The 56,051-nt window shown below is 36.9% G+C and carries 67 protein-coding genes and 1 riboswitch (1 of these 68 cut by a window edge); of the genes, 47 read left to right on the forward strand and 20 right to left on the reverse strand.

Annotated elements, in window-relative coordinates; genetic code table 11:
• The 3 genes from MHH51_RS02150 to MHH51_RS02160 form a co-directional block, all read right to left on the reverse strand.
• On the reverse strand, window positions 1-618 hold the 5' portion of the coding sequence (locus tag MHH51_RS02150; protein ID WP_156985922.1) for a polyphosphate polymerase domain-containing protein. 144 nt of this gene lie to the left of the window's left edge; 618 of the gene's 762 nt are visible here — the first part of the coding sequence; the start codon lies at window positions 616-618; its stop codon lies beyond the left edge, outside the window.
• A gap of 497 nt (window positions 619-1,115) precedes the next feature.
• Window positions 1,116-2,114: a hypothetical protein gene (locus MHH51_RS02155; protein WP_339284236.1), complete on the reverse strand. Its 999-nt coding sequence runs from the start codon at window positions 2,112-2,114 to the stop codon at window positions 1,116-1,118.
• Window positions 2,101-2,463 carry a PadR family transcriptional regulator gene (locus tag MHH51_RS02160; protein WP_147208877.1) on the reverse strand — a complete coding sequence of 121 codons (363 nt, stop codon included), beginning with the start codon at window positions 2,461-2,463 and terminating at the stop codon, window positions 2,101-2,103. Before MHH51_RS02160 ends, MHH51_RS02155 begins: the two co-directional genes overlap by 14 nt.
• A 197-nt stretch (window positions 2,464-2,660) precedes the next feature.
• On the opposite strand from MHH51_RS02160, the gene MHH51_RS02165 reads away from it, so the two are divergent.
• From MHH51_RS02165 to MHH51_RS02185, 5 genes are all read left to right on the forward strand, one after another.
• Window positions 2,661-3,185, forward strand: a complete 525-nt coding sequence (locus tag MHH51_RS02165; protein WP_339284238.1) for a GNAT family protein — start codon at window positions 2,661-2,663, stop codon at window positions 3,183-3,185.
• A 36-nt stretch (window positions 3,186-3,221) separates the two neighbouring features.
• A complete protein-coding gene (locus MHH51_RS02170; protein ID WP_339284240.1) occupies window positions 3,222-3,677 on the forward strand; it encodes a GNAT family N-acetyltransferase in 456 nt (151 codons plus the stop codon).
• Window positions 3,678-4,311: 634 nt separating this feature from the next.
• Window positions 4,312-5,802: a C69 family dipeptidase gene (locus tag MHH51_RS02175; RefSeq protein ID WP_147208879.1), complete on the forward strand. Its 1,491-nt coding sequence runs from the start codon at window positions 4,312-4,314 to the stop codon at window positions 5,800-5,802.
• Between the two features lie 221 nt (window positions 5,803-6,023).
• The gene (locus MHH51_RS02180; RefSeq protein WP_147208881.1) at window positions 6,024-6,377 is read left to right on the forward strand and encodes a VOC family protein; all 354 of its coding nucleotides are present in this window, start codon (window positions 6,024-6,026) and stop codon (window positions 6,375-6,377) included.
• A gap of 36 nt (window positions 6,378-6,413) precedes the next feature.
• Window positions 6,414-7,289 carry a hypothetical protein gene (locus MHH51_RS02185; protein ID WP_339284243.1) on the forward strand — a complete coding sequence of 292 codons (876 nt, stop codon included), beginning with the start codon at window positions 6,414-6,416 and terminating at the stop codon, window positions 7,287-7,289.
• Between the two features lie 114 nt (window positions 7,290-7,403).
• Here MHH51_RS02185 and MHH51_RS02190 read toward each other — a convergent pair whose 3' ends face one another.
• Together MHH51_RS02190 and MHH51_RS02195 are read right to left on the reverse strand one after the other, a co-directional pair.
• Window positions 7,404-8,090, reverse strand: a complete 687-nt coding sequence (locus tag MHH51_RS02190; RefSeq protein ID WP_339284245.1) for a diphthine--ammonia ligase — start codon at window positions 8,088-8,090, stop codon at window positions 7,404-7,406.
• A gap of 99 nt (window positions 8,091-8,189) precedes the next feature.
• Complete coding sequence (locus tag MHH51_RS02195) at window positions 8,190-8,639, reverse strand: hypothetical protein (protein ID WP_339286235.1); 450 nt, start codon at window positions 8,637-8,639, stop codon at window positions 8,190-8,192.
• Window positions 8,640-8,897: 258 nt separating this feature from the next.
• On the opposite strand from MHH51_RS02195, the gene MHH51_RS02200 reads away from it, so the two are divergent.
• Together MHH51_RS02200 and MHH51_RS02205 are read left to right on the forward strand one after the other, a co-directional pair.
• Window positions 8,898-9,047: a hypothetical protein gene (locus MHH51_RS02200; protein WP_156985918.1), complete on the forward strand. Its 150-nt coding sequence runs from the start codon at window positions 8,898-8,900 to the stop codon at window positions 9,045-9,047.
• A 268-nt stretch (window positions 9,048-9,315) separates the two neighbouring features.
• Complete coding sequence (locus MHH51_RS02205) at window positions 9,316-10,515, forward strand: DUF418 domain-containing protein (RefSeq protein ID WP_339284247.1); 1,200 nt, start codon at window positions 9,316-9,318, stop codon at window positions 10,513-10,515.
• 49 nt (window positions 10,516-10,564) lie between these two features.
• Here MHH51_RS02205 and MHH51_RS02210 read toward each other — a convergent pair whose 3' ends face one another.
• The gene (locus MHH51_RS02210; RefSeq protein WP_339284249.1) at window positions 10,565-11,311 is read right to left on the reverse strand and encodes an SDR family oxidoreductase; all 747 of its coding nucleotides are present in this window, start codon (window positions 11,309-11,311) and stop codon (window positions 10,565-10,567) included.
• A gap of 237 nt (window positions 11,312-11,548) precedes the next feature.
• Here MHH51_RS02210 and MHH51_RS02215 point away from each other — a divergent pair, with 237 nt between their 5' ends.
• Window positions 11,549-12,106 carry a TetR/AcrR family transcriptional regulator gene (locus MHH51_RS02215; protein ID WP_147208887.1) on the forward strand — a complete coding sequence of 186 codons (558 nt, stop codon included), beginning with the start codon at window positions 11,549-11,551 and terminating at the stop codon, window positions 12,104-12,106.
• A 184-nt stretch (window positions 12,107-12,290) separates the two neighbouring features.
• Here the strand turns inward: MHH51_RS02215 and MHH51_RS02220 are convergent, their stop codons facing one another.
• On the reverse strand, window positions 12,291-12,959 hold the full coding sequence (locus tag MHH51_RS02220; protein ID WP_339284251.1) for an RluA family pseudouridine synthase: 669 nt from the start codon (window positions 12,957-12,959) through the stop codon (window positions 12,291-12,293).
• Window positions 12,960-13,228: 269 nt separating this feature from the next.
• Here MHH51_RS02220 and MHH51_RS02225 point away from each other — a divergent pair, with 269 nt between their 5' ends.
• The gene (locus tag MHH51_RS02225) at window positions 13,229-13,828 is read left to right on the forward strand and encodes a class I SAM-dependent methyltransferase (protein ID WP_339284253.1); all 600 of its coding nucleotides are present in this window, start codon (window positions 13,229-13,231) and stop codon (window positions 13,826-13,828) included.
• Window positions 13,829-13,868: 40 nt separating this feature from the next.
• On the opposite strand, the gene csaA is transcribed toward MHH51_RS02225, so the two are convergent.
• The 3 genes from csaA to MHH51_RS02240 all read right to left on the reverse strand — a co-directional run bounded on the left by csaA (window position 13,869) and on the right by MHH51_RS02240 (window position 15,911).
• Window positions 13,869-14,201 carry a chaperone CsaA gene (csaA, locus tag MHH51_RS02230; RefSeq protein ID WP_339284254.1) on the reverse strand — a complete coding sequence of 111 codons (333 nt, stop codon included), beginning with the start codon at window positions 14,199-14,201 and terminating at the stop codon, window positions 13,869-13,871.
• Between the two features lie 29 nt (window positions 14,202-14,230).
• Window positions 14,231-15,130 (reverse strand): EamA family transporter, encoded by a 900-nt coding sequence (locus MHH51_RS02235; protein ID WP_339284255.1) that lies wholly within the window; start codon window positions 15,128-15,130, stop codon window positions 14,231-14,233.
• Window positions 15,131-15,218: 88 nt separating this feature from the next.
• Window positions 15,219-15,911, reverse strand: a complete 693-nt coding sequence (locus tag MHH51_RS02240) for an AraC family transcriptional regulator (protein ID WP_339284257.1) — start codon at window positions 15,909-15,911, stop codon at window positions 15,219-15,221.
• Window positions 15,912-16,220: 309 nt separating this feature from the next.
• On the opposite strand from MHH51_RS02240, the gene MHH51_RS02245 reads away from it, so the two are divergent.
• Genes MHH51_RS02245 through MHH51_RS02255 form a run of 3 tightly spaced genes read left to right on the forward strand, consistent with a single transcriptional unit; the run spans window position 16,221 to window position 18,051 of the window.
• Window positions 16,221-16,658 (forward strand): VOC family protein, encoded by a 438-nt coding sequence (locus MHH51_RS02245; RefSeq protein WP_339284259.1) that lies wholly within the window; start codon window positions 16,221-16,223, stop codon window positions 16,656-16,658.
• The gene (locus MHH51_RS02250) at window positions 16,655-17,455 is read left to right on the forward strand and encodes a DNA alkylation repair protein (RefSeq protein WP_147208901.1); all 801 of its coding nucleotides are present in this window, start codon (window positions 16,655-16,657) and stop codon (window positions 17,453-17,455) included. The genes MHH51_RS02245 and MHH51_RS02250 overlap by 4 nt, the downstream gene beginning before the upstream one ends.
• Window positions 17,452-18,051, forward strand: a complete 600-nt coding sequence (locus MHH51_RS02255; RefSeq protein WP_339284261.1) for a TetR/AcrR family transcriptional regulator — start codon at window positions 17,452-17,454, stop codon at window positions 18,049-18,051. The genes MHH51_RS02250 and MHH51_RS02255 overlap by 4 nt, the downstream gene beginning before the upstream one ends.
• A gap of 254 nt (window positions 18,052-18,305) precedes the next feature.
• Here MHH51_RS02255 and MHH51_RS02260 read toward each other — a convergent pair whose 3' ends face one another.
• Both MHH51_RS02260 and MHH51_RS02265 read right to left on the reverse strand, forming a co-directional pair.
• The gene (locus MHH51_RS02260; RefSeq protein ID WP_147208905.1) at window positions 18,306-18,704 is read right to left on the reverse strand and encodes an anti-sigma regulatory factor; all 399 of its coding nucleotides are present in this window, start codon (window positions 18,702-18,704) and stop codon (window positions 18,306-18,308) included.
• A 253-nt stretch (window positions 18,705-18,957) separates the two neighbouring features.
• Window positions 18,958-19,671 carry a Na-translocating system protein MpsC family protein gene (locus MHH51_RS02265; protein ID WP_246145034.1) on the reverse strand — a complete coding sequence of 238 codons (714 nt, stop codon included), beginning with the start codon at window positions 19,669-19,671 and terminating at the stop codon, window positions 18,958-18,960.
• Between the two features lie 773 nt (window positions 19,672-20,444).
• Between MHH51_RS02265 and MHH51_RS02270 the strand changes: the two genes are divergently transcribed.
• The 3 genes from MHH51_RS02270 (at window position 20,445) to MHH51_RS02280 (ending at window position 25,179) form a co-directional block, all read left to right on the forward strand.
• Window positions 20,445-21,926, forward strand: coding sequence for a peptide MFS transporter (locus MHH51_RS02270; protein ID WP_339284263.1), 1,482 nt, complete (start codon window positions 20,445-20,447; stop codon window positions 21,924-21,926).
• A gap of 318 nt (window positions 21,927-22,244) precedes the next feature.
• On the forward strand, window positions 22,245-23,396 hold the full coding sequence (locus MHH51_RS02275) for a VanZ family protein (RefSeq protein WP_339284264.1): 1,152 nt from the start codon (window positions 22,245-22,247) through the stop codon (window positions 23,394-23,396).
• A 499-nt stretch (window positions 23,397-23,895) separates the two neighbouring features.
• Window positions 23,896-25,179, forward strand: coding sequence for a histidine--tRNA ligase (locus MHH51_RS02280; protein ID WP_339284265.1), 1,284 nt, complete (start codon window positions 23,896-23,898; stop codon window positions 25,177-25,179).
• Window positions 25,180-25,305: 126 nt separating this feature from the next.
• Here the strand turns inward: MHH51_RS02280 and MHH51_RS02285 are convergent, their stop codons facing one another.
• Window positions 25,306-26,082, reverse strand: a complete 777-nt coding sequence (locus MHH51_RS02285; protein WP_339284266.1) for a methyltransferase domain-containing protein — start codon at window positions 26,080-26,082, stop codon at window positions 25,306-25,308.
• 145 nt (window positions 26,083-26,227) lie between these two features.
• On the opposite strand from MHH51_RS02285, the gene MHH51_RS02290 reads away from it, so the two are divergent.
• The 4 genes from MHH51_RS02290 to MHH51_RS02305 all read left to right on the forward strand — a co-directional run bounded on the left by MHH51_RS02290 (window position 26,228) and on the right by MHH51_RS02305 (window position 28,515).
• On the forward strand, window positions 26,228-27,094 hold the full coding sequence (locus MHH51_RS02290) for a LysR family transcriptional regulator (RefSeq protein ID WP_339284267.1): 867 nt from the start codon (window positions 26,228-26,230) through the stop codon (window positions 27,092-27,094).
• Window positions 27,095-27,251: 157 nt separating this feature from the next.
• The gene (locus MHH51_RS02295) at window positions 27,252-27,671 is read left to right on the forward strand and encodes an SRPBCC domain-containing protein (protein WP_156985909.1); all 420 of its coding nucleotides are present in this window, start codon (window positions 27,252-27,254) and stop codon (window positions 27,669-27,671) included.
• Complete coding sequence (locus MHH51_RS02300) at window positions 27,672-28,004, forward strand: metalloregulator ArsR/SmtB family transcription factor (RefSeq protein ID WP_147208921.1); 333 nt, start codon at window positions 27,672-27,674, stop codon at window positions 28,002-28,004.
• A gap of 142 nt (window positions 28,005-28,146) precedes the next feature.
• A complete protein-coding gene (locus MHH51_RS02305; protein WP_339284268.1) occupies window positions 28,147-28,515 on the forward strand; it encodes a nuclear transport factor 2 family protein in 369 nt (122 codons plus the stop codon).
• Between the two features lie 130 nt (window positions 28,516-28,645).
• Here the strand turns inward: MHH51_RS02305 and MHH51_RS02310 are convergent, their stop codons facing one another.
• Window positions 28,646-29,071: an SRPBCC family protein gene (locus MHH51_RS02310; protein WP_339284269.1), complete on the reverse strand. Its 426-nt coding sequence runs from the start codon at window positions 29,069-29,071 to the stop codon at window positions 28,646-28,648.
• Between the two features lie 206 nt (window positions 29,072-29,277).
• Here MHH51_RS02310 and MHH51_RS02315 point away from each other — a divergent pair, with 206 nt between their 5' ends.
• The 7 genes from MHH51_RS02315 to MHH51_RS02345 all read left to right on the forward strand — a co-directional run bounded on the left by MHH51_RS02315 (window position 29,278) and on the right by MHH51_RS02345 (window position 33,656).
• Complete coding sequence (locus tag MHH51_RS02315) at window positions 29,278-29,790, forward strand: N-acetyltransferase family protein (RefSeq protein WP_339284271.1); 513 nt, start codon at window positions 29,278-29,280, stop codon at window positions 29,788-29,790.
• Window positions 29,791-29,853: 63 nt separating this feature from the next.
• The gene (locus tag MHH51_RS02320) at window positions 29,854-30,387 is read left to right on the forward strand and encodes a GNAT family protein (RefSeq protein WP_156985906.1); all 534 of its coding nucleotides are present in this window, start codon (window positions 29,854-29,856) and stop codon (window positions 30,385-30,387) included.
• Window positions 30,388-30,580: 193 nt separating this feature from the next.
• Window positions 30,581-31,381 (forward strand): nucleotidyltransferase domain-containing protein, encoded by an 801-nt coding sequence (locus MHH51_RS02325; protein ID WP_246145035.1) that lies wholly within the window; start codon window positions 30,581-30,583, stop codon window positions 31,379-31,381.
• Between the two features lie 116 nt (window positions 31,382-31,497).
• Window positions 31,498-31,713 carry a hypothetical protein gene (locus MHH51_RS02330; RefSeq protein WP_186813546.1) on the forward strand — a complete coding sequence of 72 codons (216 nt, stop codon included), beginning with the start codon at window positions 31,498-31,500 and terminating at the stop codon, window positions 31,711-31,713.
• A 65-nt stretch (window positions 31,714-31,778) separates the two neighbouring features.
• Entirely contained in the window at window positions 31,779-32,297 is a 519-nt protein-coding gene (locus tag MHH51_RS02335; RefSeq protein WP_147208933.1) for a TetR/AcrR family transcriptional regulator, read from the forward strand.
• 105 nt (window positions 32,298-32,402) lie between these two features.
• On the forward strand, window positions 32,403-32,588 hold the full coding sequence (locus tag MHH51_RS02340; RefSeq protein ID WP_156985905.1) for a hypothetical protein: 186 nt from the start codon (window positions 32,403-32,405) through the stop codon (window positions 32,586-32,588).
• A 114-nt stretch (window positions 32,589-32,702) separates the two neighbouring features.
• A complete protein-coding gene (locus tag MHH51_RS02345; protein WP_147208937.1) occupies window positions 32,703-33,656 on the forward strand; it encodes an SDR family oxidoreductase in 954 nt (317 codons plus the stop codon).
• Window positions 33,657-33,733: 77 nt separating this feature from the next.
• Here MHH51_RS02345 and MHH51_RS02350 read toward each other — a convergent pair whose 3' ends face one another.
• Window positions 33,734-33,886 (reverse strand): small acid-soluble spore protein P, encoded by a 153-nt coding sequence (locus tag MHH51_RS02350; RefSeq protein ID WP_077604915.1) that lies wholly within the window; start codon window positions 33,884-33,886, stop codon window positions 33,734-33,736.
• Window positions 33,887-33,911: 25 nt separating this feature from the next.
• The gene (locus MHH51_RS02355) at window positions 33,912-34,151 is read right to left on the reverse strand and encodes a DNA alkylation repair protein (RefSeq protein ID WP_339284273.1); all 240 of its coding nucleotides are present in this window, start codon (window positions 34,149-34,151) and stop codon (window positions 33,912-33,914) included.
• Between the two features lie 518 nt (window positions 34,152-34,669).
• Between MHH51_RS02355 and wrbA the strand changes: the two genes are divergently transcribed.
• From wrbA to MHH51_RS02415, 12 genes are all read left to right on the forward strand, one after another.
• Window positions 34,670-35,281 carry an NAD(P)H:quinone oxidoreductase type IV gene (gene wrbA, locus MHH51_RS02360; RefSeq protein WP_147209387.1) on the forward strand — a complete coding sequence of 204 codons (612 nt, stop codon included), beginning with the start codon at window positions 34,670-34,672 and terminating at the stop codon, window positions 35,279-35,281.
• A 167-nt stretch (window positions 35,282-35,448) separates the two neighbouring features.
• Window positions 35,449-37,158: a DNA-binding protein gene (locus MHH51_RS02365; RefSeq protein WP_339284275.1), complete on the forward strand. Its 1,710-nt coding sequence runs from the start codon at window positions 35,449-35,451 to the stop codon at window positions 37,156-37,158.
• A 203-nt stretch (window positions 37,159-37,361) separates the two neighbouring features.
• On the forward strand, window positions 37,362-38,102 hold the full coding sequence (locus tag MHH51_RS02370) for a MerR family transcriptional regulator (protein ID WP_339284277.1): 741 nt from the start codon (window positions 37,362-37,364) through the stop codon (window positions 38,100-38,102).
• Between the two features lie 97 nt (window positions 38,103-38,199).
• Window positions 38,200-38,295, forward strand: a riboswitch (TPP riboswitch).
• Window positions 38,296-38,410: 115 nt separating this feature from the next.
• On the forward strand, window positions 38,411-39,022 hold the full coding sequence (locus MHH51_RS02375; protein ID WP_339284279.1) for a thiamine phosphate synthase: 612 nt from the start codon (window positions 38,411-38,413) through the stop codon (window positions 39,020-39,022).
• 2 nt (window positions 39,023-39,024) lie between these two features.
• Window positions 39,025-40,161 carry a glycine oxidase ThiO gene (thiO, locus tag MHH51_RS02380; protein WP_339284280.1) on the forward strand — a complete coding sequence of 379 codons (1,137 nt, stop codon included), beginning with the start codon at window positions 39,025-39,027 and terminating at the stop codon, window positions 40,159-40,161.
• The gene (thiS, locus tag MHH51_RS02385; protein ID WP_339284282.1) at window positions 40,158-40,361 is read left to right on the forward strand and encodes a sulfur carrier protein ThiS; all 204 of its coding nucleotides are present in this window, start codon (window positions 40,158-40,160) and stop codon (window positions 40,359-40,361) included. The genes thiO and thiS overlap by 4 nt, the downstream gene beginning before the upstream one ends.
• A gap of 3 nt (window positions 40,362-40,364) precedes the next feature.
• Entirely contained in the window at window positions 40,365-41,135 is a 771-nt protein-coding gene (locus MHH51_RS02390; protein ID WP_339284284.1) for a thiazole synthase, read from the forward strand.
• Window positions 41,125-42,147 carry a ThiF family adenylyltransferase gene (locus tag MHH51_RS02395; protein WP_147208955.1) on the forward strand — a complete coding sequence of 341 codons (1,023 nt, stop codon included), beginning with the start codon at window positions 41,125-41,127 and terminating at the stop codon, window positions 42,145-42,147. The genes MHH51_RS02390 and MHH51_RS02395 overlap by 11 nt, the downstream gene beginning before the upstream one ends.
• Before the next feature lie 241 nt (window positions 42,148-42,388).
• Window positions 42,389-42,958: a DUF4256 domain-containing protein gene (locus MHH51_RS02400; RefSeq protein WP_339284286.1), complete on the forward strand. Its 570-nt coding sequence runs from the start codon at window positions 42,389-42,391 to the stop codon at window positions 42,956-42,958.
• A 271-nt stretch (window positions 42,959-43,229) separates the two neighbouring features.
• Window positions 43,230-43,820: an NUDIX domain-containing protein gene (locus MHH51_RS02405; RefSeq protein WP_339286236.1), complete on the forward strand. Its 591-nt coding sequence runs from the start codon at window positions 43,230-43,232 to the stop codon at window positions 43,818-43,820.
• A 22-nt stretch (window positions 43,821-43,842) separates the two neighbouring features.
• Window positions 43,843-44,301 (forward strand): DUF3995 domain-containing protein, encoded by a 459-nt coding sequence (locus MHH51_RS02410; protein WP_339284288.1) that lies wholly within the window; start codon window positions 43,843-43,845, stop codon window positions 44,299-44,301.
• A 78-nt stretch (window positions 44,302-44,379) separates the two neighbouring features.
• Window positions 44,380-44,721: a VOC family protein gene (locus tag MHH51_RS02415; protein ID WP_147208959.1), complete on the forward strand. Its 342-nt coding sequence runs from the start codon at window positions 44,380-44,382 to the stop codon at window positions 44,719-44,721.
• A 136-nt stretch (window positions 44,722-44,857) separates the two neighbouring features.
• On the opposite strand, the gene MHH51_RS02420 is transcribed toward MHH51_RS02415, so the two are convergent.
• Together MHH51_RS02420 and MHH51_RS02425 are read right to left on the reverse strand one after the other, a co-directional pair.
• Window positions 44,858-46,363 carry an alkaline phosphatase gene (locus MHH51_RS02420; RefSeq protein ID WP_339284290.1) on the reverse strand — a complete coding sequence of 502 codons (1,506 nt, stop codon included), beginning with the start codon at window positions 46,361-46,363 and terminating at the stop codon, window positions 44,858-44,860.
• Between the two features lie 133 nt (window positions 46,364-46,496).
• A complete protein-coding gene (locus MHH51_RS02425) occupies window positions 46,497-47,051 on the reverse strand; it encodes a nucleotidyltransferase family protein (protein WP_339284291.1) in 555 nt (184 codons plus the stop codon).
• Between the two features lie 155 nt (window positions 47,052-47,206).
• On the opposite strand from MHH51_RS02425, the gene MHH51_RS02430 reads away from it, so the two are divergent.
• The 7 genes from MHH51_RS02430 (at window position 47,207) to MHH51_RS02460 (ending at window position 52,884) form a co-directional block, all read left to right on the forward strand.
• On the forward strand, window positions 47,207-47,857 hold the full coding sequence (locus MHH51_RS02430; RefSeq protein ID WP_339284292.1) for an HAD family hydrolase: 651 nt from the start codon (window positions 47,207-47,209) through the stop codon (window positions 47,855-47,857).
• A 51-nt stretch (window positions 47,858-47,908) separates the two neighbouring features.
• Entirely contained in the window at window positions 47,909-48,853 is a 945-nt protein-coding gene (locus tag MHH51_RS02435; protein ID WP_339284293.1) for a YafY family protein, read from the forward strand.
• Window positions 48,854-48,941: 88 nt separating this feature from the next.
• Window positions 48,942-49,430: a DinB family protein gene (locus MHH51_RS02440; protein ID WP_339284295.1), complete on the forward strand. Its 489-nt coding sequence runs from the start codon at window positions 48,942-48,944 to the stop codon at window positions 49,428-49,430.
• Window positions 49,431-49,464: 34 nt separating this feature from the next.
• Complete coding sequence (locus tag MHH51_RS02445) at window positions 49,465-50,517, forward strand: crosslink repair DNA glycosylase YcaQ family protein (protein ID WP_339284296.1); 1,053 nt, start codon at window positions 49,465-49,467, stop codon at window positions 50,515-50,517.
• A 21-nt stretch (window positions 50,518-50,538) separates the two neighbouring features.
• The gene (locus MHH51_RS02450) at window positions 50,539-51,255 is read left to right on the forward strand and encodes a hypothetical protein (protein WP_339284297.1); all 717 of its coding nucleotides are present in this window, start codon (window positions 50,539-50,541) and stop codon (window positions 51,253-51,255) included.
• Between the two features lie 118 nt (window positions 51,256-51,373).
• On the forward strand, window positions 51,374-52,279 hold the full coding sequence (locus MHH51_RS02455) for a phosphotransferase (RefSeq protein WP_339284298.1): 906 nt from the start codon (window positions 51,374-51,376) through the stop codon (window positions 52,277-52,279).
• Between the two features lie 59 nt (window positions 52,280-52,338).
• Window positions 52,339-52,884, forward strand: a complete 546-nt coding sequence (locus tag MHH51_RS02460; RefSeq protein ID WP_339284299.1) for a GNAT family N-acetyltransferase — start codon at window positions 52,339-52,341, stop codon at window positions 52,882-52,884.
• A 91-nt stretch (window positions 52,885-52,975) separates the two neighbouring features.
• Here the strand turns inward: MHH51_RS02460 and MHH51_RS02465 are convergent, their stop codons facing one another.
• Window positions 52,976-53,602, reverse strand: coding sequence for a histidine phosphatase family protein (locus MHH51_RS02465; RefSeq protein ID WP_339284301.1), 627 nt, complete (start codon window positions 53,600-53,602; stop codon window positions 52,976-52,978).
• A 152-nt stretch (window positions 53,603-53,754) separates the two neighbouring features.
• On the opposite strand from MHH51_RS02465, the gene MHH51_RS02470 reads away from it, so the two are divergent.
• Together MHH51_RS02470 and MHH51_RS02475 are read left to right on the forward strand one after the other, a co-directional pair.
• Window positions 53,755-54,591, forward strand: coding sequence for a DUF4037 domain-containing protein (locus tag MHH51_RS02470; RefSeq protein WP_156985896.1), 837 nt, complete (start codon window positions 53,755-53,757; stop codon window positions 54,589-54,591).
• Between the two features lie 60 nt (window positions 54,592-54,651).
• Window positions 54,652-55,083 (forward strand): NUDIX domain-containing protein, encoded by a 432-nt coding sequence (locus MHH51_RS02475; protein WP_339284303.1) that lies wholly within the window; start codon window positions 54,652-54,654, stop codon window positions 55,081-55,083.
• An 86-nt stretch (window positions 55,084-55,169) separates the two neighbouring features.
• Here MHH51_RS02475 and MHH51_RS02480 read toward each other — a convergent pair whose 3' ends face one another.
• Window positions 55,170-56,045, reverse strand: coding sequence for a LysR family transcriptional regulator (locus tag MHH51_RS02480; RefSeq protein WP_246145037.1), 876 nt, complete (start codon window positions 56,043-56,045; stop codon window positions 55,170-55,172).
• Between the last annotated feature and the right edge of the window lie 6 nt (window positions 56,046-56,051).

Genomic DNA, 56,051 nt, shown 5'->3' on the forward strand with positions numbered 1-56,051 from the left:
AACACTATCATTTACTTTTACTTCCAATACAATTAGATTGCGATTAATAAAATACTCTCCTTCAGAACCATGTTCCAAGAGCAGATCATCGTTGCGGCAGCGCAGGTCAAAATCAAATGTAATACGCAGATCAGGATCATCTATTCCGTGAAGTGCATGTCGGTCATAACTAACAATCATTTCTGGTTTTAATTCGTATAATGTTCGAAAATGATCGATTTCACGAAGTACTTGTAAATTAGATGTATGAAAGCTGTTTAAATGCTGCTCATCCCTTTTTTCCATATAGAGGTATGCTTCTTGTAATGGAAGTAACATCCTGCGTTTGTTGACTACTTTGTTATGTTTTTGTTTCACCTCAAAAAAAGCGGTTCCATCAATGCCTGTTTCATTATAGGTGCGCAGGCGCAGTTTTTGCCTGAAAGCCAATTTATTCTTTGTTTCAAAATAAATTTTGTAATCATTGCTATCAAAATATAAGCTGCTAACAATATATTTTCCATCTGTTCCAAATGTATCTGATCGCATATAAGGCATTATTTGTTCCAGTAAGAGAGAATATTGTTCTAACGTAATCAGATATTTTTGCTCTTTCCTTTTGAAAATTTCTATTGCCAATTTTTTCACCTCCCTTTTATATAACAGCTTAAGTGAACTGGGTAAGAAGGCGATTAAAATTTGGTTAGAACTCTATGAGAAAATAAATGTAGCTCATTCGTTACTGGGCAGCCTAATATACTCAAGCGGTGTTCTCCGGTTTTTAAAAGATTGAAATTTAGAGCTTTTGATCCAAATGCCTTCAGTGTAAAAATGAACGTTATTATTTAAAAATTAATTAATGAAGAGAATTGTTCGAAAAGACAATATGAGTGGATAAATAAGTGGGCGGAAATGGCGAGGGAAAGAGCGAATAAATGCCCAAACAAACCATCCATTGTTTATAAAAAATGGGTGGTTTGTAAAACCGTATATAAACAGGAAAAAATGTTTTTTTAAACAAAAGGAAGATATGAATGAATCAACAATCTCCTATTTTACCAACATTGAAAGCCTGCGAAAATAATAAACGCACGATTGAATTATCTTTCATTCAACCATGCGTCATCAGCGAGCATTTATTTTTTTCGTGACTTTATAAATCCATCCACAGCATCCCACACTAAACCGACAATAAATAGAATAAGAATCCAAAATGTAGATTGATTCCAAATCGTGGTTATTGTATCAAATGCTTCAGAACCGGCCGTAACCACACCAGCTTCTACTAATTGGTTCATAAATTCAGGGTTCCAAAAATCAGGTCCGCTAATCATAAACAGTATTGCTGCCATCGATATGACATTTACAATTGTTGTATAAGCAGCTAACCTGTACGTCCATTTCCCGGCAACGAGCTTAAGGCATTCTTTGATAATTCCAGCTCCAAATATGAGAAAAATAAACAATAAGTAGGAGCCATAGGTTTGTTCATTTAAAAATGGAACAACACCATTAAATTCATCCTGAAACACCCAAATTCCAAAGTACTCATTCGAAAAGGCAAGAAATACAATGATAATCGTGTAGAAAATAATTCCGACAATCGACTCGCTGCGTTTGATTTGTCTCTTTTCATCTGGAATGGGCGATAAGTCAGCGGGTTTCCATTCCTTTCCGATTAAATCTTTTTGCTTTGTTCCACCGTACAGCTCACCGATAGCAAACCAGAATGTCGCCCAGCCGAAAGCCTGTGGAAGTTCTGTAACGGCAGAAACAATCATATCAATAAAATGATCTAAAATAGACATTGGCTCTAAAATAGTTTGGATGATAAATCCAATACCTATTAGAGAACTCATAACAATGAGAACAATCTTCACCACTAAAATATAGGTGTCAAAAAGCTCTGGGCCAATGATATATTTCTTTTTCCCCCGATATTTATCAGCTAATGACCTTGGGCTGCCCAGTTCCAGCAGGACCTCTTCTACACCATTTTCTTTACCGTTCCCTTGCCCTGCCCGTTCCTCCAGCATATCTTCAATTAACCCGCGCAGTTCAATTGCAATATCCTCCCGTTGCGATTGGGGCAGCTTTTGAGTAACCGCATAAATATACCGATTAATCATCTCCATTTTCGTCACCTCTCTTATTTTCTATGATCTGATCCAGACTTGCAGCAATACTTTTCCATTCTGTAACCAGTAAATCAAAAACTTCTTTTCCAGTTTTACTCAGTAAATAATATTTCCTCGGCCTTGATTCGTTTGTATCCCATTTACTTTCCAGTAGTCCCTGTTTTTCCAATCTTCTCAGCAAGGGATATAATGTTCCAGGCTCAACATGTATCCCTTTATCACTGAGCATCGTTACGAGGGAATACCCGTATTGCGGCTCTGAAAGCTGGCTTAGTGCGCCAATTGTAATGGTTCCTCTACGCAATTCCTGCATGATTTTATCTAAATGTTCCTTTGCCTCAGTCATGTAATCAACTCCTATATTCATTATAGTGTATGATACACACTATTGTAAAGTGCATATTAAAGTTTGTTGTAAAATATTTTATCAAATAAGCATCCTTTTTCATAAAAGTCGGTCATTTAGCAAATAATTTGATACAATTATGGAGACTGATTTAGATTGCAATTATGGAAAGCGGAGTATTCTAAGGAGGGATTTCTTTGGAATTTAAAACGGAAAGATTATTAATCAGACCATTCAATGAAGAAGATTTAGAGGATGTATTTCATATTTATAATAACGATGCTACCTGTAAATATCTCTTGAATGATAAGTGGACGCATGAAAATAAACAGAAGGAGTTTCAGAGAAAACTGGAGAATAATGTACTGACTAAAGAAACCCCTTTAAGCCTGGCGGTACTAAGCGGTACAAAAGTAATTGGTGATTTGGCTGTATGGTATACAGAGATGAAAGATACAGTTGAAATTGGTTACACCTTCTCTTCAGAAGCTTCGGGAAAAGGCTATGCGACAGAAGCTGTGAGTGTTTTAGTGAATAATCTGTTTAGTGAATTTAAGGTACATCGTATACAGGCTAATCTGGATGCAAGAAACGAAGCATCGCAAAAATTATGTGAGCGTATAGGTATGCGAAAGGAAGCACATTTTATACAGGATTACTGGAGTAAAGGGGAATGGACAGACAGCTTAGTGTATGGAATGCTATCCTCGGATTTGAAATAAGGTTACGTATTTATTATTTTTTAAGGAGAACTAATCATGGAATTAGAAACGGAAAGACTTAAGGTTATACCATGTACGGAAGAAACGGTTGAAATCGCTATTAATCAAAAATATGATAGCGGACCGCAGATCTCAACTCACTTGAAAAAGTTAAATGAAGATCCCTCTTTACTGTATTGGGGGCCGTGGTTTGTTGTCCGGAAATCAGACGGGTCTATCCTTGGTGATATAGGATTTAAAGGGAAGCCGGATAAGAACAGAGTAGTAGAAGCAGGGTATGGGTTTCTGGAAAGGTATTGGGGAAATGGTTATGCAACCGAAGCTATGGAAGTGCTGATTCAGTGGGCTTTCAAAACATCAAAAGTAGACAGAGTAATAGCTGAAACACTTCAGGATAACTACGGTTCTATTCGTGTGCTGCAAAAATTAGGTATGAAAAAAATAAGTTCAACAGAAACAATGATTCATTGGGAAATAGGAAATTCTGAGTGATTTTCAAACGGTTTTATAGCTTCCATATAACATACTCAAATTAAATGAATTACAGAAATGCTGCTTTTAGTTTTTTCTATTGGTAGCATGTTTATTTAGGTATCAAAAATTTATTGTTTCCAATTAGGTGTTGATTAAAAATGAAATTATCTTATGAATGATAAATTTATGACTCTGTTGGGATTTCATTAATTTTATCATTCATCTATTCCTCTTTTATTTAATTTTCTCAGTACATCATTTACAGATTCCTAAACATAAAAGGATTCTTCCAAAACCTTACCGTCAATTTTTTATTTTTACATTTTTTATAAACTTCGCATCAAAGTATTCATAGAAATGACGTGTACTGTTTTCTTTTAGAACATCTATTTTAAATTTCACTTTATAATGGTTGTAATTTGTTTCATCAAAAATAATAAAATATGTTTGTATCAAATGAAAGTTTTTATTTAAAAGGTCGAGGGGCGTTATGTTTTCATACAATTTAAGGTAATTTATCTTCAAATTTCCCGTCTAAATTACTATCTGTATAATAACAGTATGATAGAATTTGAATGTAAGGGCATACAATTATAAGGAGGTAATGCTTTTTTTGTTGATACCAGTTCAAATTAGGAAAGGAAGGATAGACATGAGAGATTTAATTGCAAAGCAAAATTTTACGGATGAGGAATTAAAGACATTTAAAAATAACTCCTCATGGAGCTGTGATACCTTTGTTATTATGCCAGATGTTTCAGAAGAAGAGGCTACAATTCTTTCAAAAAATAGTGATAGAGTTGAGTATGATGCGCAACCATTAATGTATTATCCGAAAAAGACATATGGCCCTAATGAAAAATTAAAATTAGGAAATGTCACGATTGGTCAAGTAGAAGAAACTTATGAACATATAGGCTCTTCCCCTTATTGGTGCTGGGGTTATGAGGAAGGTATAAATGTCCATGGTGTAGCGATTGGAAATGAAGCTATTTTTACAAAAGATGTCGCTGAGAAAATGCAAGCAGTTAAAGATGGAGAGAATGTAGAATATGGAATTATTGGGATGGAATTTATCCGCTTAGGACTGGAAAGAGCTAAAAGTGCTCGTGAAGCAGTAAATGTAATCACTAGTTTGCTTGCAGAATATGGTCAATTTTCTTCTGGAAATCCGGCCGTCCAGCCGGAAGATGGAGCTTACGATAACTCTTTTATTATCGCTGATAAAGACGAGTCCTATGTTTTAGAAACTGTTGGTAAGCACTTTATGGCTAAAAGGATCTCTAAGGGAACTAAAGCAATTTCTAATGAACCTAGTATTCGGACAGAATGGGATCTAGCATCTGATGGCATTATTGATTATGCGATTGAAAAGAGATGGTGGAAAGAAGAACGTCGGTCGGAATTCGATTTTGCTAAGGCTTTTCTAGATTTTGAAAAACCATTACAACTGTCTCATATCCGTGTGCAACGAATGAAGCAGCTATTGAAAGAAGGCTTAGATAATAATCAGGGCCGAATCGGTTTACCTTGGTCAAGACGGATTATGCGTGACCATTATGAAGATACTTTTTTAGAAGGGCCATATATGAATGCTGCGTTACCCGATTTTTTAACTGTCTGTATGCACCATTCACCAGCAGAATTTACTTGGGGGAATACAGCGTCATCATCCCAATTTATTTTACCTAAGGAAAAGGATCGTTTTCCTGTAATGTGGTGGTTGGCAGGAGTGCCATGTACTGGTGTTTATATCCCGTTTTATCCTGAAGCAGGTCCAATAAATCCAATATTATCTAAAGCTGGTGCTTATGGTAAACATGCTATGGCGCCTCAAGATGCTGAAATAGACACTTATAAGGATGATTCTTTCTGGTGGATTATGCGTGATTTACTAGAGACTGCTAAAGGTGATGCCTATGGCGGGAAATTCAATATACGCCAGCCAATTATTCGAGAAGTATATAATGATTTGGAAAGAAAATGGCTCTTAGAAGCTAAAATTATAGAAGAAAAAGCGATGAACTTAAAGCGGGAAAATGGTGAAGGCTATAAACAGGTTTTGAGTGAGTTTACAAATAAATGTGTTACAGAAGCACTTAAGACAACAAAAAAACTAAAGACTATTATCCAAGAAGTGTAAATTTTTAGATGGGAAAATATAATAACAAACAACTAATAACCATAAATTTTTGCAGTTATCAGCTGTTTGACCATGAGCATATTAGGTATCTTGTCTATATTCATGGGGATAATCTGTATTATTATTTTCCTTATTAAAAAAACTGATGCGGACATTTAGTAGCAATGGGAATAAGCGAACCGTAACAATTCATTTAAAAATTATAGAAGAGAGGTACTTTAATGAGCAATCCTATCTTAAACCAAATTGGAACAGTATTTATCCCGGTCAGCGATATTGAAAAAGCAAGAGATTGGTATTGTGATATTTTAGGATTAAAATCAGATGGGGAAATACTTTTCGACCATTTATATGTTATCCCTATGGAAGGCACAGGAATTGTATTGGATAGTAAGATTTACGCAAAGGATAAAATTTTTAAAGCACCGGCATTTCACCTGAATACCAAAAACATTGAAGAAGCATTTCAATATATGAAAAATAAAGGCGTTCATTTGATGACAGAGATTGAACATAATCATTATTTTAATTTTCAAGATCCGGACGGGAATATGTTAATGATTAGTGAATGTTAGCTTCAAAAGGTAAAAAAACGAAGCGGGAATGGAGTGGTGAAAATAGAAAAATTAACATTGCAAAAACACATCAATTACTCCTCAGAACTCCATTTTACAGGCGGTCAAATAACGAGAGATGGAGATTTATTACTGATTGAAAGAAATGTAAATGAGGAGGAGCTGAATCCATTTGACCGTCCAGTACTAAAACGGGATTGGACAATTCGGATTATTAAGAACGAAAAAATAGAAACCGTTCAATTAACAAACGTACCGCTGATTCCTGAGCACATTGATTTATTTTCAGATGGAACTCTATTAATTGTCCAGGCCCGTTGTTTAAAAGATGGTGAATATGCAGAGCGGAATGCCAGAAGATACAATATGAATGGTCAATTGATTGAAGCCTTTACACTTGGCGATGGAATAGAAAATATGCAAATTGATGAAAAGGATACTATTTGGGTAAATTATTTTGATGAAGGGATATTTGGAAATTTTGGCTGGGAACAGACGATGGGGAGAGACGGCCTTGTTGCATATACCATAAATGGAGATAAATTATGGGGAGCAAGGGAGTATGACATTATTGATGGCTGCGCTTTAAATGTTGTCGTTTCCAGTGAAATTTATTTTTATTACTATGATGATTACTTCCTGGTTCAACTGGATAATATGAAAGAAAAAAATCGATACAGGATGGAAGGACATCATTGGCTGAATCAATTTTTGTTTGCGCAAGGTAATTTAATTGCACAGATGGATATGAACAAGTTGACACGCTTTAAGATAAGAAATCAGACGATAACAAAAGGGGAAGGGCTGGAACTTGTTGATGAACATGGAAAGCATATAGCCGGTCCGGTATTTTTGAGAGGGAAATTCCTTTATGTATATGGAAGGAAAGGAATTTATAAGAGGGAATTTTAATTATTTTTTAAGATTGATTATATTGAAAAGCCGGGTTTAGTTGTTAAAAATCGGAACGAGCTAAAATCTCATTCCGATTTTTAGTCTTAAGACTGTTGTATAAATCTTCATTATTTAATTCAGCTCTAAAGATAAAAAAGCATAATCTCCATCTCTAAGAACCGCTCCTTTACGAACAGAAACAGGATATTTAAAGATAGGGCCGTCTAATACAGTTGTATGGAACTCTCCACCTTCTCCGCAGGGATCAATACCGCGATTTTGAAGCTCTCTCACGTATTCATGGTCTAATGTTCTCCCTAAATCTTCTTCCTGCATACCAAGTGATAGATTAACAGTTACAACTATCGCAATAAATCCCAGGTCAATGAATTCTCTGACAGCTTGGCGGTGATCCATTTCCCATAGAGGCATGGCCAGCTTTAATTCAGCTTTTTTTGTGACCTCATCGTGCCAGCAGCCATTTGCAGGCATATCCAAGTCGCCGGTAACCAGCACTTCTGCATGCTGCTTTTTCGCTTTTTTTAAAAGATTAATAAATACCTTTTCATATTCTGCCCAGCTTGCAGCGGCAGTGTATACCGGCAATCCAATCGAGTCAGCCTGGGCTTGTATAATCGCTGGAGGCATGCCATGAGACCGGGAGCGATTTCCTTCTTCCTCCATCATGACAATGAGCCCAAGAGCTTCTCCAGCCTTCATTGATTTATAAAGAGCCAGAGAGCCGTCCTTTCCTCCGCTGAAGGAAGCGATAAATTTATGACCATGAGCATTATTTTTCCAGTTTCCTAAGTCCGTCATTTATATCTTTCTCCTTTATATGAGCAACATTTACAAGCCTTCTATCTTCATTTTATCAGCTCTGCTTATTTTTCGTCATTTTTGTTCTTAATCACCTGTTTATCTCGATGTAAAACTATTCTTAATAAAATTCACAAGAGAACCGGCTGCTCCTGTAATTGCACCTATTACGATACCGGTTGTTACGCTGCTGAGAAACGCAAATATACGGGCAATGAGGTTTACTGCGGTTTGTGGCAGATTACTTAAGTTGCCCCCAAATTGAATAGGCGTATCTAAGGCAGTGCTCCATAAAATTTGATGAACGGCTGCTAAAAATATCCCGTAGAAAAAACCGATTAATAGCAGTGATAAAAAGGTTTTCTTTATATTTTTCAAATTGGTATACATAATCCATATAATAATTGGGGCAAAGACCAATATGCTGTTTACCAGGCTGCCCTCCTCAATAATAGATAGATCATGGGCAATGACACGAGGAACACCTAGCAGGGAAAGCATGATTAAAGTAAATAAAGGCACACCTAAATAATTATTTATCCTTTGCATAGACAATAAGAAAACTCCTCTCTTTTTTTGAATATAACTATTATTTCTAGTGCTGCTTCATATAATAGGATGAAGAGCTTAAAGAAATCTAAAGGATTTATTAAATATTTATTAAATTGTGTTTGTGATTAATAAATGGACTTCAACTATTTTTAAGTTAGAATATACAGATATTTTCAAAAAAAAGATGAATACAGTATTGATTCAGGTTACAATAATGATATATATACTCCATTATTTTAATAGGGGAGGGATGGTATGGTTATCGGTGGTTTTATGTGCTTGGGAATAGGTATCGGTTTTTATACAGGGAATATTCCGGCGGGGACAATGATAGGAATAGGGATAGGTCTGGTTGGAGAAGCAATATATCAAAAAATGGGAAAGCACTCTCCGGAAGAGGAATAAGGTTTGGGTGAGCGTTTTTCGAAAGCTGAGAGGTTGAAATAAAGTATTGAAAGCAGTTAAATAAAAAGAATAATTCACGTTTCTTAAAAGGAATAAGATAAACGTATTGGATGGATTGAGGTTAAACTTGATTCCATTCAATGCGTTTTTTTATGGTGAAGAAATAAATTTTTGGGCAGACAGTTTAAAAACAGTATGTTAAAATTAAATTGATTAACCAATCAAAAAACTATATATTTAATCAATTTCGTGTGAAGGAGATCATAAATTGGACATACAAAGAGAAACTCAAACTTCTAAAAAAAGAGCAATTTCCTTAGATTTAGCCAGAGGATGGATGCTGTTATTAATTGTTCTTGCTCATGCTCCCTTATTTTTATATAATGCTGAGCCTGGTGTGATGAGCCGTCCGGAAAACATTACTTTTATCGATACAATCGTCAATACGTTTGGAGAATTATTTATAGACAATCGTGCGCGTCCTCTGTTTGCGGTTTTGTTTGGCTATGGACTGATGATGATTTTTGAGAAACAGATTTTAAGAGGGAATTCCCAAAAAGCAGCGCTTAAAACAATCCGGCGAAGATGTTGGTATTTAATATTATTCGGAATTATATTTGCCGTAGTAATCGGCGGGCAGGATATATTGATGGCTTATGGGATTGCTGGTCTTTTAACAGCTTGGCTGCTGCCACGGAATAACAAGGCCTTAATCAAAGTTACCATTTTTATCACTTTGATTATTTTGCTCTATCTTCCTTTATTATGGGGCGGTTTTTTGAAAGAAATGGGCAGTTATGGATTCGGAGTGGAAGTTACACCGGATATTGGGTATCTGCAATTCTTTATAGAAGCCGCTCTTTCTTTTCCAATCATCCCGATATTTATTCACTTTCTTTTTCCCGTTCTTCCTTCTGTTCTTATAGGCATGTGGGCCGGCAAAAAACATTTGCTGGTTAATTCCCAGCAGCATCATAAGACATTAAAGAAAATTGCTGTGATAGGAATAATGACATCCATTATCGGAGCATTCCCCTTATTGATGATCGATAAAGTATGGTGGCCAAGCCTTCAAACAGCAGGGATTATATGGGGGCTTCATATCATAACAGGGATGGCTGCTGGAATAGGCTATGCAGCTCTGTTTGGAGTAATAGCTAACTATATTAAAAATCCTGGCTGGCTAACCTATTCATTGGCTGCTCTAGGGAAGCGTTCACTCACTTTTTTCATTTTTAACGAAGCCTTGCTAGTTATCCTGTTATCTCCGGTATTTTTTGATTTAGGCGGGACATTAGACAATATTGGAGTCACGATTATTGCTATAGCCATATGGATAGTAGCTGTGGTTTTGGCAGCCGTTTTAGAAAAGCTTTGTATGAATGGACCTTTGGAAAGCGCTATGCGTTATTTAGCTTATCAAAAGTATAAAGAAAATCCGGAAAAACAAAAAGGAGTCAAATACTAGAAGATATTTGGCTCCTTTCCACATTTTACAGCCTTCTGCAGTTTCAAAATTAATTATAGATTTGGCCTCCTGCGCAATTGACAGTAGATCCGTTTAAAGTCTTAGCTCTGTTCATAGCAAAAATAACAACATCGGCAATTTCTTCCGCAGTTGCCGGAATATTAGGCCCTGTAGAGGCAGCGATTCCCGCACCAATTACTTCTGTATAAGTAGTTGATGCGGCAGCGGAAATATTCGTCTGCATCGTATTAGGTGCAACCCCCACTGCGAAAATATTCAAGTCCTGATAGTCTTGGCCGATAGATTTAGTTAATCCGGCAAGTGCATGCTTGGAAGCAGCATAGACACCGTTAAAGGCTGTCGGTTTAAAGGAATTGGATGAAACAGTATTGATGATGGTACCGCCGTTATTTTCTATCATTACAGGAATAACATATTTGATTCCTAAGAATGCCCCTTTTACATTAATATTCATTAAGCGGTCATACTCTTCACTTGAGTACTCATGAAGCAGACGGAATGGAATCATAATTCCGGCGTTATTATGGAAATAATCTATGGTTCCGAAAGCCTCAACCGTTTGTGCTACATAATTTTTAACGTCTTCTTCATTGGAAACGTCAGCCTTTACAAAAATAACTTCGGCACCCAGCTTTTTAGCGCCTTCAGCAGTAGCCTGTCCGTCCTTTTCGTTATAATCCACCAGGCTTAAACGATGCCCCTGTTCTGCCAATTTTAATGCAACAGCCCGCCCGAGACCGGTTGCTGCCCCGGTGATTAAGTAAACCTTGCTCATAAGAGCTCCCCCTTTTAATAGCTTACAATGTTCAACAGCTGTCCATGTATTCTCTCTCTATTTACCTTAAATAAAACGCTTACAAACTTTAGTATAAACTAAAAATATTGTTTTAATGTACAACTGTCTATTATGATAGTAGCATAGGATAAAATTCTAATTCAATAACCAAAAAAATGGAGAATGTTGCTTAATGAACGATTTTTGTGAAAAATGTCTATTAAGAGGTGAAGCAGCTTGAATTTAAATGATTTAAGAGTTATTAAAACGAAGAAGACATTTCATGAGGCATTAGTGAAGCTTTTGATGGATAAACCGATGGAGTCTATTTCTGTCTCTGAAATTTGTAAACTGGCAAAAGTAAACAGAGGGACATTTTATTTGCATTATGATCAGAAAGAGTGCTTATTTGAAGAATATTTTAAGGTAGTTATGGAAGATTTGGAGGACTCCTATCAGGGGGCTTATCGTGATTTGCAGGTCCAGCCGCATGAAGTAGATCCATCTTCTTTACGTATCTTTCATCATGTAAAGAAATACGGTGATTTTTATAAAATTGTTTTTACAAATAAGGCATCGCTTTCCTATTACTATTTATTTTATGAAAAGATAAAGCTGCTGCTTGGTGAGGTTTTAAAGCTGTATAAGAATGAGGATATTGATATTCAGCTCTACACTGCCTATCAGGCAAATGCACTTGTTGGTATGATTATGTACTGGGTTGCTGATGATTTTTCTTACAGTTTGGATTATATGAATGAGCAATATGCGCTGTTTTATAGAATGAGTATTTAAATATATATAAGGGAGAAATATTTTATTAATAAATCAGATTATTAAACTCTAGGAAAAAGCAGGTGTGGGAATAATCTTGTGAAAAAAACTATAGGCAGGAAAGATGTTATAAAAGAAGCAAAGGAAGCCGCAATCAAAGCTCCTTTACTTTTTTTATTAACAAACACTTATCTGATATACGAGTCTACCAAAGATTCCATGGGTATTTATCCGGCGGCTGAGACTTAACCTTAATCTCTTCTTTTTTCGTTGGATGCTCTATTACGAGCGTTTCTGACCATAATGCAATCTGTTCTCCGGTTTGGTTAACCTTTTCTCCGTATTTTTGATCTCCATAAAGCGGTAAATCACGGGAGGAGAGCTGAACACGAATTTGATGCGGCCGACCGGTATGCAGTTTGATAGAGAGCAGGCTCAAATTTTCTTTACTGCCGATAACTTCATATTCTAGCTTGGCTTCTTTAGCATTCTTATTCTCCGGATGTGCTGTATACACTTTGTTTTCACGTTTATCCTTTACCAGGTAATCTTTTAATAACCCATACTTTTTCTTAGGCTTTCCTCTTACCACAGCTAAATATTTCTTTTCTACTGCCTGTCTTCGAATTGCGTCAGATAAGCGGGAAGCAGCTTTGGATGTTTTTGAAAAGACCATTGCTCCTCCTACAGGGCGGTCCAGGCGATGAACCATTCCCAAATATACATTTCCCGGTTTTTGATAGCGGATTTTTAAATCTTCCTTCAAAAGATTAAGTAAATCCTGGTCCTTTGATCTATCCTCCTGTACGGGAATGTTGACAGGCTTTTCTACAAAAAGTAAATGATTGTCCTCATAAAGTATTGGAACATTCACGGGTAAAACTCCTTTATTTCATACTGAGGCAATGATAACATAGCAGATTTTTTAATCAAGGGAGCATCTTCTTAATAGCATCTCAGCAGTAAATCAATCGTTTGTTTGAATTATAAAATGAAGTCTACGTAAAACTTGCTTCTGCGATGATATTTAATTAGAAGGTTATGCTTTCTTGCTTATTTCTTGTTTATATATGGAATTATGGTATATTAAAAAACCAATGAAATTCTATAAAAAGGCGAAAGACATTTAGTTGGAGGGGAAAGATGGAAGAGAACGTATTCAATCAAATGGCAAAAAAATATGATACAGAAGATCGAATAAAGTTGGCAAATATTATTGCCGGAGAGATAAAGAAAGTCTTGGCCGGCAAGCAATATCATTCCATCCTGGATTATGGGGGAGGGACAGGTTTGGTGACATTTCAGCTTGCTGATCAATTTGAAAAGGGATGGCTGATAGATGCTTCTCAGGAAATGATTCAGGTTGCCCAAGGTAAAATAGAGAAGCAGCAATTAACTCATTTTGAAGCAGTAGAATTTAATTTAGTGGAAGATGACGGTTTGGACTTGAATGCAGATGTCATTATCTTATCGCTTGTTCTGCTGCATGTTCCAGATATAGGGCCACTTCTGCAAAAATTAAGTACAATGCTAAATCCAAACGGCATGCTTATTATCGTCGATTTTGATAAAAATGAAAGAATCCAGCATCCAAAAGTGCATAATGGTTTTACTAAAGAGGAAATAAGCAATGTATTAAACGATGCTGGTTTCCAAAATATTGAAATGAATACTTTTCATCATGGGAATCATATCTTCATGAAGCAAGATGCCTCTCTGTTTATAGCGACAAGTACAAAATAGTTAAAAGGCAAGGAGATGTTCCCCTTGCCTTTTAACTATTTTAAGAGACTCGTGTGCCATTTGGAACGTGTTCATCTGGACTCAGAAGAACGACATCTCCATCTTCTGGAGTACCGCCGATAACAAGAACCTCTGATTTGAACCCCGCAATACGCATTGGCGGGAAATTAACGACTGCTGCAACCTGACGCCCATTGAGCTGTTCGGGAGTATATCTGCGTGTGATTTGAGCAGAAGAATACTTTGTTCCAATCTCTTCTCCAAAATCGATTTCTAATTGGATTGCCGGCTTTTTTGCTTCCGGAAAAGGTGCAGCGTATCGAATGGTGCCAATTCGAATATCCAGTTTTAAAAAATCCTCTATCGTTGCCATTTTTATGTTGTCTCCTTTAATCAATTTATTTAGGCTGAGGTCATCCTTGTAGATTTATTTTTACGATTCATCGCGTTGGATGATCCAATTAATAATACAATCCCGATAATTAAAAGTGAGATACCTAGCCAGGCGGTTGTATTTAAGCTTTCTCCTAATAGGAGCACTCCTAATAATGCCGCTGTTAAAGGCTCTGCCAAGGCAAGCGTTACCGCAGTTGAGGAAGAAACTTTAGTCAGCCCTTTGGCAAAAAGAAAGTAGGCTATCCCAGTAGCTATAACTCCAAGCTGAATACTTACACCAATCCCCTGCAAGCTCTTCACCCAAGATATATCGAAGATAAATAAAAACGGAGCTAAGAAAATCGCACTGAGCGTAAAAATAACCGCAACAACATTTAAGGATGGGAATTTTTGAACCATATCTCTGCTGGCAAGTGTGTAAATGGCAAAGGAAAGTCCTGCTCCCAAAGACATGATGACACCGACAGGATCTACATAGGCTGCCTCTCTGTTTACAAACAAAAGAATACAGCCGGAAATGGAAAGAACAGTGGAGCACCACCAGATTTTTGATGGGCGGGATTTAAAAAATATCCATTCCAGCAGCCCTGATAAAATCGGTGCACTTCCTATTGCTGCTACTGTTCCGATAGCCACTCCGGTGATAGTAACGGCAGAGAAAAACAATGGCTGGTATAGAGCCATGCTCAAAGCTGCCAAAATAGTTGCTTTCTTTGGCCAATTTTTTAACTCTAATTTGCCAAACAAAAAAACCAGAGATAATAAAAAGAGCCCTCCGATAGCTAAGCGGATTGTTCCAATCGCTATAGGGTGCGCACTTTCAGGTGCAAAAGCCTGCGTGGTGCCTGTTGTTCCCCAGAGGACAGCTGCCAGCAGGATTAGCAAAGCGGAAAGTTTTCCTTGCATTTGACCCACTCCAAAAAAGAATATTAAATTCATCATAAAAAATTGTTGATGCATTTTCTATACCTGATTTAACATTCTTTTATCTGTTTTAAAGAAATCTATATTTTTTTGGAGCTGTTCCCTTGTGCCTGACAAACCATCTTGTAAAGGAAGAAGCATTCTCAAAGCCCAATTCTTCACTGATCCGGGACATGGACCATCCGGTTGAAAGCAATAAATGCTCTGCTTCTTGTAAACGAAGCTCTAAAATATAAGCTTTTGGACTTTTACCGGTTCTTTTCTTAAACCATTCCGAATAATAAACTGGATGATAATGTTCTATTTTTGCCAGAGTTTCTATTCGAATCGGCTCTTTGAAATGCCTGTGAATATAATCAATAGAAGGGGGATTGGAAGTCTGCAGTTTTTTTGCAATGTACCTGGTTAAATCTGACAAGGGAGATAAATCATTTTTCGAAGCTGCCTCTTCCAGCAATAAATAACGGATAGAAGTCCAGTGTTCATCTAATCGGATATGTATGCTTTCAGAGCCATCTGGTAAATAATGTAAGGGAATATCCAATATTAAAAATTCATTTCTGTCTACAGAGCGGTAGTGGTGTTGAAAGTTTGGAGGAAGATAGAAACAGTAATCTGGTCCGAGGTTTATTTTCTGCTGCTGTGTCCGGATATCCAAAGAACCGTGCAGCGGGAAGAGAAACTGTCCAAATTCATGCTGGTGTGAATGGAATTCTCTAGAGTAGGATCTTTTTTCACAAACAATTTGCTGGCTTCTTTCCATTATGTTTTCTCCCTTCAAGGTTAAATTTAAAATATCGTATCATTAATTTGCAGTAAGGTAAATGAATTGAAAGAAATTTTTATTAACTCTTTGCTTATTCTATTGCTGGAAATTCGGTATCAAACCAGTTAATTTTCTTTAACAATTGATCCGCGTCATTTTGCTTGTTTAGAAACACGATACATGGAATCGTTTTAGCAATAAAGTATAAGGTTTTAAAAATTAAATATGATTCTATAATTAATCATATTTACATACATACTGTATGTATGTTAAAGTAAATCTAAATTACAATAAGGAGTGAAAAAAATGAAGCTTAGCGGTTTTTATCCAGTATTAATGACGAAGAATGTAAGTGAAACCAGTACATTTTATTTACAACATTTTGGATTCTCCATCGTTTTCGAAGCGGATTGGTATATAAGTTTGAAGCAGGAAGAGACAGGAGGGGAGTTAGCAATCCTTCAGGCAGATCATGAAACAGTACCTTCTTCCTTTGGAAACACTGTCCAGGGTTTAATCCTTAATTTTGAGGTAGAAAATGTCGATGAAATCTATGAGCGATTAGTTAAGAAACATAAGTTGCCTTTGCATCTCGATTTACGTGATGAGGCATTTGGTCAAAGGCATTTTATTACGAGTGACCCGAGTGGTGTATTGATTGATGTGATTACAGTTATTCCTCCTGATAAATCCTTTCAAGATTATTATAAAGAAACGGAAACAGGAGAACAGGGATTATCATGAGCGAGTATATAGCTTTAAAATATTATTTTGATAAAGAACTGGCTCTCAGGCTGGCTGATTTAATTGAGCCGCATTATCCTCCTTTTTCTAAATATGATTTTGTAGATGCGGTGAGGGCAGAAGTAGAGGATAAAGAGTTGAAGGCACGTGTAGAAGTAATAACGGACAATTTAAAGCAATATCTTCCTGCAGATTACGAAGAAGCTTTAGCTATCTTATTAAACATTCTGGGACCAGAGAATGAAACAGAAGAAGGGATGTTTACCAAAGGTTATTTCCTGATGCCTGTTGCCCTTTTTGTAGAAAAATATGGATTAGATTATTTTGATTTATCCTTTCAAGCCATGTATGAAATTACGAAACGCCATACATCGGAGTTTGCTGTCAGAGCCTATTTAATGGCAGATGTTGATCGTTGCATGAATTATTTTCAAAATTGGATAGGAGATTCTAACCCGCATATTAGACGCTTAGTAAGCGAAGGAACCCGGCCGCGTCTTCCATGGGCTAAAAAGATGCCTCCATTAAAAAACGATATACGAAATAATTTATATCTGTTAGAAAAATTAATGTGTGACAGGTCTCGTTATGTTCAAAAATCTGTGGCTAATCACATAAATGATTTAACAAAAGAGAATCCTGCAGCAGTTCTCGAATGGATGGAGCAATATGTATCAAATAAGGAGAATATAAATTCTAAAATAATTAAAAATGGATTCAGAACATTAATAAAATCAAAGAATGAACATGCAGTGGAATTATTGCATCAAGCTGAGCAGAAAGGAGAGCCGACATGAAGAAAAATAAAGCAGAAACAGAGCAAACGATACAGAATTTAATAAACATAGCACGGCACCACTTTACAGCATATGGATATGCGAATGCTTCTTTAGAAGAAATCGTCAAAGAAGCAGGCTTAACAAGAGGTGCTTTATATCATCATTTTAAGAATAAAAAAGGACTTTTTCTTGCCGTATTTGAAGCAGTTCAAGAAGAAGTAGGAGGCTATGTAGAGGCAGCTGCAGCGCAAAGTAAGGATAGCTGGGAGCAATTAGTCAATGGATGTCAGGCTTTTCTGGAAGGAGCCGTAGAATCACATAACCAGCGTATCCTCTTAATTGATGGACCAGCAGTATTAGGCTGGGATACATTTCGGAAAATGGACGAAAAATATTCAATGAATTCTTTAAAAGAACAATTACAATCAATGCAGGAGCAAAACCAAATAAAGTCTCTTTCTGTAGAAGCGATGACACATTGTCTTTCCGGAGCAATGAATGAAGCGGTATTATGGATTGCTAACCATCTTGACCGGAACATGGATGTAATAGAAGAAGCGATGATTGTTTTACGGCATTTGTTAGAAGGATTAAGAGAAGAACAAAACAAATGAAAACCTGACAATTAGAAGTGGAAAATGTATAATAACCTTGCAAAATAGCGAAGGGGACAGTTATGGCATGACTAACAAATTTAAAGAGCTTTAAAGCCCCTTAAAGCTTGTATCCTCTTTTTTATGTAAAAGATTAATAAAAATGAAGTATAGTAAATATTAAATGAACGGTTAATAAATCAAAGCCGTAAGAAAATGAATAGACTTCTGTTTGCTATAAAATAACACAAATTTTTAACTTTATATGTTAATTTTCAGACCCATTTAATAGCCTTAACTGTTGTACCTTTTCCACTTCCTGATTGGATTTCAAATTCATCCATCAATCGCTTAACACCTGGAAGTCCTGCCCCGAGACCTCCCGAAGTAGTATAGCCATCCTGCAATACTAACTTGATATCGCTGATCCCCGGGCCAGAGTCAGCAGCGATCATAATTATGCCTTTTTGATTAAACGCGTCAATGACTTCAAAGGAAATCTGTCCTTTACCTGCATATAGATAAATGTTGCGGGCCAATTCAGATATTGCCGTGGTAATACGTGCCTGATTAACCGTACTGAAGCCAATCTGTTTTGCTATATTCCTGCCTACCTGTCTGGCCTGAACAATATCTAATTCCTTATTGATGTTCACAGTTGATTGAGTTTTCATAGTCTAGTCCTCCAGTTCTTGATAAAGTTTTATATTCCTTGCTTCAGATTAAGAACGATTGGAAATCGCTGGAGATGTATACCTGAATCAATCAGTATTATTGCGAATGAAAGCCAAATACCAGTTTGCCCCTTTTAATGAATAGTGTATCTATAATCATTGTTCTCACTGTCTGAATTCCTTTTTATTATTTAATTTAATTTTAAAAAAAGCCGAAAAGGATACGATACCCTTTTCGGCTTATGTCTTAGCTCTATTGTCTAGACATTTCCACCATATTATTTTTTGGTTTAAGTATAAAGATAACAAAGCCTGTATCATTTTCAAAATCCCAGTCTACGAATACATCTTGTATTTCCTGATGAAGTACAGACTCTAAGAATTTTTTATCAATTAAACTCTTTTCCAGCTTCCGTTTTGACAGCCTGAGCTGATTTTCAAAGCCGGAACGGATAAGCTCCTGTTCAATCAGGACAAAAATGTCCTCCCGTCTGGAGACTAATGTGCGAGAGTTGAGCATACATGATGTAAGCTTTCTTGGAGACTTTTGCGCTTTTTGTGTAAAACGGCTAATCTCCGCGTGAACCTGTTCTTTTGCTGGATAACTAAGATAGTTCCCGGTTGTTTCATCTAAGTTGGAATTAAGTTCTGCAAAGAGAATTCCGTTTCTATTTTCTGTTGACCAGTCATAGTAGATTTTGTCTACTTGTACTCCTGCCTGTGAGGAAATAATAGATTGTATTTCCGGCGTCAGTTCCTTCATTAACAGGTCACGGGTTTCCTGAAATTTTAATTCGTTTTCCTGCTTCAGCAGAATTCTTTCCATTGGAGCTAAAAAGTTTCGTAAATAAATAGTGATGTATGGTTTTGCTATAGATACAAAAATTGCCTCCGGTCCTTTTCCGAAATTATCTCGAAATAGTTTACCGATTGCACTGGATATTCCAGATTCTACTGTTTTTTCCACTTGTTTTCTCCTTTTGGGTATAATCAATTTATATCTATATTCGCCGCGAAAATAGGAGTATGCTTCGATTTCTATTAGTATGATTGATAGAGCATGAAAAAACATTTTAAGGACCGTACATTATTTTACAATCCCTGTGATAACTATACCATTAATTTTGTGTGTTGGAAAATTATTTTGATTCAAAAAATATAGCGGTATCTTTTATGTGATAGAAATTTTGGTGCATTATTCCCTTGGGGAAATTCCTTTTTTTGGTACCATATGAATATATGATGAAAAAATTGAAAAAATAACCACTTGTCAATTAATTTACATTAAACTTTCATAGTGTTATCATATTCAGTATTCGACTTTTACGCATGGAAATAAACGGGAGAAGCAGTACCACCTGACGAGCCAAAAGCAAGTATGCGAAAAAGGTTTTATTTTCAAAGCAGGGAGTAGAAATCCATTTGAAAATAGAAGCAGTGCAATTAAAGAAAAACAATGTCATTGCTGCATGACATAAATATTTATATATGTTTATTTTTTAAAGTTGATTTTATTTCATTTTAGCATTTGCTTATATGGTCATCAATCAAGGGTACCTCTTCTATTTGGCAGTTTTACGATTTCAGTAAACGAAAACCAGACGGTGAGGTATTTTTAAATTGTTAGAATATTTATTTAAGAGTATCAATTTCTCTAATTTGATGCTGGAGTAATATTTGAGGCTATATTATGAATTGCGAAGGGTGAATCAATTTAAATAGAAAGGGACAGGAAATATTATGACAACAAAAAATTCAGAAGATATCCTTAAGAGTATTCCGCAAAAAGGTTTTTTCGGACATCCTAAAGGTTTGTTTACATTATTCTTCACAGAGTTTTGGGAGAGATTTTCATACTATGGTATGAGAGCAATCTTACTTTACTATATGTATTATGCAATAAAAGATGGCGGGCTGAATCTGGATAAAGGAACAGCTGCTTCCATTATGGCTATTTATGGCTCACTTGTATATATGTCAGGAATTATTGGCGGTTGGATTGCTGACCGCTTGCTTGGTACAAAGAGAACTGTCTTCTATGGCGGAATATTGATTATGGCAGGTCATATTGCCTTATCTTTCCCAGGAGGAGTCACAGCTCTGTTTGTATCCATGGGCTTAATTGTTATTGGTACAGGACTGTTAAAACCGAATGTATCTAATATCGTCGGAGATTTATATGATAAAGAAGATCCACGTACCGATGCCGGTTTTAGTATATTCTATATGGGTATTAACCTTGGCGGTTTAATTGCACCATTTATTGTCGGAACACTCGGGCAAAAATATAATTTCCATCTTGGATTTGGGGTAGCAGCCCTGGGTATGCTTGTTGGGCTTATTATTTTCTTGGCTACCAGAAAGAAATATTTAGGGATTGCCGGTTCTTATGTGCCTAACCCATTATCACCTGAAGAAAAGAAATCTGTATTTCTGAAATTTGGAATCAGTGCCATCGTAATTGTTATTGTTGGTGCTATTCTGATTTCTAACGGTATTTTAACCATTGATGGATTTATCATGTTAGTAAGTATACTAGGGATAATTATTCCTATTATTTACTTTTTAGTGATGTATTTCAGCAAAAAAACAACAAGTCAGGAACAAAAGAGTTTACTTGCTTATATTCCATTATTCCTTGCAGCAATGGTGTTCTGGGCAATCCAGGAGCAAGGGGCAGTTATCCTGGCACAATACGCTGATGAACGGACAAGGTTATCATTTGCCGGTTTTTCCTTGCAATCATCTTGGTTCCAATCATTCAACCCATTATTTATTGTATTGTTAGCACCAGTATTTGCAGCGCTATGGATGAAGCTTGGCAAAAGACAGCCATCTACACACAAAAAATTCTCATTAGGTTTGATTTTTGCTGGCCTTTCTTTCTTGATTATGATCATTCCTGCAATTTATGCAGGGCCTGATGCGCTTGTCAGCCCAATATGGTTAGTGCTCAGCTTTTTAATTGTTGTCTTTGGTGAATTATGCTTGTCACCTGTTGGTTTAGCAGCCACAACGAGGATGGCTCCTGCGGCATTCTCCGCACAGACAATGAGTCTATGGTTCTTATCTAATGCTTCAGCACAGGCAATTAACGCACAAATCGTTAAATTATATAGCCCTGAAACAGAGATTATGTACTTTGGAATCATTGGCGGAATTGCTGTATTGCTTGGTGCTGTTCTATTCTTATTCTCCTCTTTCTATAAAAAAAGAGCGTAGCATGATTGAATCGAGCATATCCAAAAAATAGTCAGGTCACGGCTTACCAGACAGTTAGGTGACAGCTCTTAAAAAGGGGCAGGTCATTATATATTTCTTAAAAAAACCGCTTCTGCTTATCAAGTATGGAGCGGTTTTTTGGGGTTAACGAATAGTAATGTAATAATTGAATGATGGAGAAAATGAAATTCTATGTATTACTATATTTGACAGAGCTCCTTTTTTAACGTAAAACAAAGAAGAGCTTGGACATTATTGCTTAAACTTTATTTAAAAGTAATATTTGATTTGTTTATGATTTCAGAAAGAGGTGTACATATGTCGGTATATATCATGCCAATCCAAACAGCGGCTATCATATTTCTCCTATTGTCCGTATTTCTAACAATCCCTTGGCTGATCTATGTTTATAGAAAATATGGTTACTTAAGTATTTGGGCTTCTATCGTAGCTTTTTCTTTTATTTTTTACCTGTTATCCGCTTTATTTTTAGTGCTGCTGCCTTTACCGGATACTCGAAATACCTGTGCTTTGCAGCCGCCCGACACAGTACATTATTCGCTTACACCATTTTCTTTTATAACAGATACAATAAATAGCAGCAAAATTATTTGGACACAACCTGCAACCTATATGCAGATATTTAAACAGAGTGCATTTTTGCAGGCAGCCTTTAATATTCTGTTACTATTGCCGTTGGGAGTCTATTTAAGATACTTTTTCCAGAATAAACATTATTGGAAGCGTGCGTTAGGGTTGGGGTTTGGTTTGTCTCTTTTCTTTGAGATTACACAGGTAACAGGAATTTACGGAATATATAATTGTCCTTACCGTATATTCGATGTGGATGATCTGATTTTAAATAGTGCAGGGGCATTATTTGGGTTTCTTATTGCTCCAATGATACTTGCTTTATTCCCGTCTAAAAAAAATCTTCTTGCCAAGAGGGATAAAATACAGGAGAGCCAAGTAGTCCGCCCATTAGCTCAGCTGCTAGCAGTTTTCATCGATTTTATGCTTGTTCATATCAGCTGGAGTCTGACATTAGGGCTATTTATATCGAATGAGATGGTTGAATTTATTTATAAAACAGCCGGCTTTCTTGTTGTTTATTTTATTGTGCCTCTTTTATGGGATGGGAAAACAGCAGGGACAGGTATTCTGAGATTTGAACTTACTGACTCAGAAGGCGATGTACCTAAATGGCAGGCTATGTTTAAAAGGATGTTTGCCCTTTTTGTACCTTGGGTATTATCCGCATTTTTAAATATATTGACGGCAATTGAACTGGATATGAATTCGGAGATGTATGTTTATCATGTATGGCTTACAGTGGCTGTGTTCGGTTTTCTCGTTATAATGTGGATGGTTTTAGTTATTCATGCTATTTACATCATTTCTAAAAAAGGAAAGCGTACCTTTTATTACGACTACGCCTCTGGTATAACACCGAGAAAAGACTTGGATTAAGGACTCACATAGCAGGCTGAGAAAATGAAATTATCCAGCTTGGTTGCAAAGCTTTCCATGCAAAATCAATACAGATTAGGACTAAACTCTATCGGGGTTTAGTCTTTTTGTGTGAAAAAAACAGAGCAGCAGTACAAAGCCTGAGGCAAAAGAGATTCCTTTATAGTACAGGACAAATAAATTTATTCTGATATAATAGTAAAAAAGTAAGCCGTTAAATAAGCTGATTTTCCATTAACAGCCCAGATATTCTCAAAGAAAATGATTGAAAACGATAAATCAATATGATATAGTAATCCAAAATCAGAGGTGGACATTATGGATTTCGTCAACACACTATATTCATTCTCACTATTACATCATATCAGATAGCCTTGCTAACGATTTTAATTTTGAAAAAATCGAATTAGGAAGGCTATTATTCATGAAATCGCATTTGAATTAAGTTTAATACTTAACTCAAATGCGATTTTTGTCTATAAAACAGGAGGCCGGGGAAATGAAGAAAATGAATTATCAAAATGTAAAAGGAACACAGGATTATTTACCAGAGTCGGAAAGCATACGGAGAAATATCAGGAGGACATTAGAGGATGTATTCGTCCAATATGGCTGTCAGCCGTTAGAAACACCTATCTTAAATTATACGGAATTACTTGCTTCTAAATATGGCGGCGGAGCGGAAATATTAGAGGAGATGTATACCTTAACGGACAGAGGAGAAAGAGATTTAGCATTACGGTATGACCTCACTATCCCATTTACAAAAGTCGCAGCAATGAACCCGACATTGAAGATGCCCTTCAAGCGGTATGAAATTGGCAAGGTATTTCGGGATGGCCCAATAAAAACAGGAAGGCTTCGGGAATTTACACAGTGTGATGTTGATATTGTCGGGGTAGATTCACAAATAGCAGAAGCGGAATTAATGACGATGGCACTGGATGCTTTTGATAAACTTGGACTAAAAGTGAAAATCCAATTCAATAACAGGAAACTATTAACCGGGGTGCTTGAACTGTTTGGTGTGGAAGCGGCAAAAATAAACAAAGTAGTACTGATATTGGATAAGCTTGAAAAAGTAGGAGTAGATGCTGTTATAGGTGAGCTTGATAAGCAGGGACTGTCAGGTGCATCCATCCGCTCGATTAAACAGTTTTTGACAGATGGAAATAATACTAGTTTCGGCTATTTTGAAACTCTCTTTGCCCCAAATGAACAGATTAAACAGGGGCTCCAGGAGCTGAAAGAGCTAAAGTCGTATGTGGACTATCTTGATATCAATGAGCAATGTGAGTTTAATCCATTTTTAGCAAGGGGATTAGATATATATACAGGTACCGTTTATGAAGTATTCTTAGCCGATCAATCTATTACATCCAGCATAGGAAGCGGTGGAAGATATGATAATGCAATCGGCGGACTGATGGGGGCGGATGAAACCTTCTCTACCGTTGGAATCTCTTTTGGGCTGGACGTGATTTATACAGCTATGTCAGCATCTGGTGCAAGCCGAAAGCCTGGCAAAGAGATAGATTATTATATTATCCCGTTAGGCACACAAAAAGAAGCTTTATTAGTGGCCAAACACATAAGAAATAAAGGGTATAAAGCAGAGGTGGAGATGGGAAATAAAAAGATAAGCAAAGCGTTGGAAAGAGCGAATAAGGAAAAAATCCGCAATGTTATCATTATTGGAGAAAACGAAGTGAAAAATAACCAGTTTAAGGTGAAGAATATGCTGTTGGGAGAAGAAATTATAGAGCCATTTCCGTTTCTTTGAATAAGCTGCCAGCTGTAATATATTTAAATTTATGAAGGCAGGAAACCATTTTGAGGATTTCTTTAAAATAGATTCCTGCCAACTGTTTTGAATCAAATCTTATTTCATTCTGTTCTAACAGATTTTTTACCCATTCTTTATACCAACGACACGGAGTCTCTTATAATCCGCAATCCATTGGCCATCTTGGTTTAGAGTTTCCTTTAGGTTATTTTCTACGTGTATCATTACATGCTCTTGTATAGCTTCCGGCTGGTTTTCGAAGATATTTCCACAGAACATTTTCATCCAATTCCGCAATCCCGTCTCGCCTTCTAAAGGTGTCGGCCGGTCGAAATGCTGGGCAAATGCCACGTGGAATCCGGTTTTCTCCATCAAGGTTGTGTACTCGCCGATGCTTGGGAAGTACCAGGGGAATTGGTCTGGTGTATAGGGAATTCCTGCTTTTTTTATCTGAAGGATAATTTCATTTGTAATGATTTGAACATTATCTTTACCTCCAAATTCTGCAACAAACCTCCCGCCGGATTTCAGGCTGTTATAGATGTGTTGAAGTGCCTCCTCAGGCTGTTTTACCCAATGAAGTGTTGCATTTGAGAAAACGGCATCAAAAGAATTATTGTATTCAAGCTCTAGAACATCTTTCGCTATAAACGTTACATCAGGATATTTAATGTTTGCCTGATGAACCATGTTCTCTGATTTATCAACCCCTGTTACACGGGCACCATGCTGATAGATTTTATGGGCCAGGTCTCCTGTACCGCACCCTATATCGAGAATCTGCTCTTCTTCTACAGGGGATAAAAGCTCTAATAAATGACTGCCAAACTTTGATACAAACGAATGATTTCCGTCGTACAAATCTGCATTCCAAATATCTTTTACATGATGATGTTCCATAACCGCTCCTCCTTAAATTGTAACCATGGACTAAATTTGCAAGTATTAATTGTATTATAGTGAATTTAGCTTATAATGAAAAATAAAATAATTTATATATTTTAATAACGGATTGTTATAAGTGTTCGGGAGGAGAAGTATTAAAGTGGATATTAAATGGCTAAAGACCTTCGTTGTTGCAGCGGGATTTGAGAATTTTAGAAAAGCCTCTGAGGAATTATATCTGACCCAGCCTGCCATTTCAAAGCATATAAAACGTCTGGAAGAGCATCTTCAAATCGATTTATTTGAACGAAGCGGGAAAAAAGTGATACTGACAGATGCAGGACACCACTTTCTCCCATTTGCCGAAGAGCTGATTTTAAGCTATGAAGAGGGAATGGAGCGTTTTGATTCATGGAAGCAAGGCTATCATCGTAAATTAACCATTGCAGCTGCTCCGCAAATCGCATCCTCCTTTTTACCTCCGCTATTACGGACATTTATGGATGAAAATGATGATATAGAAGTACTGATAAATGTTGTAAATTCCTTTGAAATAGGTGATGAAGTGAATACAGGAAGAGCTGAACTCGGTTTAACCAGAGTAATTCCAATCCAAACGAATTTAAATGCTGAAGCAGTGCATAATGAACCTGTTATTCTAGTAGGGACTAACGTAGAAGGAAAAATAAACAGCATAAAGGAAAGCCAAGTTTTATCCGATTATCGGCTGATCACCAATAATCATCCGGATTACTGGGATACTTTGTTAAAAGATGTTAAGAAACATTATCCAAACGTCCGGACGATGGCAGTCAATCAGATAGAAGTAACAAAAAAATTTATCGAAAATGGTCTTGGTGTTTCCTACTTACCGGTTTCTATGGTGAAGGATGAAATAGAAGCGAATAAATTAATAGAAATAAAACCGGAAAAAATAGCTGCGCCCAATTCAGAAACGTACGTTTTAACAAAGATAGAGACAGAGGAAGCCAGAAGTTTTATTGCTTTTTTAAAGGAATCATTATAAAAGATTTAAAGCCGCTAATGGTATTCTGGTTAATATCATAACAGTAACAACAGCATTTTAGTTAACAGAAAATATTGTTGACATAACACCTTTTAGCGTTATATCATAAAACGAAACCAAAAGGTGTTACATTAAATGTGAAGTGAGGAATATAAGCATGGAGAAACTTAGAGATATAAAACAAACAACTATTTTTAATGCTCCTATCGAGAGGGTTTGGGATAAAGTATCCACATCAGAAGGGATGGCTGCCTGGTTTATGCCAAATGATTTTAAAGCGGTAGTGGGGCATGAATTTACTATTCAATCACCATTTGGCCCATCCCCCTGCAAAGTGTTGGAGGTAGATAAGCCTAACAAAATATCTTTTGCATGGGATATAGATGGATGGGTTGTTTCGTTTATCTTAAAGGATTTAGGTGATAACACAGAATTTACGGTTATTCACGGTGGCTGGAAAGAAGCAGAGACAGTGATCACCAAACCAAATGAGAAGAGCGGTGTTATCAGAGAGAGAATGAACAATGGATGGGAAAGCATTGTTGCTGAAAGACTGAAAAAGGTGGTTGAGGCCTAAATGTCAGCTTTAAAAAAACATGATGTGTTCCAAGCTGTTGCTGATCCGACTAGAAGAGAAATTCTGCATTTGCTTTCCAAGCAGAACTTAGCTATTTCAGAGATTACATCTCATTTTTCAATTACCCGGACAGCAGTAGTAAAGCATCTTACTATATTATCTGAGGCAAATCTTGTTTCCGGGAAAAAGAGCGGCAGAGAAAAAATTTATCATCTACATCCAGAGCCTTTAATGGACATAAAAGACTGGGTTTCTTATTTTGAACAGTTCTGGGATAATAAGTTGTCCATGCTGAAGTATTTAGTAGAGAACGAGGAAGATAAGAAAGAATAGCAAATTCTAAAGGATGTGCTGGTACCGATGGAACAATAGCTCATACTTTTATAAATAAGTCCCTGAAAAGCAGGAATTATTGCATGAAACCGCGAATGGATGATTAAGCCCTAAAAAATATAACTCCTGGGAGGATTATAAAATGGACTTTCATCAAGCCTTGGAACAGCATATGCAGGCCATGAAACAAAAAGATATGGAGAGCTTCACGGACACGATTCATCAGAAAGATATTACCCTTATTCTGCCGAACGGGAAGCTTATTCAAAATCGGAAAGAATTCATCCAGTTTAATCAGGACTGGTTTTCAGATCCAGATTGGAAAATAACATATGATGTCATTAAAACAAAAGAAAAAAAGAGTGTAGGTTACGCGTTACTGTTTATTCATTACGACGATTTAGATGAAGATGGGAATCCTTATCATCAGGATTATTATCTCCATCTCGTGTTTGAAAAGGAAAACGAGGATTGGCTGCTGACTTATGATCAAAATACTTTTATACGATAAAAAGTAAGATATCATTATTTTCAGCATATGAAATATAAGATGAAAGAAAAAATCTCCGAAGCTTAAGGAGATTTTTTTGCTGTTATTACCAATAAAAATGACCTGTTCCATCAATTTGATAATTGTCTTTTTAAACTTGCTCACTATATGTTTTAAAATTATCTAATATCGCCTGCCAGCCACTTTTTTGCATCTCTATCGGGTTTTCAGGTTCCGCTTCAAAAACTTCAGTAATCTTTGTCACGTTTCCTTGCCTGGTAAAAGTAATGCTGACTTTCCGGCCATCCCCAAGTGTATAAGAAATAAATTCATTTGTACTTACCTCATCATATACACCACTAAAGTCAAATCCAAAACTTCCATCTTTTGCTTCCATTCTTGTCGTGAATTTTCCCCCAGCTCTAAGATCATTTTCAGCACTTGGTGCATGCCATTCATCTGAAGCAAAAGACCACTTAGTTATATGCTCTGGTTCAGTCCAATGAATCCATACTTTCTCAACAGGTGTAAGGACCGTTACTTCAATGGTTATCATTTCTGGTTTATCAGCTTCCATTACATAACCTCCTTTTAAAAGTGTATTTATATCTATAATAATAACACGCTGTTTTCACCAGTGTTCTCTTAAATACTATTTTAATCAGGAAGATATGTGATAAGATAATTATTTATAAAAGCGTCATCGAATATTGGCTGGAACTATCAAAATTCTGCCACAGCCTATATATTGAAGTACAATACTGTTGTGAGAGGAAGAAAAACATGATAAGAGAAGCAACTGCAAAAGATTTAGCGGATATTTTAGATATATATAATGATGCCATTCTTCATACTGCTGCTGTATATACTTATAAACCACAGACGATCACAAATAGACAGGAATGGTATAAACAAAAAATGGATGCAGGCTACCCAATTCTAGTAAGTGAACAAGCTGGTAAAGTAGCAGGATTTGCAACATTCGGTCCTTTTAGAGACTGGCCGGCTTATAAATACTCTATTGAACATTCTATTTATGTAGATAAAGGATATCGTAAAAAAGGAATTGCAAGTTCTTTAATGAATGAAATCATTGCAATTGCCAGAGAAAGAGAATACAAGATGATGGTTGCCGGGATTGACGCAGAAAATGAGAAAAGTATTGTCATGCATGAAAAATTCGGCTTCTTGCATGCAGGGACTATAAAAAATATCGGCTTTAAATTTAATCAATGGAGAGATCTAGCTTTTTATCAATTAGAATTAAACGGCCCAGAGAAACCTACGGAAGAATAATGTTATTTGCTATTTGTTAAAGGTTTGGGTTTGTCAGGAAAATCAGGAAAAGGAGTTTTTATCTTGGTACGATTAGAATACTTTTCAAAAAAAGATTTTCAGCAATTAATCGATTGGATGCCAGATGCTTCATTTGTTTTACAGTGGAGCGGGCCGACATTCAGCTATCCTTTGACAAACGGGCAGCTGGAAAAATATATGGAAGGTGCAAATAAACCAGATGCTACTACATATATATTTAAGGTGATGGATGATACAATTAATGAGGTTATTGGGCATGTTTCTCTGGGGAAAGTGGATAGAAATAATTCTTCAGCAAGGATTGGCAAAGTATTAGTTGGTGCTGCTGATAGCAGAGGAAAAGGCTATGGAAGTCAGATAATACATGCAGCGTTAGCATTTGCGTTTGAAGAATTAAAATTGTATAAAGTAAATCTGGGTGTGTTTGATTTTAATATGTCAGCTATAAAGTGTTATGAAGCAGCCGGGTTTCGAAGAGAAAGGTCTATAAAAGATGCTGCAAAAATAGGAGACGAGTATTGGACTTTGATTGAGATGGGAATTTTATATAATGATTGGGAAAATAGAATATCTTAGAAAAAGCAAAATAGATAAAAAAGCTCCGTCCATAAAGAATGAAGCTTTTTTACCTTGTCAGTTATGGAATGGGTGTCAAATACCTTTTACAGCGCTTGCCTATTTTATTGATTATCAATGTCATATACCTGCTGCAGAATACTATAATGTGTTATCCTAAGCAAAACCAGTAATGAAAAAGGAGCTGGAAGTATTGGAATTAAAATCCGGATATGGCCTGGATCCTGATGGGTATATTATAAGTGACGTCAGTATGGACAAAATTGACTTAAGATATCTGCCTTGTATAGAAGAAACTGTGGATTGGCTTAAAAATTTATACCAACAGCAATTGCATAGTGTCTATCTTTACGGCAGCGTGCCAAGAGGAGACGCTGTTCTTATAAAATCAGATTTAGATATTATAGCTATGTTTCGCACTAAATTGACCGCTTCTCAATTGGATGAATTAAAGAAATTGGCCGGTAAACTAACAAAAAAATATCAATCTTTGGTTCGTGAGGTTGGGATAGCTATTGCTGATTATGACTATACCTTTGATACCTCCAACTACTATGAAAATGCTTTTTTGAAGGAAATCTGTGTTTGTGTATATGGAGAGGACGTAAGGGAATGTTTTGGTCCATACAAACTGACACCGGAGATACCAATTTCTTTCAATGGGGATATTTGTGAGGTCCGCAATCGGGTTTTAAAAAGGATGAAAGCAGCTTCTGATGAAGATTTTAAAATACTCCTACAAGGTTTTTGCCGTAAGCTTATCCGGACATATTATTCTATGACCATGGTACGATCTCAAATCTGGACGACACGCCTGTATGAACAATCCAAGGTGGTTGTGCAGTACTTCCCTGAAAAAGAGGATGTTATCCATACTTTGTTAAATTGGATAGAAGAACCTTCTGCAGACCGGAACCCTGCATATAAATTGCTTCACAAGGAAGGGGAGTGGACTTGCAGGAACTTTATAAAGGAAGCAGGTAAATTCTGTTAAATGCACGGAAGCGACATAACGCTAATCTGTTTTAAATGATGTGTGTAAATATACAGCAATCAAGAAGAAATACAGCATATTTTTACGTGATAAACTGGCATTAAGAAGGTTTTGCAATGAGCAAGGTGACTCTAAATATCTCTATGTCATTAGACAGGTTTATAGCAGGGGCCAATGATAATCCTAATCAACCTTTGGGAGATCAGGGTGATATTTTGCAGGCCTGGAGTTTTCCGGGGAAGAAACGAGCGAAACAAATTCCTTTTTCAAGCTTTCCGGCAGTTTATGCGCATCATTTTTCATTAAAAATTATATCAACATGCTTGCATTGAGTAAAAAAAAGAGTTAAGCTATTTTTGTAATTGATTAATCACTAAATTTGGGCAGGTGCACTGATATGGCAAAATCAACAAAGGAAAATCGTAAGGAAGAGATCCTGGAGGCAGGATTGGAAGTATTTGCAGAAAAAGGCTATTATAATGCAACTACCGCTCAGGTTGCGGAAAAAGCAGCTATCTCCCAGCCTTATGTGTTTAGATTCTTCAAAACAAAGGAAGAATTATTTATCGCTGCTTTAGATCGGGCATTTGAAAGAATCCTTCAAACATTTAAAAATGTGGAAGCAAAACCGTATCAGCTTGTTGCGAAAATGATTGAAGCTTACGAGGAGCTGTCCGAATTGCATCCTAATGAGATTGCTGTACAGGTAATAGGTGTTTCTGTAACAGAAAAGCCTATACAGGACATTGCCAAAAAAGGATTATCTCAAATTAGAAGATATACTTTGGAAAGATTCAAGGCTGCTGGAGTAAAGGATGCAGAAAGAGAAGCCAGTACGTTTTTAGCGAGAGGAATGCTCTGTAATATATCTTATTTCTTAGACCTTCCTGAGCTTATTGATGGGAAAGGAAAATAAATAATCAATAAAGATGATTATTTATTTTTTATAATAGTTAGTAATTGATCAATCAATAAATATAGTGATTTGGAGGTGGAAAAGTGAAATTAAGCAAGGTTGATTATGTTTTTATTGGAGTTATTGCCGTCTGTATTATCAGCTGGCTGGATTAATTATTTACTAATCAATGATGAAAAGGAGGCAGAGAAAACGTTGAAGAAGAATAAAATAGAAAACACAGTTTCCGGATTATCTGTAGGGTTAGGAATTACTGCTCTTGTCATTGTATTGTTCACATATTGGGATTAACCCAGGCATTTATCAGGAATAAGTTAAATCTGGCCTTACCATATAAATAACAAATATATTTTTTATCATTTAGTTATTGATTAATCAATAACTAAATAGAAGGGAGTTTTGAAGATGAAAAAAGCAATCGTATTAGGTGCCACTGGAGGAACTGGTCAAGTAATTGTTTCGGAACTATTAAACAGAGGAATAGAAGTCATTGCTTTCGGGCGTTCACAAAATAAATTGGAAGCATTGTTAGCTGAATACAATCATCATTTGAGTCTTACCTATAAGCTGGGAGATATATTTGATTACCAAACAATTGTAGACGCTGCTAAAGATGCAGATGTTATCTTTCAATGTGCGAATGTTAAATATCAGGAAATGGCAGAAAAACTGATGCCATTGGGAGAAAGTGTAATGAAAGCGGCAGACGCTTTGGGAAAAAGAATCGTGATTGTTGATGGGATTTATGTATATGGACATCAGGTAGCGAAAGGAGACGAAAATCATCCTCAAAATCCGCATACGAAAAAAGGTAAACTTAGAGTAGTATTCGAGCAGCTGATATTTAGCGAGAAATGGAAGAGAGCAGAGGCTTTAATTGTCAGATTACCGGATTATTATGGACCAACATCACAAAATTCTTATTTACAGCCTACACTCGATGGGGTGGCTGCAGGTAAAACATCCATTTTTATTGGGAATTTAAAAACACCCCGGGAATATGTTTATTTACCAGATGCGGCTAAAATGATTGTAAATATAGCAGAAAAAGATGATTCCTATGGTGAAAATTGGAATATACCAGGAGCTGGATTGATTTCAGGTAAAGAGATTATCCGAATTGCCCGGAAAGTAACAGGAAACCAAAAGGCTGTTATTCCTTTGACTAAAAATGTTATCCGTCTGGTTGGCTTGTTCGATGAATTCATGAGAGAAATAGTTGAAATCATGTATCTTACCAAAGAAGGATTCATTTTAAGTGGAGAAAAATATGAAAAGAGGATTGGTGCTATTCCGGCAACTCCTTTTCAAAAAGGTCTGGAAAAAACATTACAAGCTTTAATGGACAAAAATAATTAATGTTTCGCAGTTGATAGAAACTGACGATGCTGAAGCAAGGCTATGAAGTAGAATTGTATATTATAACTGTTAATGCGTCACATATCATGTGACGCATTATTTTTTTGTCTGGAATGATTTTTATTTTTCACTTTATGAGATCCTGCTAATGGTTCGCCATAAGGCTGCTTTGGACTTTGGGGTAAATCAGGCTGTTCCTGCTGCTTTGGTCCTTTTCGATTTTTAGTCATCTATATCCATCCTCCATAGTTGTAATTATTGCGCATTTGTATTTGCAAAAGTATTTTCATCCTCAATTAAACCGCATGCTCCGCACTGTATCCTTTTATCCGGGCCGTTGTAAGCAATATGAAAAACCTCTAATGGATCCTGCTCATAATCATTTAACACTGCACCGGTGTTGGCATCCAATTTGACCGGATTTGCTATTTGTTCAATGATATTAAATCGGGAACGGTTTGTTTTACATCTGGGGCATTGGTAAGGCTGGTTCATATATAACACCTCAATTTTTAACCATTTTGCTCGAAGCTTAGCCTTATTTTCTCTGATTTACGCTAATTTATACGGGAATTTTAAATGGAGTCTGTGCTTTGCAGGTTTAATTTAGACTGATTCTTTATCTTCCATACAAAAGTTTAGTTAATAATTTGTTGACAAATAGAAATATAAAGCCTATAATTATATTTAATTCAATATAAATTAATTAAATAAGATTGAATTAAATGCAATTAAGGAAAAATTATCTTTAAAACGAATTATTGCTTTAATTTGGTCCATGTTTTCTGAGAATCTTCGGCAAAGCTTATAAAACCTTATGATTAAACCCGGTACCTTTGTATGCTGATTTATTTAGCAAAATAAATTGTATTTGGTATAAAAATTAATGAATGAGGGATAAAAAGAATGATGTCAGATATCGGAGGACAGGGCTTGCGTTGAAAGAGGTGCAGCAAATGGGATTTTTAGATAAATTATTTGGAAAATCAAATGAATCGAAGGAGATGGAAAGTATGTCAAATACAAAAGTAGCAGTTATTTTTTACAGTATGGGTGGTACCAACTACCAAATGGCAAAATGGGCAGCAGAAGCGGCTGAAGCTAAAGGTGCTGAAGTAAGAGTATTAAAAGTACAGGAATTAGCTCCAGAATCAGTTATTGAAGGAAATCCGGTATGGAAAGCTACAGTGGAAGCAACAAAAGATGTTCCGGTTGCAGCTTCAGAAGATCTTGAGTGGGCAGATGCAATTATTTTCAGCACACCAACACGTTTCGGAAACATGCCTTCGCAAATGAAACAGTTTTTAGATATCCAAGGCGGGCTTTGGGCAAGCGGAAAAACCGTTAACAAAGTGGTCAGTGCGATGTCTTCTGCACAGAACCCGCATGGCGGTCAGGAAGCAACTATTCTGTCACTATATACCAGCATGATGCACTGGGGAGCAATCATCGTTCCTCCAGGTTACTCTGATGAATCTGTATTTGCAGCTGGTGGAAATCCATATGGAACTAGTGTTACTGTCGATCAGGATGGAAAAATGGTTGAAGATGTACAAGCTGCTGTGAAACATCAGGCAGAGCGCACAGTTACAGCTGCTGAATGGGTTAAAAAAGGAAATCAGTAATTAATGACATTAAAAAAGATGGTACCTCTTTCTATTTGGGGTATTGTCTTTTTTATTAGTATCAACATAGCTTGGTGAGTGTCGGTAATTACTTACATAAAAAATGAATCCTTTCTTGGTGCTTTATCGTAAATATAGATGCAGCAATAAGAGAGGAAGAGCAGAAGATGGGAATTTTATTAGCAACTTTAATAAGTATGATTTTATACGTGATTGTAGCAGTTGTAGTAGCTTTTGCTTCATCGGTACAAACAGGGCGGGCGCTGAAATTTGCTTTTGGATTATTTGTTTTTGGTTTTATTGTTTTAGCCGTCATTAACTATTTTATGATGCCGGCAATTACTATTCCGAATATGCTATTGATTAATTTAATTACTGCTATTGTCCTTGCACCGGCTTTGACGGCAATATTAAAGCCGAATAATTTTATGGAGAAAAAGCTGTTTATACCATTGTTCAGCATTTTTGGATTAGGACTGTTATTATTTATCGCTGTAATCATTACCGGTTTTACAGTATTGGACAATGCACATAATACGATCACAGTAAATGAAGAGTCCGAGGCAAAGCCGTTATCTAAGGATGAAACACCGATTACAGTGGCCCCTGAATTTGCACGTAACAAGATTCAAAAGGCAATGAGTGTTGTGCCAAACGCCCAATTCTATGACTTAGGCAAGCTACAGGTACAGCAGGTGGGAGATGAAATTGTTTACGTTGCTCCTGTTGAATTCGCCGACTTTTGGAAGTTTGTCCGTGGAAAAGAAACAGCTGGGTACTTTACGATTTCTGCAACAGATGTAAACGCACAGCCAACGTTTGAAGAGGAGCCTATGGAATATACAAATTCCAGCTATTTTCATAAATATGTGCAGCGTGTAATTTATAATAAGTTTCCGCAATATATACAAGGTGGAGAAGCACAAATAGAAGTGGATGATGATGGAAAGCCATGGTATGTTCAAACCATTTATAAGCCGATGAATATTACAAATAAACCAAACCTGGATAAGCTTCAGGTTGTGGTGATTGATCCGGTCACTGGTGAAATGAATGCTTATCAAACAGACGAGGCTCCAGACTTTATTGAAGGATCTGTAAGCTCAGAAATGGCTACGTTAACGAATGATTATTATGGGAAATATGTTCATGGCTGGTTAAACAGCGTCTTTGGCAAGAGAGATGTGAAGCTGCCTAACCAATCTGGCACGGAATCTGGGGTTACACCAATGTTTGATGAGAATGGAGATATGTTTTATTTTACCGATATGACCTCCCCGAAGGAAAATATCGATTCTGCATTAGGCTATACATTAGTTAATGCACGAACCGGAGAGCTGACCTATTATGGCGGTAAGAAGAACAACGGTATTATGGACAGTGAAGGAGCAAAGCAAATCGTTAATAAGGAATTCCCGGAGAAGAAATGGGAAGGGTATATGCCTGTTCTATACAATGTTGACGGAAATCCAACCTGGGTTGTCAATGTACTGGATCCGAATGGATTGCATAAGCAGTATGCCTACATTAAAGCGAATGATTCAGACTTTGTCGTGTTTGGCGATACCGCAAATGCTGCTTTGGATGCCTATCGAATGGCTCTGTTACAGGATCCTGGAAACACGGGAGCTACTGGTGATACTGTCACTGAGACTGTTCAAGGAACCGTCAGTCGTGTAGTTGTGAACTCGACAGAGCAGGGGCAGATTATCCAATTTTTACTTGAAAACGATACAACGATCTATACTGTAAATGCCAGCAAGGCTCCATTAGCAATCTTTCTGGAACAGGGAGATAATATCGAGGCAGAAGCACAGCTGATGGATAATGGTACTGCAACCATTGAAGTGATGGAGATTGATGGTTTAACAGAATAGCAGCTAGATATACGCGTACCAATCCCTTATTGTTAAAAACGGCAATAGGGGATTTTTTTGATTTGTTGAAAGATGACTTTTCCATGTAGTTTAAGTATTAAGATTAGAATAATAAGAAATATTTTTTTTAGAATATCAAAATGGTTGTTGACTCTTGCCTTAGGTAGGAGTCTATTGTTTATTTATGAGGAGGTGAGTTTCATATGCTGACGGTTAAGCAAGTAGCTGATTTAACCGGAATAACGATCAAAACACTTTATCATTATCATAAGATTGGACTGTTAGAGCCGAGGGAAATCACAGAAGCTGGATATCGTTTATATGGGAAAAAGGAATTAGAAAAATTACAGCATATTTTGTTTTATCGTGAATTAGATTTTTCATTAGAGTCTATTCAGAAAATATTGTATGAGAAAAAAAGCCGTTACGATATGTTAATGGAACAAAAGAGACTGATAGAAGACAAGAGAGAACGAATGAATCTGATATTAAATACTCTTAACGAAACTATATATTTTGAGGAGCGTGGAGAAGTGATGGATAATCAAAATATGTTTAAAGGGTTAAATCAAGAACAATGGCAGGAACAGTTAAAAGAGCAAAATGAATATCTGCAGGAAACTTATCAATACGAAATCCCTGTAGATAATATTGAAGCGGAGGAATTAAATGAATCAGCCAGAGAATCGAAAGCGTTTATGGATAAAATGGCTTTTGCTTTAAAAAAGGGATGGACAGTAAATGATGAAAGGGTCAAACAGCTTATCTCTGAGCATATTAAGTATATCAATGACAACATTATGAAGGTAGACTCACAAGGGTTTGTTGAATCAACATGGTTTTTTATTACTGATGAATTTCACAAAAATATGTTAGAGAATCAACAAACAGGATTAACTTATTATTTGTATGCTGCTTCTGTTAACTATGCAAAGCAAGGCTAGACAAATTATTCATAAGCAGAAAAAAGAGAGACTGTAAAAATAACTTTGAAAATAAAAAATTATATGTTATCCTTTAATTGTAATTCGAAAATTAAATAGTCAACACTAGGGGAGCCTTTGGCTGAGACGAATATTCGGACCCTTTGAACCTGATCTGGTTAGCACTAGCGTAGGGAAGTGGCAGGAACATGACGATATATAATTCGATCGCTGAATTTTTATATAATCAGGGCCACTTATCCAATGGATGAGTGGCCTTTTTCGTTTCTTCCGCTGATTCTCGGGAAATGAAAGAAAGGAGCAATGGCATGGGCAAACAATTACATCTTATCAGTGATGGAAATTTTACTAAACAGCATTTGCAAATAATTAAGCGGATTCATAGAGATATTGATTTTCTGCATATCCGGGAGAAAAAGAAGACAGCAAAGGAAATCATGGAAATAATTGAAGCATTAGAAAGCATCGAATTTCCATTAGCGAAAGTAATTGTAAATGACCGGGCTGATATCGCTGTGATGAAACAGTGTGCAGGTGTCCAGTTGGCATATCACAGTCCTTCCATGCCGCTTGTGAAAAAGTGCTTCTCTGCGCTCTTAACAGGGAAGTCTGTTCATTCCTTACTGGAAGCAGAACAGGCTCAACGGGAAGGGGCAGATTATGTGCTGTATGGTCATCTCTATCCCAGCAGGTCCAAGCCTGGCCAGCAGCCGAGAGGATTAGCTGACCTTCGGGAAATCACCAATGTATTATCTGTTCCGGTCTACGCTATTGGCGGGATTACTCCGGAACGAACGAAAGAAGTAATGAAGGCAGGGGCAGCCGGGGCAGCGATAATGTCTGGTATTTGGAAGGCGGATAATCCGGTGCAAACTGTTGAGGCTTACCGGGAAGTGTTGGATACTTGGGAAGGTGGGTGAAGGTGAAAAAACAGTTTGATCAAATTATTGTAGGCGGTGGGGTAATTGGCTGTTCTATTGCTTATCAGCTGGCTAAAAGAGGCTATCGGGTGCTGATAGTAGAAAGGGATCAAATCGGATGTGAGGCATCAAGTGCTGCAGCTGGAATGTTAGGAGCTCAAGGAGAATTTGCAGAGAAGAGTCCTCTTTTCCAATTTGCACAAGAGAGCAGAGCATTATTTAAAGATTTATCCGAAGAGCTGTATGAAAAATCAGGGATTGATATTCAGTATATTCATAAGGGGATTATGAAGCTTGCTTTTCATCAGCATCAGTACAACAAGCTGAAAACAATCGCTGCATTTCAGAGAGAAGAGGATAATCCTGCTTATTTGCTGTCCGTAGAAGAAGCAAGGAAGATGGAACCAGGCTTAACAGAGAATCTTCATGCTGTTCTTTATCTGCCCAATGATGGTCAGGTTTCTGCCCGTCATCTTACGGAGGCATTCACCCTGGCTGCCTATCATCATGGTGCAGCTTTGCGTGAACAGGAAAAAGTAATTGAGCTGTTGATAGAAAATAGAGCAGTTCATGGAGTCCGGACAACAAAGGGAGCTTATTATGCTGATCAAATCGTTATTGCAACAGGTGCCTTTGGAGATGAACTGCTGCCTGAAGATTATGGCACAATTCCGGTGAAGGGGGAATGTCTGCTGCTGGAATTAGAAGAGAATTTATTTCAAACTACGCTTTGGATGGATGGCTGTTATCTCGTTCCAAAGCAAGGGGAAAAAGTGATTGTTGGAGCATCTTCCATCCCCGATAAAACAGATAAGCATGTTCATGCTGCGAGCGTTCACAAGCTATTGTCACGAGCACAGAAAATGGTTCCGCGGCTGGGAGAAGCGAGGATAAGCAGTTTTTGGGCGGGAGTCAGACCTGCCACAGCTGATGAACTTCCATACTTGGGAGAGGTTCCAGATGTTGCTGGTTTATATACGGCAAAGGGACATTACCGGAATGGCATACTGCTATCGCCAATTACGGGAATCTATATGGCAGACTTAATAGAGAATAAACCGATTAATCCATTTTATTACGATAGCTTTAGCTTGAATCGTCAAGGCAATAAACTGGAAAAGGCAGGTGAGTCACAATGAAAATAACAGTGAACGGCAATGGATTAGAAATTCAGGAAGAGGTAAAGCACATCAAAGGTCTAATTGATTTTCTGGAATTGGAAGATAAACCTTTGATCATTGAGCATAATCAGCAGATATTGCAAAAGGAAGAGCATGAAAAAGCTGTACTGGAAAATGGAGATAAGGTTGAGATCGTTCATTTTGTTGGAGGGGGTTAAGAAATGCTTAAAGTTGGAAACTATCAATTTAAATCTCGTTTATTTTTAGGAACAGGAAAATATCCTGATTTCGATATTCAAAAGCAGGCGGTAGATAAATCAGGGACAGAGGTACTCACCTTTTCTGTAAGAAGGATGAATATTTACGATCCCTCACTGCCAAATTTTTTAGAAAAAATTGATGTGGATCGATATACGTTTTTACCAAATACGGCAGGTGCGAAGGACGCAAAAGAGGCCGTGCGCATTGCTAAATTAGCTGCTGCTTCGGGACGATGTGATATGGTAAAAGTGGAAATTATTGGATGTGATAAAACATTGCTCCCAGATCCTGTTGAGACATTAAAAGCTACAGAAGAGCTGGTGGCAGAAGGCTTTACCGTACTTCCATATACATCAGATGATGTTGTGCTGGCCAAAAAACTGGAGGAAGCAGGTGCGCATGCAGTGATGCCCGGAGCTTCACCAATTGGAAGTGGTCAAGGGATTATCAATCCTTTAAATCTCTCTTTTATTATCGAGCAGTCATCAGTACCTGTTATTGTTGACGCGGGTATCGGATCGCCGGCTGATACAGCTTATGCCATGGAACTGGGAGCAGATGGCGTTTTATTGAATACAGCAGTTTCTGGAGCGGATAATCCTGTGAAAATGGCTGAAGCGATGAAATACGCAGTGGAGGCAGGACGGCTGGGATATGAAGCAGGAAGAATTCCAAAGAAAGACTATGCTGTAGCCAGCAGCCCTGAGGAAGGGATCAGCGTTGGAAACTAATCGTTATCACCGCCAAATATTATTTGCTCCAATTGGTGAAGCCGGTCAGGAAAAACTGATCCGGAGTCATGTGCTGATTGTCGGTGCAGGCGCACTGGGATCAAGCAGTGCAGAAGCGTTGACACGTGCCGGTGTTGGTCAACTAACAATAATTGACCGGGATTATGTAGAAGAAAGTAACCTGCAGCGGCAACAGCTTTTCAGTGAAGCGGATATGAAGCAGAAGATGCCAAAAGCGGTTGCCGCCAAACAAAGGCTTTCTGAAGTGAATAGCCACGTTAAAATAGACGCAATTGTTGGAGATGCCGAGATAGATATACTAAGGGAAATCGTACCTGAGACAGATTTGATCATCGATGCTACGGATAATTTTGAGACGAGGCTTTTACTGAATGATATCGCGCAAAAGTATCAAAAGCCCTGGATTTACGGAGCAGTTGTAGCCAGCTATGGAGTTACCTTTACTGTTCTACCTGATAAAACGCCTTGTTTACAATGTCTGCAGGAATATATTCCTGCTAACGGTGCTACCTGTGACAGTGTCGGAATTATTCAGCCTGTTGTGCAAAAAGTTGTTTCCCAGCAAATAACAGAGGCGCTAAAGCTATTAACAGGTAACGAAGCAGCTTTATCAGGAAAGCTTATATCCTTTGACCTTTGGAAAAATGAGCATACGGAAATGGAGGCAGAAGCATTACGCAAACCAGATTGCCCATCATGCTCATCGAAAAGAAGCTATCCCAACTTAGCCTATGATTCCCGGCTGAAAACAGCTGTGTTATGCGGAAGAAATACAGTCCAGCTACGCCCGCAGCGTAAACAGACGGATTTGGATGAAGTGGCAAAAGAGCTGAAGAAAAATAAACAAATTAAATTGTTTGAAAATCCTTATCTGCTTTCGTTTGAAGTTGATTCTTTCCGGATTGTTCTTTTTCAGGACGGAAGAACATTGGTTCATGGGACAATGGATTCGATAGAAGCAAAAAATATTTATCACCGCTATTTGGGGTGAGAGTACTAAAATAAGAAGATACTGGTGTTTCTTAGAAAAAAAGCCATATTTTATTCCGTCCTTATTATCATCGCCTCTTGTCTTTACAGGGGCGATTTTTTCTCGTCAATAATAATGAAAACTGTATGTGGATTAAACAAAAAATCTATTTATAAGAATGAAATTATTATTCGATATGGATATAATGGATAATACATAAACAGGGTGCAATTGTCTTAATAAAAATTGAAGGAGAATAGATATGACAAAAGAAAATAAAAAAGTACTTTTTCAAGAGGAACAGGAAGAACTACTGAACAAATTAAAGACACGCTTTGAGAAAAATATGAATCGTCATGAAGGTCTTGACTGGAAGCAAATCCAAACAAAGCTGGAAGGCAATCCAGAAAAATTAGCTTCTCTATATAAAATGGAGAAAACGGAAGGGGAGCCTGATGTAGTCGGCTATGATAAGGAACAGGATGAATATATCTTTGTTGACTGCTCCAAAGAAAGCCCTAAAGGACGAAGAAGTATCTGTTACGACCGTGCGGCACTGGAATCGAGAAAAAAGCATAAGCCAGAAAATAATGCGATAGATATGGCGGCAGAAATAGGTATTGAGATGTTAACAGAAGAGCAATATCGGGAGCTTCAAAAGCTAGGAACATTTGATACAAAAACATCGACCTGGGTCAAGACACCTGATGATATTCGAAAACTCGGCGGAGCAGTCTTTTGCGATTTTCGATTTGGACGTGTTTTCTTATATCATAACGGTGCGGATTCTTATTATGGTTCCAGAGGATTCCGGGGCATGTTAAGAGTGTAGTTGTAAGCAGGAGAAGAATATGGAGAATCAGGAATGTATAGAGATTATAAATTCTTGGTTCTTTTTTATTTGATAGTAACTCAACTTTCGCACTTTAAAAAATAACTTTCTTTCCATAGGAACAGATGTTGAACGTTTCTTCCATATATTTGTTGACAAAGATTAGAAAGTAAAGTGTAAGGTGACCGCTGCGGCGGGCCGTTTTGCTTTCCTAGGTGCGAAAGTTGAGATAGTAAGTTTGAAAATTCAGACGGGAACAGGTGATGGTATGATGGACACTATTATGGAAAATGTAAGAACAGCAGGAGCTTACGTTTTATATAATGATCTGTTTGTTTTTCAGGTCGGCCCGACGAAAAAAGGAAATAACCTCGGTATAGTGCGGTTAGGAGGACATAGAGAAGCAGGAGAAAGGCCTTTGGAGACAGCTGAAAGAGAAGTGATAGAGGAAGCGGCAATAAAAATCAATCCAATAGATTCTCCGATCACATACCTTTTAAAGAATTGGGATGAAAAGGGAAGTACGATCCAGCCAGAAGAGGAAATCAATCCATTTCTGATTAAAGGAAATCAAAAAGCAGGATTTACTGTTATGTATATGTCTTTTGCGGAGAATAAGCCCAAACCGTCTTCTGAGTCAAAAGGGATTTTAATGCTGTCTCCAAAAGAGATTGAATTTATTTGTAATCACAAAGTTACGTTAAATGAACTGGTACAGCAAAAAGGGAAGGCAATATTAACAGAAGGATTTAACAAAGATTTAGTTTTGGAGCCTTTTCCGCAGCTATTATTCTTATCAAAAATATTAAAGCAGAAGCTTGGCTATATGAATACGTTCTTTCAAAATTTAAAGAAAGAATAACTATATAGGGAGGAGCATTTATTTGCGAGTTCACAAATGGTGGCTTACCTTAGGTGTTGTTTGGTCGATTACTTTTGCAGGTATGAGCTTTTATTGGGCAATGGGCGGATTGTTTGGTGTCAGGTCTCTGGGGGGAGTAATTTATGAAATGTCACTTAATCCTGAGCCTTCCTTTATTCTGATTGTATGGCTGACGGGCTTTGCAAAATTATTAGGAGCAGTGTTATTATTGCTTCTACTTGTTCCATGGAGAAACGCCGCAGTCTCCAAAGTGCTTTACTACATTTCAAAAATTGCAGGAGTATTCTTATTTGTATATGGTTTCTTAAATTTTATTACTATTTCGATGAGTGCCTTTGCTATTTTAGATATGGATTTAGAAGCTCACGCAATCTTTTGGAGATTAGTATTCTGGGAGCCATTTTGGATGGCTGGTGGCATTTGTTATTTTTTCTCAGTCAAAAAACAACGTTCTATTTAGGTTTTTAATTTTGCATCAGGTATACTTTGATAAAGTTATTAGAAAAACGAAAACTATATTATATAAAGAGGTGATTCTATGCAACTAAATCATTTAAATTTAACGGTAAATGATGTGGAAGCTTCACGGGAGTTTCTGGAGAAATATTTCGATATGAAATGTGTGAACAGTCGCGGAAAAGGGTTTGCAGCTATGTTTGACGATAATCAATTTGTTTTGACGCTTATGAAAGGAAAAGATGTTCAATACCCGAAGACCTTTCATATTGGTTTTCCTCAAGTAAACAGAGAGAAGGTGGATCAAATAAATAAACAGTTGAAGGAGGATGGCTATGAAGTAGATCCCCCTATTGAATCTCATGGATATACATTCTATGTAAAAGCACCTGGTGGATTTACTGTGGAGGTTTTGTCTGATTAGAATAAAAATTGAATTTTATCCTCATAGATTTAAACTATCCAAAAATCCCGGTGAATGCGAGTTTTATAACACACTCAGCTATTCACAGGGATTTTTTTAAGAGTATAAGAATTGTAGCAATTCTTATACTGAATCCTTACTTGAAATATACTTCGTCCCCGGGATAAATCAAATGCGGATTTGGAAATTGATTGATTTCCTGCAGCGTAGTCCATAAATAATTGTATTTCAGGCCAATTTCAAACAATGTATCCCCAGACTTTATCGTATACTTCATATCGTCCGGCTGATTTTGGCTGATTTCTCCGCCCAGTTCAATTCCTGCAGCTTCAGCGATGATTTTTGGTAAATCTGTATTATCAAGAGAACCTGAAAATTGGTCAGATCCTGGACCATATGCGTAGACTGGGATATCGACTCCTGTGTGGTTCGTGCTTGTCCATCCGACATTGGCCTTCGCGCTGATTACTGCATTGATTGCCGATTTTGGGTCTTCAGCTTCCTGAATGGATTGAATTTCTTCTTCTGAGAATTCCATATCTGTATATTCACTTACTACTTCGCTTGTGTTGGAACGGTCATCATTCAACTCTGCAGCGATGTTCTCACCAGTTGCTGTTACACTATGAAGCAGCTCCGGGTTTGCAGTTCCTGAACCATTGGCACCTGCAGTCATACCGCCTGTTTCATGGTCTCCACCAACAACGAGTGTATTACCATCTTCTTTAGCAAAATTAATTGCTTCCTGGACCGCTGCTTCAAAGGCACCAACATCTGTCATCGCCCATGCCGCATCATTATCGTGACCTGCCCAGTCAATTTGGCTTCCTTCTACCATAAGGAAAAAGCCGTCTTCATCATTTTTTAGTGTATCAATAGCAGTTTGTGTCATTTCTGCAAGACTTGGTTCTTCCTCTGTGTTACGGTGCATTTCTGGTGCCAAAGCATCATCTGCGAATAAGCCTAATAAATTTTCGCTGTCTAAATCAATATCAGCTTCCAACAATTGATTGCGATTTTCTACGAGCTGGTACCCTTGCTCTTCTGCTTGCTGGAGGACATTGACTTCTGTCTGATTTCCGCCTTCTGATTCTGGAATAAAGTTATTTTTACCGCCGCCAAGTAGAACATCAATCTCGTTGTCTATTAATTGTCGGGCAATTTCTGTTTCGTTGTTGCGGTCTTCTACATGTGCACCAAAAGCAGCTGGAGTTGCATGTGTGATAGTGGAAGTAGCAACAAGTCCTGTTGACATGTCCTTATCTTGTGAGGCTTCTAAAATAGTCTGCTTTGGATTACCATCTGAATCCAATCCAATGGTGCCATTATTCGTTTTTACTCCTGTTGACATTGCTGTACCTGCCGCCGCGGAGTCTGTAATATTGGAATCAGCGGAATATGTAGAATACATGCCCTTCAAATGATTATCCCACACTGCGTCTTCTCCCTTAAAATGCCGATAATTCGTTGCGTAATCCGCATTAAAACCGTCTGGAATCATATAAATGATATTTTTCGTTTTGTCCCCATTGTTACTGCTGTTATTCATCTGATTATTTCCATCTGCACTTGCCGCTGTAACACTAATTCCTGAAAAAATAAGTCCCGCACTTAACGCAGCCACTCCGAGCTTTTTTATCATTCCATCATCCTCCTAAATTTAACCTAATCTCATTGTAGGTGAGAATCATTAATTGAGGATGAATAGAATGTAAATAGTTTGTAATTTTCTGTTTTTACTAAGTTGCATTTTAATATATGAGAGAAGGATAAAACTAATATTTAATGACTAAATTTGTCCAAATTGTATCCCATTTTTTATGTTGTATTCTCTCAGTATAAATAGTATGGAGCTCAGTGTCTTTTAAATAATACGGTGTCGGTTTGACAATCCCATTAAATAAATCCTCCAAACCATAGGGAGCCATTATTTTTATCTCCTGTTGACACAGCTGTGCAGCAACAGCAGTAGTTGTTTCAGGAAAGTGAGAAACACCATCGAAAGAAGATGTGTAAGGGAGATTATTATTTTTTAAATGCATTCTCGCCTGATTTTTTACAGACCATGGTTGTTCAGGCATCCACTTTTCTAATTTTGATTCTAGTTTTTTCTCTGTATCTTTAGAAAGGTCTGTTTGATCAAAATAAATGACATCAATATCGTTTATTTTTGTATGGCAGTTTTGTAAAGTATCCCAAACTTTATTTCTGATTAATCCGGCAGCAACCCAGCAATCGTTTAGCTCCAATTTCTCCACTGTTTGTAAAACTGATAAAATGTAGCTATCTTCTTTGAGAAAATTTATTAATCTTTCTTCGTGTGCTGTCATATATGTATCATCTCCCTCTATCTAGTTTTATTGTATAGCAAAATCTGGTTGAATGAAATTCTGCATAAACGGTTTTGGAGGGAATTTTAACATCAAATAAATGATAGAATAGAGAAGTATAGAAAGTTAACTTATGAAATAGAAAGGAAGCACCTATGAGTAAATATAAAGTAATTTTATTCGATTTAGACGGGACACTCTCTGATCCAAAAGAAGGTATAACAAAATCGGTTCAATATGCATTAGATAAAATGGGAAGTGTAGAACCTGATTTGGATAAGCTGGAATGCTTTATTGGTCCTCCTTTACAAGTATCATTTACTGAATATTACCATTTTAATGAACAAGAAACGCAAAAAGCTATCCAGTTTTACAGAGAAAGATTTAAAGAAAAAGGGATGTATGAAAATACGTTATATCCTGATACACCTTGGTTATTACAATCACTGCAGGGGCAAGGATTTATTTTAGCAGTCGCAACGTCAAAGCCGACTGTTTTTGCAGAGCAAATACTGGAGTATTTCCAAATCAGCAATTACTTTGAAATGATAACAGGGAGCAATTTGGATGGGACAAGATCGGCAAAAGCAGAAATTATCCAATATATTATAGATAACTATCCCAAATATAAGTTGGAAGAATTTATCATGATTGGTGACAGAAAACATGATTTGATTGGAGCCAATAAAACTGGAATAGATTCCATCGGGGTGACATACGGATATGGTTCAGTGGAAGAGCTGAACGATGAAAAGCCTGCATATATTGCAGATAGTCTTAATCAAGTAAATATGATTCTGATGTAGAAAACTTTCTCTTAATCAATCTCTATCTTTCAGGCAAATGGAGGCAGCACTATGTCCAAAACAAAACGTTTAATCGAAATAATGATAACAGTGAACGCAAAACGCAAATTTACAGCACGAGAACTGGCAGAAGAATTTAATGTCTCCTATCGTACAATTCTTAGAGACTTGGATGAATTAAGTGAGCTGGGGGTTCCGCTTTATTCAGAAGTCGGTGCGGACGGCGGTTACTATGTATTGAATGAGCGGATGTTGCCTCCGGTTTTATTAAAAGAGTCTGAGGCGATTGCGCTTTATTTTGCTTTTCATTCCCTGCAATTTCTAGGAGCTCTCCCATTTGAAACGGAAGTGGGCTATGTTTTAAAGAAACTATATAACTATCTGCCTGGAGACGCTAAGCTGCGTATTAATACAATGAAAGACCGGATTGTTTTTTGGAATCCCAGCCGTGTTCAGACAGCAAATGAGCTGGATATAATATTAAATGCAGCGGTAGACCAATCCATCGTGACTATCCAATACGACAGTCAAAAGGGAATAAAAGAGAGAATGATTCAGCCAATCGGTTTGTATAGTCATAATGGTTTCTGGTATTGTCCGGCTTATTGTTTTCTGCGCGAGGAAATTCGTTTGTTTCGTGCGGATCGAATAAAAAAAGCAGTACATACAGATAAAAAGAGGCGTAAATTGCCTTATCAATCTATTATGGAATGGATTGAGCTGTCAGAATCCGAAGTTTCTAATCCGGTTACTTTTTTGGTAGATTTGACAAGAGAAGGAGTACGGCGTGCAATGTCAGAGTTAGATTTGGAGAGGCATGTTCAAAGACGTGAGGATGGGACAGGCTGGATAAAAATGAGTATACCTGAGTCAGAGTTAACATATTTTGTTGATTTGGTCTGGAATTTTGGCAGTGAAGCACATGTGTTGGGACCAAAAGAAGCGATAACCTCTATGAAAAGAAAGCTGGAAACCCTGCTGGAGAAGTACAAATAAATTTTAAAATATCTTTATTAATGATGACATCATCTGTCATGATTCCATGGTACGTTAAGGTAGAAAAAAGAATGAAAGGGTGAATGTAATGCATGCTGTATCTGTGTTAAGAAACGAGTTATTAGCTGAGCTGGAGCTTGGTATCAGGTCCATGGAAGGGTTATTGAAGAAGGTGGAGAACAAGGGTTGGAGCTACCGCCCGGCAGAAAATATGCGTAATCTCGGGGAGCTTGCCAGACATACTGTTTCTATACCGGAAGTAGACTTGAACCTTTGGCTGGAGAAGGATGAGAGGACGATTCGGGATCTGGAGTCAAAGTATGAGAAGCTGGAATCTGCTGAGGAATTGATTGAAGCAATGAACCAAGGCTTTCAATTGTTTAAAACGTATATGCTGTCTTTATCGGATGAGGATTTTTTAACTAAAAAGACAAAGCCGTTTTATTTAGAAGAGGGTGAAACACAGGCACATTGGCTTGTAGAGGAGGTTTCTCATCTGTTCCATCACCGGGCACAGTTCTTTAATTATTTAAAGCAGCTTGGTTACGATATAAATATGTTTGATCTTTATGTTTAACAGAGAAGAAAGAGAACTAGGAGGTGAATCATATTTGAATAAAGAAAAAATAATTTGTGAGCGTTTGCATAGACAGGGATTAATGGCGCAGCTTGAGGATATCCATGATATAAAATCCTATAAACAGTTATTTCAGAGATTACAGCCGGTAGCTCCAGTTTTTAACAGTCGTCCAGGTGAGGCCTCAAAGCTGGTGCATAGGACAGTTTTTAATGATGCACTCCTGGCAGAAGAATTACGAAAAAAACATCAGCTGGTAAAAGGGCGTTTTCAGGGCGGACGCATCGGATATGTTCTGGAAGAAGATCTGGGGCTATACAGCACTATTTTTCGAAAGCCTGTTCAAAAAATAACAGAGCTTCATGAAGAGGTTTTATCCATGATTCAATCGTCAGGCGGTATATCCAAAGAGCAGTTAAAAGAGGAGCTGCCTTTTAAAGCAAAAGAAATCACTGCTGCTTTAAAAAGACTCCAGGAAGCTTTTTTAGTATATGAATCACAGATTGATACGGATTGGAATACAGGCTGGTTTGACTTTAAAACTGAATGGTCGGAAATCAAATGGGCAGAGGATCCGGTTTCTGCTGTAGCAGAAATGCTGCTGCATTTTTTGGATGCTGCTGTATTTGCTACTTTAGATCAAATTAAAAGCTGGTCGCAGTTAAAGCATACAACAATACAAAGTGCTTTAAATGCATTAATGGAAAGAGAAGCAATTGTAAAAATAAAAGTGGATGGACTTGGCGAAGGGTTTATGCAGAAAAAAGATTTATATTTAACCAATGAAGAAATTACTCCATCTGTGTTTATGCTGGATAACTCAGATTTTCTGGTCAGAGCAGAAATTGTTGAATTGAAAGAGAAATTTAAAGGGAAAGAAGTTCTTCAGTATCTCTTAATAGATGGCGAATTTAAAGGAGCGGTGCTTGGACATTGGAGAATTGGTCCGCACGATATTGAAGATATTGCACTGTGTCTTGGAGAAGAAGAAATAGAAACGAGGAAAGAAGAAATCATTTCTGCCGTCAAATCTGGATACTCAGTGAAGACAACCCATATTTTGCGTTTCAATGGAGAGAATCTCTGATGAGAAGGGGAGGATGATAGAGTGGGGCTGATAAGAAATAACATTGTGGTGGAATATAATGATAAAGGATATTTAATGTACGCTGAAAGTTTTCCGGGAGCATATACAAGGGGCAGAGAGCGTGAAGAAGCGCTCTCTAAGTTTCCTGCTGAGATTAAAAGGTATTGCAGGTGGACTGGGATAGATTATGCTGAAATAGATGTTGTTGAATCTGTCGTTGTTCAATCAAAAGAAAGCAATCTCGAAATACACGAAGCAGATTCCGACATCATCTTTTTATCGGAACAGGATCCATTATTGGTGGAGGAATATGAGCTGATAAAAAAGCTGGTATTAAAATCTGCACATGATTTTCAGCTTCTTTACGACTCTATTCCAGTTAAGACATATACTTCTTTACCGAAAAGAAAATCTTTTTATGGTGCTGTGCCGATTACTCCTGAAGAGATGTATGAGCATACAAATGGTGTTACGAATTATTATGTAGGAGAAATTGGTGTGAAGATAGATAATATAGATCTAATCTACCAAAACAGAATGCAAGCATTAAAAGCGATAGAAGAAGCTGATGACTTTTTGCAAAATAAAACGCTCCATGGCAATTATGGAGAACAGTGGTCGCTGCGGAAGGTATTAAGAAGATTTATTTGGCATGACCATATTCATGCGAAAGGTATGTACCGTATGGCTGTGAAAAGATGGGGAGATAGTGAAATTGAAAATCCGTATTATTTTTGATGATGAAGGATAGGCAAATAAAATCATAAGTTAATAGAATATAAAATTAATAATTGCACCTTTCTAAAAAATAATCTAATGATTTATCGAAAGTGTAAAAGAAAGTGGGGGAAGGTGGATGAGAAAGCATTTTATAGAAATTATTAATGAGTACCCAATACAAGAAATTATACAAATAGAAGCTTTAGATAAGGGAAATACTTCTGAAGCAAATATAGTAATAAGCACAGAAGGTAAATACATATTAAGAAAATTAAAAAGTAATCAGCAAGCAAGAACAGAATACTTTATATCTAACATCTTATCGGATGCTCATGTTTCCCCTAAAGTCCTGTTGACAAAGAAAAACAAGTCTTTTGTAGAAAAAAATGGAGGAATTTATAATCTCCAGCAATATATAAATAATAAAAGCGTATTAAATAAAAATATTCATTTTCAGAATTTAGGTAAAGCTATTGCTCTTTTCCATCATAAGATGAATACTGTAAATGAAATAGAAGAACAAGAGGACAGATTTTCACTGGAACAATTATGGGGCAAAGTAATGGAGCAGCCACACCTTTATAGATTGATTAAGTTACATGGGGTTACACAGCTTGTTCATCAAATATTAAACTATCAGCATAAAGATAATTGTTACATTCATGCGGACTTGGGAAAATGGAATTTATTATTTAATGAAGACGATGTATATATTATTGACTTTGGTGAGGCGAGAAGAGGGAACTATCATTTTGATGTAGCTGCAGTAATTGCTTCTACTATAGATTTAAACCAGACCAGTGAATCTATTTTAAAAAATCTAGTGCAGCTGGAAAAAGGGTATGTGGAAAATCATAATAAGATAAATTGGACATCAGTCATTGAAAATCTCTATTTATGGAATATTAGAGGTATGCTTGCCTTTCTGTGCTTTCAAGGGAAAAATAATCAGCAAAATAGTCTTATAATAAAACAGGTGCTTGATAGGAATGAGAGGCTAACAAGTTTGATTGAGCGCTTTTTTATTAAGGATGAAGATTGAGAAGGAAAATAAAACGTTTTAGCAGATAATAACAAAAAGAATGAACGGAGAGAGTTGTTGTGGGAATGGATCAGAAAAAATATCATGTCCGAAACGTACATTATCTAATAAGAACTGCTGAAGAAAAAGATGCAAAAAGGTTATCTGCTATCAGATTACAAATTGATGGAGAAACAGAAAATATGGATAGAGAGAAAGGTGAGGCCTACATAGATGAAGAGGGATTTAAACATATCATTAAAAATGCTGCTGAGAGTCCCAATAAATTATTTTTAGTAGCTGAAGTAGATGGAGAAGTAACAGGATTCTCAAGATGCGAAGGTAATACATTAAAAAGAACCTCTCATCAGGTAGAGTTCGGAGTCTGTGTACTAAAGGAATATTGGGGGTATGCTATTGGACAAAATCTTTTAAAAGAATCGATTCATTGGGCCGAACTCAATGGGCTAAAGAAAATAAATTTGAGTGTCCTTGAAACGAATGATAAAGCGATAAAGTTATATGAAAAGTATGGTTTTGAAACAGAAGGTGTATTGAAGAAAGATAAAAGATTATCGGATGGGAATTACTATAATACAGTGCTGATGGGGAGATTCATAGATTAATAAATAGTAAACGGGATTTAAATGATATAAATACAAAATGATTGCATTGGACAAACAATCATCTTGTATTTATATTGAAATTTTTATTTATCTAATCAGGAAAATGAGAGGTGTCATTAAACTTATGTATAACTCTTTGATGATAATGATTTTGACCAAGAACAGTAATACCGCCAGCTGATGAAGAGAAGTAGGCATTTATAATCATTTCGGGGGTAAATTTCATCCACCAGGCTGTGATATATCCCAGTGTACCACCATGCGTGACGATAAAGATATTTTTCTTTTTTTCTCGATCATAGATATTATTCATACAGTGACAAACACGGGCATAAAATTCTCTCTTTGTTTCTCCATGTTGAAATGCTCGATAATCCAAATCAATACCGTTGCTTTTTCGTGGCTGTCTGTGAGCATTTGCCCAATCCTTTGTTTTTCCAGCCGCAACGCCAGTATTTATTTCCCGGAGCTCTTTATCTTGAATGACTTCAAGATTGAGCTTCTTGCTAATGATTTCTGCTGTTTGTGCTGCTCTTAGTAAATCCGATGAATAAAGAACATATTCTGCATCATTAGCTGCTGCTTTTTGTAATTTGTCGCCTATCGATTTTGCTTGTTTTCTTCCTAGATCTGTTAAAGGGGTATTTGTCCATCCGCCTGACATGTTATTTACATGATGCTCCGATTGACAATGCTGTATTAAGGTAATATTGCTCATGCATTTTTCCTCCCAATTAGTGAATAGAATCTATTTTATTATAAACTTTATTCCCATTAGAAGGAATTATCATTATATTTGTGGAAGAATGATAGAAGATAATAATAAATGGAGCGTGAATATATTTTTAAGTGATGTATGGAGGTGACAGCATGGATTTGAATATATTGGCAGCCAAAGCTGCAAAAGTTTATCAATTAAACCCCAAAATAGAAGCGGTTATATTAGGTGGCTCCGTGTCAAGAAACTGGCATGATTGTTATTCAGATATTGAGCTGTTTATTTTTTGGAATGAACCTCCGACAGATGAGGATAGAAAATTTCCTATTACCAAGCTGGAAGGGGAAGTCATTGATTTTTACCCTTACGAAGAAGAGGAATGGTCAGAAAGCTATATTGCTGAGGGAATAAAATTAGAAATAAGTAATTTTCTAACAGCCAGCATAGAAGGCATCATAGATGACGTTGTTGTATCTTTTAGTCCGGATGTATATAAGCAATGTCTTGCAGCGGCTGTATATGATGGCGTGCCCTTAAGCGGCGAAACACTTATTAAACAGCTGAAGGAAAAGATAGAACAGTATCCGGATGAATTAAGTATCGCAATGATAAAAGAATATATGTATTTAGGGAATGACTGGACGAATCGGGAAGCTTTACTAAATCGTGAAGATTGGCTGATGCTGTATAAGGTAATAACAGATGTACAAACAAATATCATGGGAATGCTGTCCGGGTTAAATAAGCAATATGTGCATCATCCTGCTTTTAAATGGCAGAAGCAGACATTGGAATCAATGGCTATAGCTCCTAAAAATATATCCAGTCGGCTAGAATCTGTTTTTCTGGGTGGTCCTCAAACTTCCTTACGTGAATTAGAAGGTATCGTTCTTGAGGTTTACCAGCTTATACAACGTGAGTATCCGGAAATGGTTCTATCATCGGTCATTGGCAAATCACTATTTTTGCGACCCGAGCATGGAAAATAATAGAAATTGACTGTGTAGAGATGATACTCTGTAATGAATATTGGATGAGGAGGAAGCTTGATGGGGCAAAATAAATCAGAAACCTTTACACCGCCAAAGCATATTGTATCTGCAGCAACGATTGTACTTAATGACAATAATGAGCTTTTGTTAATTAAAGGACCCAGGAGAGGATGGGAAATGCCCGGCGGCCAAGTAGAAGAAGGCGAATCCCTGAAAGAAGCTGCTATTAGAGAAACAAAGGAAGAATCAGGAATTAATGTAGAAGTTTTAAAGTTCTGTGGAATATTTCAAAATGTGGATCGATCCATTTGTAATACATTATTCTTAGCTAAACCAATTGGAGGAGAATTTACAACCTCATCAGAAAGCTTAGACGTTGGATTCTTTCCCGTTGAGCAGGCTTTGGAAATGGTGAAGAATGGAAACTTTAGAGAAAGGATTGAGCTTTGCCTGGATGAAAGCAAGCATCCAATCTATGTGGAATTTTAAAAAGGGGATAATAGAAAATAAAAAGGAGTCAAGCTATGTATGATAAAGAAAAGCTTGGCTCCTTAAGTTTATAGTATGCAGCCAAGTCATGCTAACAAATGGCTTAAAAACTTGTCAGCTGCCAATGATAAAGAAGTATCTTTTTTTGTTGCCAATCCAATCTTTCTCTTTTCAATAATTTCATCTATGTCCACTTCAAATAATTGTTGTTCAGCCAGTTCCTTTAACACAAGCTCTTTTGTCACAAATGCAATACCCATGCCAATTTTGGCGCATTCGATTAATAATTCCACGCTGCCAATTTCAATATCCGGTTTGATCTCCAGATTTTGCTTTAGAAAAAGCTGATTAAGGAACTTTCTGGAGCTGCTTGCTTCTGAAAAAGAAATAATCGGATATGCTTGTATGTCCGACAAAGAAAGTTGTTCTCCTGTCAGGTGCTGAAACCTTTTCCCGACAACAAATGTGCTGTTAATACTTAAAAAATCCGTTATGGAAGCATTGCTTTGATTAGCTGGCAAGTGAATGATCCCAATATCAATTAACCCAGCTTCCAATTTATCTAAAATCTGTGGTGTAGAGCCATGCTGTAACTTAATTTCGATTTCAGGATACAACTTCTGGAAGCTTTGGACATAGGGCAGCAAATAGTGTTTGCAGGTTGAATCACTTCCTCCGATTGTAACAGAGCCCCTCTGTAAGTTTTTCATTTCCATTATTTTCTGTTCTGCATTATCAATTAAATCAAACGCTTGTTTGAGATAATCAAATAGTACCTCACCCTCCTTTGTAAGCAAAACTCCCTTGGACGTTCTGGTGAAAAGCTGGATTCCGAGCTCATTCTCTAATTGCTTTATAGAATGACTGACACTCGGCTGTGTAATAAAAAGCCGTTTTGCTGCTTTACTAAAATTCTTTTCGATTGCTGTTATATAAAATACACGGTACAAGTCTGTATTCATGATATA

Origin of the sequence: Oceanobacillus sp. FSL K6-3682 (genome assembly GCF_037976165.1) — a bacterium.
In the GTDB taxonomy this organism is placed as follows: Bacteria; Bacillota; Bacilli; order Bacillales; family Amphibacillaceae; genus Oceanobacillus; species Oceanobacillus sojae.

Bases quoted from the DNA above. Each gene is read 5' to 3' on its own strand.
- MHH51_RS02155 (WP_339284236.1), bottom strand. From the start codon at position 2,114: ATGGAGATGATTAATCGGTATATTTATGCGGTTACTCAAAAGCTGCCC.
- MHH51_RS02160 (WP_147208877.1), bottom strand. From the start codon at position 2,463: ATGACTGAGGCAAAGGAACATTTAGATAAAATCATGCAGGAATTGCGT.
- MHH51_RS02170 (WP_339284240.1), top strand. From the start codon at position 3,222: ATGGAATTAGAAACGGAAAGACTTAAGGTTATACCATGTACGGAAGAA.
- MHH51_RS02175 (WP_147208879.1), top strand. From the start codon at position 4,312: ATGAGAGATTTAATTGCAAAGCAAAATTTTACGGATGAGGAATTAAAG.
- MHH51_RS02180 (WP_147208881.1), top strand. From the start codon at position 6,024: ATGAGCAATCCTATCTTAAACCAAATTGGAACAGTATTTATCCCGGTC.
- MHH51_RS02190 (WP_339284245.1), bottom strand. From the start codon at position 8,090: ATGACGGACTTAGGAAACTGGAAAAATAATGCTCATGGTCATAAATTT.
- MHH51_RS02195 (WP_339286235.1), bottom strand. From the start codon at position 8,639: ATGCAAAGGATAAATAATTATTTAGGTGTGCCTTTATTTACTTTAATC.
- MHH51_RS02200 (WP_156985918.1), top strand. From the start codon at position 8,898: ATGGTTATCGGTGGTTTTATGTGCTTGGGAATAGGTATCGGTTTTTAT.
- MHH51_RS02210 (WP_339284249.1), bottom strand. From the start codon at position 11,311: ATGAGCAAGGTTTACTTAATCACCGGGGCAGCAACCGGTCTCGGGCGG.
- MHH51_RS02225 (WP_339284253.1), top strand. From the start codon at position 13,229: ATGGAAGAGAACGTATTCAATCAAATGGCAAAAAAATATGATACAGAA.
- csaA (WP_339284254.1), bottom strand. From the start codon at position 14,201: ATGGCAACGATAGAGGATTTTTTAAAACTGGATATTCGAATTGGCACC.
- MHH51_RS02235 (WP_339284255.1), bottom strand. From the start codon at position 15,130: ATGCAAGGAAAACTTTCCGCTTTGCTAATCCTGCTGGCAGCTGTCCTC.
- MHH51_RS02240 (WP_339284257.1), bottom strand. From the start codon at position 15,911: ATGGAAAGAAGCCAGCAAATTGTTTGTGAAAAAAGATCCTACTCTAGA.
- MHH51_RS02245 (WP_339284259.1), top strand. From the start codon at position 16,221: ATGAAGCTTAGCGGTTTTTATCCAGTATTAATGACGAAGAATGTAAGT.
- MHH51_RS02250 (WP_147208901.1), top strand. From the start codon at position 16,655: ATGAGCGAGTATATAGCTTTAAAATATTATTTTGATAAAGAACTGGCT.
- MHH51_RS02255 (WP_339284261.1), top strand. From the start codon at position 17,452: ATGAAGAAAAATAAAGCAGAAACAGAGCAAACGATACAGAATTTAATA.
- MHH51_RS02260 (WP_147208905.1), bottom strand. From the start codon at position 18,704: ATGAAAACTCAATCAACTGTGAACATCAATAAGGAATTAGATATTGTT.
- MHH51_RS02270 (WP_339284263.1), top strand. From the start codon at position 20,445: ATGACAACAAAAAATTCAGAAGATATCCTTAAGAGTATTCCGCAAAAA.
- MHH51_RS02275 (WP_339284264.1), top strand. From the start codon at position 22,245: ATGTCGGTATATATCATGCCAATCCAAACAGCGGCTATCATATTTCTC.
- MHH51_RS02280 (WP_339284265.1), top strand. From the start codon at position 23,896: ATGAAGAAAATGAATTATCAAAATGTAAAAGGAACACAGGATTATTTA.
- MHH51_RS02285 (WP_339284266.1), bottom strand. From the start codon at position 26,082: ATGGAACATCATCATGTAAAAGATATTTGGAATGCAGATTTGTACGAC.
- MHH51_RS02295 (WP_156985909.1), top strand. From the start codon at position 27,252: ATGGAGAAACTTAGAGATATAAAACAAACAACTATTTTTAATGCTCCT.
- MHH51_RS02300 (WP_147208921.1), top strand. From the start codon at position 27,672: ATGTCAGCTTTAAAAAAACATGATGTGTTCCAAGCTGTTGCTGATCCG.
- MHH51_RS02305 (WP_339284268.1), top strand. From the start codon at position 28,147: ATGGACTTTCATCAAGCCTTGGAACAGCATATGCAGGCCATGAAACAA.
- MHH51_RS02310 (WP_339284269.1), bottom strand. From the start codon at position 29,071: ATGGAAGCTGATAAACCAGAAATGATAACCATTGAAGTAACGGTCCTT.
- MHH51_RS02315 (WP_339284271.1), top strand. From the start codon at position 29,278: ATGATAAGAGAAGCAACTGCAAAAGATTTAGCGGATATTTTAGATATA.
- MHH51_RS02330 (WP_186813546.1), top strand. From the start codon at position 31,498: ATGAGCAAGGTGACTCTAAATATCTCTATGTCATTAGACAGGTTTATA.
- MHH51_RS02335 (WP_147208933.1), top strand. From the start codon at position 31,779: ATGGCAAAATCAACAAAGGAAAATCGTAAGGAAGAGATCCTGGAGGCA.
- MHH51_RS02340 (WP_156985905.1), top strand. From the start codon at position 32,403: ATGTTTTTATTGGAGTTATTGCCGTCTGTATTATCAGCTGGCTGGATT.
- MHH51_RS02345 (WP_147208937.1), top strand. From the start codon at position 32,703: ATGAAAAAAGCAATCGTATTAGGTGCCACTGGAGGAACTGGTCAAGTA.
- MHH51_RS02350 (WP_077604915.1), bottom strand. From the start codon at position 33,886: ATGACTAAAAATCGAAAAGGACCAAAGCAGCAGGAACAGCCTGATTTA.
- MHH51_RS02355 (WP_339284273.1), bottom strand. From the start codon at position 34,151: ATGAACCAGCCTTACCAATGCCCCAGATGTAAAACAAACCGTTCCCGA.
- wrbA (WP_147209387.1), top strand. From the start codon at position 34,670: ATGTCAAATACAAAAGTAGCAGTTATTTTTTACAGTATGGGTGGTACC.
- MHH51_RS02365 (WP_339284275.1), top strand. From the start codon at position 35,449: ATGGGAATTTTATTAGCAACTTTAATAAGTATGATTTTATACGTGATT.
- MHH51_RS02370 (WP_339284277.1), top strand. From the start codon at position 37,362: ATGCTGACGGTTAAGCAAGTAGCTGATTTAACCGGAATAACGATCAAA.
- MHH51_RS02375 (WP_339284279.1), top strand. From the start codon at position 38,411: ATGGGCAAACAATTACATCTTATCAGTGATGGAAATTTTACTAAACAG.
- thiS (WP_339284282.1), top strand. From the start codon at position 40,158: ATGAAAATAACAGTGAACGGCAATGGATTAGAAATTCAGGAAGAGGTA.
- MHH51_RS02390 (WP_339284284.1), top strand. From the start codon at position 40,365: ATGCTTAAAGTTGGAAACTATCAATTTAAATCTCGTTTATTTTTAGGA.
- MHH51_RS02400 (WP_339284286.1), top strand. From the start codon at position 42,389: ATGACAAAAGAAAATAAAAAAGTACTTTTTCAAGAGGAACAGGAAGAA.
- MHH51_RS02405 (WP_339286236.1), top strand. From the start codon at position 43,230: ATGGACACTATTATGGAAAATGTAAGAACAGCAGGAGCTTACGTTTTA.
- MHH51_RS02415 (WP_147208959.1), top strand. From the start codon at position 44,380: ATGCAACTAAATCATTTAAATTTAACGGTAAATGATGTGGAAGCTTCA.
- MHH51_RS02420 (WP_339284290.1), bottom strand. From the start codon at position 46,363: ATGATAAAAAAGCTCGGAGTGGCTGCGTTAAGTGCGGGACTTATTTTT.
- MHH51_RS02425 (WP_339284291.1), bottom strand. From the start codon at position 47,051: ATGACAGCACACGAAGAAAGATTAATAAATTTTCTCAAAGAAGATAGC.
- MHH51_RS02430 (WP_339284292.1), top strand. From the start codon at position 47,207: ATGAGTAAATATAAAGTAATTTTATTCGATTTAGACGGGACACTCTCT.
- MHH51_RS02435 (WP_339284293.1), top strand. From the start codon at position 47,909: ATGTCCAAAACAAAACGTTTAATCGAAATAATGATAACAGTGAACGCA.
- MHH51_RS02440 (WP_339284295.1), top strand. From the start codon at position 48,942: ATGCATGCTGTATCTGTGTTAAGAAACGAGTTATTAGCTGAGCTGGAG.
- MHH51_RS02455 (WP_339284298.1), top strand. From the start codon at position 51,374: ATGAGAAAGCATTTTATAGAAATTATTAATGAGTACCCAATACAAGAA.
- MHH51_RS02465 (WP_339284301.1), bottom strand. From the start codon at position 53,602: ATGAGCAATATTACCTTAATACAGCATTGTCAATCGGAGCATCATGTA.
- MHH51_RS02470 (WP_156985896.1), top strand. From the start codon at position 53,755: ATGGATTTGAATATATTGGCAGCCAAAGCTGCAAAAGTTTATCAATTA.
- MHH51_RS02475 (WP_339284303.1), top strand. From the start codon at position 54,652: ATGGGGCAAAATAAATCAGAAACCTTTACACCGCCAAAGCATATTGTA.
- MHH51_RS02480 (WP_246145037.1), bottom strand. From the start codon at position 56,045: ATGAATACAGACTTGTACCGTGTATTTTATATAACAGCAATCGAAAAG.